Here is a 50,818-nt window from a genome sequence, read left to right as displayed (position 1 = left end):
CCTGCAACGCGGGCGCGGCTTTTGGGAGCCCTGACGGACTCCAGCGCAGCCTGTCGCCAGCGGCTACAGAGCATGCAGGGTCAAGTCTTGTCCAGAATTCACACAAAAAAAAGCCCACCGCCAGGGGTGGGCTTCTTGTGTCTGGTGTCACTCAGCGAGCGACAGCAGCAGGCACGGCTCAGGCAGTGAAGGTTTTGCCTTCGAACTGCTCGGCAACGAACTTCCAGTTGACCAGGTTCCAGAACGCCTCGACATACTTAGGACGCACGTTGCGGTAGTCGATGTAGTAGGCGTGTTCCCAGACGTCGCAGGTCAGCAGCGGGGTGTCGCCGTTGGTCAGCGGGTTGCCGGCGCCGATGGTGCTGGCCAGGGCCAGGGAACCGTCAGCTTTCTTGACCAGCCAGCCCCAGCCGGAACCGAAGGTGCCGACGGAAGTCTTGGTGAACTCTTCCTTGAACTTGTCGAACGAACCGAACGCAGCGTTGATGGCTTCAGCCAGGGCGCCGGTTGGTTGGCCGCCGGCGTTTGGCGCCAGGCAGTTCCAGTAGAAGGTGTGGTTCCAGACCTGAGCGGCGTTGTTGAAGATACCGCCCGAGGAAGTCTTGACGATCTCTTCCAGGGTTTTACCTTCGAACTCGGTGCCTGGCACCAGGTTGTTCAGGTTCACGACGTAGGTGTTGTGGTGCTTGTCGTGGTGAAATTCCAGGGTTTCCTTGGAAATGTGCGGCTGCAGGGCATCGTGGGCGTAAGGCAGCGGCGGCAATTCAAAAGCCATGGTGAATCTCCTAATCAGGTCTGTTGCGGTGAGCGCAAGGCCGATCACGGGCGGCCGGAAGAGCGTCGGCGAGTTTTTACTCTTTGCGACGCAAGGGCTCGATCATAGCACCGGGCCCCAGGGTTAACCACGCAACAAGTGTACGGGAAAGAGGTTCCAGAGCCTTTGCGTTGCGCTGACCAGCGGCGCTTCAGCTCACGATCAACTGCACCGCCACCGCGAACATCATCACCGCCACCATCAGGTCGAGCATCCGCCAGGTGCCCGGGCGAGCAAGCCATGGCGCCAACCATGCGGCGCCCAGCGCCAGGGTCGAGAACCAGATCAGCGAGGCGCTGGCCGCCCCGGCCACATAGGCGCCGGGCACCGTCTGTTGCGCGCCGAGCGAGCCGATCAGCAGCACCGTGTCGAGGTAGACATGCGGGTTGAGCAGGGTCACGGCGAGTGCACTGAGCAGCACCGCGCGCCGCGAACGCAGGCCCTGGCCTTCGCCCTGTTGCAGGCTCTGCTTGGAGCAGGCGCGGATCAGCGCCTTGCTGCCGTACCAGATCAGGAACAGCGCGCCGCCCCAGCGCGCGACGGCCAGCAGCGTCGGGTTTTGCGCGAGCACGGTGGCCAGGCCGAAGACCCCGGCCGCAACCAGGATCGCATCGCAGAACACGCAGAGCATGGCCACCGGCAGATGGTGCTCACGGCGCAAGCTTTGCGCGAGCACGAAGGCGTTTTGCGTGCCGATGGCCATGATCAGGCCGAACGCGACCAGCAGGCCGTTGAGGTAGCTTTGCCACATGAGGGTAACTCCAGGAATTCAGCCCCGGCGGGCTGCGGGAAACAGCGTGAGGATGCTGGCTATTCTGGGGACAACGGATGTATAAGAAAAACAAATAAAGCTGATCAGGCATTAGGAAAAATAATGTTCGATTACAAACTGCTGTCAGCCCTTGCTGCGGTCATCGAGCAGGCCGGGTTTGAGCGTGCCGCGCAGTTGCTGGGGCTGTCGCAATCGGCGATTTCCCAACGCATCAAATTGCTCGAAGCACGGGTTGGCCAGCCGGTCCTGGTGCGCGCCAACCCGCCGACCCCGACCGAGATCGGCAAGCGCCTGCTCAACCATGTGCAGCAGGTGCGCCTGCTTGAGCGCGACCTGCAAAGCCAGGTGCCGGCGCTGGACGAAGAGGGGTTGCCGGAGCGCCTGCGGGTCGCGCTGAATGCCGACAGCCTGGCGACCTGGTGGGGCGCGGCCGTGGGTGACTTCTGCGCCCAGCAGCAGGTGCTGCTGGACCTGGTGGTCGAAGACCAGGAAGTCGGCCTCAAACGCATGCGTGCAGGGGAAGTGGCTGCCTGCGTGTGTGCCAGCGAACGGCCGGTGGCGGGCGCGCGCAGCGAGTTGCTGGGCGCCATGCGCTATCGTGCATTGGCCAGCCCGGCGTTCATGGCCAGGCATTTTCCGGACGGGTTCGACGCTGAGCGCCTGGCCCGGACCCCGGCGCTGGTGTTCGGACCGGACGATTTCCTTCAGCACCGCTACCTGGCTTCATTGGGCATTACTGGTGGATTCCTGCATCATCTGTGCCCGTCTTCGGAAGGCTTCATGCGCCTGACCGAGGCCAGCATTGGCTGGGGGCTGGTGCCTGAACTGCAGGTACGTGAACAGCTGGCCAGTGGTCGGCTGGTGGAAATCCTGGCCGATAAACCCATCGACGTGCCGTTGTACTGGCATCATTGGCGCAATGGCGGGCAACTGCTCGTGCACCTCACTGACCATTTGCGCCAACACGCCGGCAATTGGCTGGTGCCGTGGACGGGGATGGCGGCGTCAGCAGCATCTGGAAAAAATCTGTAGGCGGAGTGTTTCATGCGAATTCTGGTCACCGGCGCAAGCGGCTTCATTGGCGGGCGCTTTGCGCGCTTTGCCCTGGAGCAGGGCCTGGACGTTCGGGTCAATGGCCGGCGTGCCGAAGGGGTTGAACACCTGGTGCGCCGTGGTGCGCAGTTCATCCCTGGCGACCTGGGCGACCCGGAGCTGGCCCGGCGTTTGTGCCAGGGCGTCGATACCGTGGTGCACTGTGCTGGCGCGGTGGGGAACTGGGGGCGTTACCAGGACTTCCATCACGGCAATGTGGTGGTGACCGAGAATGTCGTCGAGGCCTGTCTCAAGGAACACGTGCGCCGCCTGGTGCACTTGTCGTCTCCGTCGATCTACTTCAATGGTCGCTCGCAAACGGGGATCCGCGAAGAGCAGGTGCCCAAGCGCTTCCATGATCATTATGCGAGCACCAAGTTTCTCGCCGAGCAGAAGGTCTTTGGCGCCCAGGAGTTTGGTCTGGAAGTGTTGGCCCTGCGTCCGCGCTTCGTCACCGGGGCGGGGGATGTGAGCATCTTCCCGCGCTTGTTGCAGATGCAGCGCAAACGCCGCTTGGCGATTGTCGGCAACGGCCTGAACAAGGTCGATTTCACCAGCGTGCAGAACCTCAATGAAGCCTTGCTCAGTGCCTTGCATGTGGGTAACGAGGCATTGGGGCAGGCCTACAACATCAGCAACGGCCAGCCGCTTCCGCTGTGGGATGTGGTCAATTACGTGATGCGCCAGATGCAACTGCCGCAGGTGACCCGCTATCGCTCCTACGGCCTGGCGTACAGCGCCGCTGCGCTGAACGAGGGTTGCTGCATGCTCTGGCCGGGGCGTCCACAGCCGACCCTGTCGCGCCTGGGCATGCAGGTGATGAACAAGGACTTTTCCCTGGATATCAGCCGGGCCCGGCATTTGCTCGGTTATCAGCCGCAGGTCAGTGTGTGGGCTGCGCTGGATGAATTCTGCGGTTGGTGGAAGGCCCAGCAGGGTGGTCACTGAACCAGTGCGCTTGGATGTGGTCGATCAGGGCGACCGGCAAGCGGTTTATACTAGTGCTCATTTGCTATCACGGCGGTTGAAAACCTTACATGCGTAACGATGCTCGCGATGACGATTTCGAAAATGTGCCGACGCTCAAGGCGGTGGTTCGAGATGACGATGAATTTGCTCCGGCCGACCATCCTCGGGTCGCGGCGCGTCGGGCCGTGCGCAAGCCGCTGACCGGGCCGTTGTGGGCGTTGGTGTGTGCGTCGTTCATTGCATTGGCGGGGTTGGGTTGGTGGAGTTTCCAGCAGATCAGCTTGATGGAGCAGCAACTGGTGGCGACCCAGGAAGCCTTTGCGCGCATCAGCGAAGAAGCGGCGGGGCGGTTGCAGGCCATCAGCGGCAAGGTCGATGCCAGTGAGAGCAACGTCAATACCGGCAGCGAGGCGCTGAAGTTGCAGGTCAAGCAGTTGCAGGCGGCGTTTGATGCGCAGGTCAATCAGCTGAATGCCAATGTGGCGGAGCAGAGCAAGCAGCGTGAAGGACAGGCGGGGGCCTTGGGCTCGCGGCTGGACCAGGCGTTGGCGCAGGTTACGGCGCAGCAGGCCGCCAATGCGCAATTGCAGGAACAACTGAAGGCGCTTGGGAGCGAGGTGGCGGCGCTGAAAGCGGCGCAGGCTGATACCAGCAAGGTCGACGGGCAGATCAAGGGCTTGAGTGCGGACATCGCCGCGCTGAAAAAACAGGGCAACCCGGCGGCGGCTGTCGAGCGGCTTGAGCAGGATCTGATTGTGCTCAAGAGTGAGGTGGAGAATCGTCCGGCTGCGGCGGCTGGCGGTGGTGGGGCTTCGACGGCGGAGTTTGATGCGTTTCGTGGGCAGATGTCGCGGACGATCAATACCCTGCAAAGTCAGGTGCAGAATCTGCAGCAGCAGATCAATGCTCGGCCTTGATGGGTCTACTCCGCAAAAGGGGGGTACACAATTTCTGTAGCCGCTGCCGTTAGGCTGCGCTGGAGCCCGTAAGGGCTCCCAAAGGCGGCGCCTGCGTTGCAGACGAGCGCAGCCTGACGGCAGCGGCTACGTTGTCAGTGATTGGCCGCAAAGCGGTCGCTGGTCATCCTCAAAAAAGCATCGCGGGACCAGCCCGCTCCCACAGACGCCCATCCATCACATCCGTGGATAATCGATATACCCCACCGGCCCCTTGCCATAGAACGTCTCGGGATGCGGCTCATTGAGTGGCGCATCAGCCGCCAAGCGCGCCGGCAGATCCGGGTTGGCGATAAACGGAATCCCGAAGGCAACGGCATCCGCCTTGCCACTGGCGAGCGAGGCATTGGCACTGGCCTTGCCGAAGCGCTCATTGACGATATACGGCCCACCGAAGGCTTCCTTGATCAGTGCCCCGATGCTGTCGTCACCTTCTTTCTCCCGCGAGCAGATAAACGCGATCCCGCGCTTGCCCAGCTCCCGTGCCACATAGGTAAACGTCTCGGCACGGTTGTCATCGCCCATGTCATGGCTGTCAGCCCGTGGCGCCAGGTGCACGCCAACCCGGTTGGCGCCCCACACCTCGATCACTGCATCGGTCACTTCCAGCAGCAACCGCGCACGGTTCTCCAGCGAGCCACCGTACAGGTCAGAGCGCTGGTTGGTGCTGCTTTGCAGGAACTGGTCGAGCAGGTAACCGTTCGCGGCGTGCACTTCCACGCCGTCAAAGCCTGCGGCCTTGGCGTTCTCGGCCCCGGTGCGATAGGCATCGACGATATCGGCGATCTCGGCGGTTTCCAGCGCACGGGGCGTCGGGAATTCGCTGATCGGCCGTACCAGGCTCACATGGCCCTTGGGCTGAATCGCGCTCGGCGCTACCGGGGTCTCGCCGTTCAGGTAGCTCGGGTGGGAAATCCGCCCGACGTGCCACAGTTGCAGGAAGATCCGCCCGCCGGCGCCATGAATGGCCTTGGTCACGTTGGTCCAGCCGCGCACCTGGTCGTTGGACCAGATACCCGGGGTGTCCGGGTAACCCACGCCCATCGGCGTCACCGAAGTGGCCTCGCTGAGAATCAGCCCGGCACTGGCCCGTTGCACGTAGTACTCGGCCATCAGCGCGTTGGGCACGCGACCTTCGTCGGCGCGGCAGCGGGTCAGCGGGGCCATGATGATGCGGTTCGGCAGTTGAAGATCGCCGAGGGTAATCGGGTCGAATAGAGTCGTCATGTGCATGAACCTCGTAGCAATCAATCAGTGAGTAGCAGGTGCCAGTTCGGCGTCAGGGCCTTTCTGGCGGAAAGTGATCAGGGTGACGATCAGCGCCAGCACGGCCAGGGCCGCTGCGGCGAGAGGTACTCGGGTCAGGCCCAGGCCTTGGGCGATCACGGTGCCGCCCACCCAGGCGCCCAGGGCATTGCCCAGGTTGAAGGCGCCAATGTTCAGGGTCGACACCAGGTTCGGCGCCGCCTTGCCGAAGGTCACCACGTTGACCTGCAATGCCGGGACCGCGGCAAAGGCGGCGGTGGCCCAGAGGAACAGGGTGATCTCGGCAGGAATCAGTGCGGTGCTGGTCCAGCTCAGGGCTGTCGAGACCACGGCCATGCTGACGAACACGCCGATCAGCGTGGCGCCCAGGCGCCGGTCAGCCAGCTTGCCGCCGACGATATTGCCCAGGGTCAGGCCCAGGCCGATCAGCAGCAGGGTCCAGGTCACGCCTTGAGGCGAAACCCCAGTGACATCGCCCAGCAGCGGCGCGACATAGGTGAACAGGGCAAACATCGAGGCCGAGAACAGCACGGTCATCGACAGCGACAGCCAGATACCGGCGCCTTTCAGTGCAGCCAACTCGGCACGCATGTCGAGTTTTTCCTCGTCATGGCGCAGTGGCAGGTAGCGGATCAGGCCGATCAGCGCGATCACGCCGATCACCGTCACCGCCCAGAACGTCGAGCGCCAGCCAGCCACCTGGCCCAGCGCGGTGCCCAGCGGCACGCCGAGCACGTTGGCCAGGGTCAGGCCAGTGAACATCAGGGCCACTGCCGATGCGCGGCGGTTGGCCGGCACCAGGCTGGCGGCGACTACCGAACCGATCCCGAAGAAGGCGCCATGGCACAACGCGGTGACCACCCGGGCAAACATCAGCAGGTTGTAGTCACTGGCGATGGCGCACAGCAGGTTGCCGACGATAAACACCCCCATCAGGGCGACCAACGCGGCCTTGCGCGGCAAACGCGCGGTGGCCAGGGCCATGAACGGTGCACCGATGGCCACGCCCAGGGCGTAACCGGTCACCAGCCAGCCGGCACCGGGGATCGATACGCCAAGGTCGCGGGCGACCTCTGGCAGCAAGCCCATGATGACGAACTCGGTGGTGCCGATGGCAAAGGCGCTGAGCGCCAGGATCAGGAGGGGAAGGGGCATTGCAAGGTCCTTGTCAGAGCTCTTGGCTCATCTGCTGGAGGAAGGCCTGGATGGTTTCCTCGTTGCGCTTGAAAAAATGCCACTGGCCAACCTTCTGGCTGCTGATCAGGCCCGCACGCTGCAATGTGGCCAAATGGGCCGAGACCGTGGACTGCGACAGGCCGCAGCGTTGGTCGATCTGCCCGGCACATACCCCGTGTTCGGAGGTGTGCTGCTGGTCAGGGAATTGCACGTCGGGGTCTTTCAGCCAGTTGAGGATTTCTCGCCGTACTGGGTGGGCCAGGGCTTTTATTATTTCGTCGAGATCGAGAGGCATAGTGGTTGGGCTCTTTTGGTTGTAACGGTATATCGCGATGGAGCGAAATATAAATCGGTATTTCGCGATATACAAATATGAAGATGTTCTTAGCTCAGCGTAAATCGCTATATCGGGTTATAACGATATGAAGGGGGCAAGTGCTAGACTGCGCCCATGAACTACCTCGCGCACCTTCACCTGGGCGGGCAACTGCCGGAGCAATTGCTCGGCAGCCTCTACGGTGATTTCGTCAAAGGGCCGCTGCACGGCCGCTTTCCGCTGACCCTCGAAGCGGCGATTCGCCTGCACCGGCAAATCGACGTGTTCACCGATGCCCATCCGCTGGTGCTCAATGCGCTGGTGCGCTTCCCCAGGGAGCGGCGGCGCTATGCGGGGATCATCCTCGACGTGTTTTTCGACCATTGCCTGGCACTGCACTGGCAGGATTATGCCGAGCAGCCGCTGGCGCAATTTACTGGGCGGGTATACCAGGTGCTGGCCGCACAACCAGACCTGCCGGGGCGGCTGGCACAGATTGCGCCGTACATGGCGGCGGATGACTGGCTGGGTTCGTACCGCGAGTTTGCCGTGCTGGAGCAGGTGTTTCGCGGGATCTCCCGACGCTTGTCGCGCCCCGAAGGCATGGCCGGGGCGATGGAGGAGGTGGACGCCCTGTACGCGCCGTTGCTCGACGACTTCCGGGCCTTCTACCCCGAGCTGCAAGCCTTCGCGCTGAAGGCCTTGCAACCCGCTTAGGCGGCTTTCGCCCGGCGCTGTGGCTGGGCCACCGGCTCGGCGCCGAACAGCGCGACCTGCACGGCAAGTTGTGCCTTGAACGCCAGGGCCGCGCGTTCCTCGCCGTGGCTGGCAATCGGTTCCAGTAGCTGGATTTCCACCTCGCCGCAGTCCTGGCTGAACAGACGCATCAGGTGCGAGAGCAGGTCGTCATCGCCGATGAAGGGTGCTATCGGGTCCGGCTTGCCATCACGCAGGTAACGCAGTGCCACCGGTTGCAACGGCGTGCCGGTGTCGATGGCACTGGCCAGCAGGCGACCATGGAAGGTGCGCAGGCTACGGCCATCGGTGGTGGTGCCTTCCGGGAAGATCAGCAGCGGGCAGGCCTGATCCAGGTGCTGGTTGATCTGCTTGCGCAGCAGCTGGCTGTCACCACCGCCACGGCGGATGAACAGCGTGCCGGCCTTCAGCGCCAGCCAGCCCGCCACCGGCCAGCTACGCACCTCGGCCTTGGACAGGAACGACAGCGGCGCGAGCATGCCCAGCAGCGGGATATCGGTCCAGGACACATGGTTGCTGACCCACAGCATCGGCTGTTGCGGCAGTTGCCCGACCACCCGCACCTTGAACGGCAGGGCGCCGCTCAAACGGCGCATGAACCGCTGCGACCAGCGCTGGCGGCGTTGCGCCGAGGTGGCGACGCCCAGGCGTTCATACAGGCTGAACAGCGTTGCCATGCCCAGGCCGAACAGCACCACCAGCATGACCCGCACGATCCGCGCGATGACGCGCAGGCGTTGCATCAGACTGCCGCCTTGAAGTGACGGGCATAGCGCGGGCAGAGTTCGTCGCGCTTGAGCAGGATGAACACGTCGGCGACCTGGAAGTCCTCGTCCCAGCACGGCTCGCCGCAGATCTTCGCGCCCAGGCGCATGTAGGCCTTGAGCAGCGGCGGCATCTCGGCGATGACATTGCCCGGCAGGTCCAGGCTCGGCAGCGGGTTCTTCGGCTCGGCGCGCAGGTGCTCGGTGCACAGGTAGCGTTCGCGCAGGCGCTGCATGATCGCGTGGGCCTGGACGCCGCCGTCCTGCATGGGGATGCTTGCACAGCCCATCAGGTAGCTGTAGCGGCCTTCGTTGAGCACTTCGGCCAGTTCACCCCAGAGCACGGCGATGGTGCCGCCGTTGCGGTAGGCCGGGTCGACGCAGGTACGCCCCAGTTCGAGGATCGGCCCTTGCAGGTGGCCGAGGCCGTGCAGGCTGAATTCCTCTTCGCTGTAGAAACGCCCCAGGCTGTTGGCAGCCTGGTGGTCAAGCAGGCGGGTGGTGGCCACCAGGCGCCCGGTGTTCAGATCGCGCACGCCGATATGCCGGCAATGAATGTCGTAGTCGTCCATGTCCAGGCCCAGCTCGGCGCCTTTGAGTTTGGCCTTGAACTCAGCGCTGAAAACGCTGAAGCGAAGGGCTTGTGCTTCCTGCAGGGCTGCCGGCCCGACCAGGCGTTCGGCTTGCAGACGGCGGTCAGTGCTGTTGTCGCCAGAGCGAGCGATCTGAGTCATTGCGAGTCTCCATAAGCCAGCCATGGGGTTGCGGCCGGTCGACTTTGTTGTGCAAGCTCAGCCTAGGTAACCGCGGTGTCACCTCCGTGAACCTTTGGTGATGCTTGGATGACAGCCCCAAGGAGTGTGTGCATGACCTGGTTGGAACGACTCAATCACCCGCAGCCGCAGGCGCTGCTGGGCAGCCTGACCGATACCTACGCCAGTTTGCTCGGGCAGTTGGGCCCGGTCAGCCCGTTCGAATTGGCGGTGCTTGGCGGGCAGGCCATGCCGACGCCGGGGCTGGCTTTTCTGGTGGGGTATCAGGCGGCCTTGCGGGTTTTATGGCCAAGTGCGCCGCATACGCTGGGGGCGTTGTGTGCGACCGAACAGCGCAGTGTGCGGCCAGCCGACATGCACATGCGCCTGGACCAGGAAGCGCTGCGCCTGACCGGGCGCAAGGATTTCGTCACGGCGGGCCTGGAGGCCGACTGGTTGCTGGTGGCCGCGCGCAGCGAGGCGCCGGGCGAGTCACCGCAGTTGAGCCTGACCGTGGTCTACCCGGGCGAGCCGGGGGTGCGCATCGAACCCTTGCCGACCCTGCCGCTGATTCCCGAAGTCAGCCACGCCAAGCTGTACCTGGAGCAGGTGCTGTGCGAGCGCCTGGCCGGGGATGGCTGGGATGCCTACGTCAAACCGTTCCGCTCGCTCGAAGACCTGTATGTGCTCAGCGCGCTGGCGGCCTGGTTGTACGGCGTCGGGCGTGGCAACCAATGGCCTCAGGGGCTGCAACTGCGCCTGATCAGCCTGCTCGGTGGCTGCGCCGAAGCCAGCCGGCAGTGTGCCGATTCGACAGCCTGTCATCTGCTGCTCGGTGGCCTGTTCGCCCAGTTCGGCGCCATGCGTGCCGAACTTGACCAGGCACTGAGCAGCGCAACGGGGCCATGGGCCGAGTTGTGGCAGCGTGATCGCGGCATCCTTGAACTGGCCAGCGCCGCCCGGGCCAAGCGCCTGGCCAAGGCCTGGGCCGCTGCGGGATTGTCATGAAAGCCTGCTAGCCTTGCCCGACCACAGCCACGAGGGCGGGTCATGGGTAGAAGGCTGTTGTCGTGGATGATCGTCGCGCTGTGCTGGGGCACCCAGGCCAGCGCTGAAACCTGGCCGGTGCCGGATTGGCAGTCAGCACCGCCACCTACCAGCGCTGCGGTGCAGTCGCTGCAGGCGTACGCCTTCGCGCTGCGCGACCAGCCCTCGCGGGCGGGGGTGCGCAGCGATGCCCTGCTGGTCATCCGCGACGGGCGGATTGTCTATGAACACTACGCCGCGCCCACCACGGCCACTACCGCGCACCTGACCTGGTCGATCAGCAAAAGCGTGCTGGCGACCCTGCTGGGCATCGCCCAGGGGCAAGGGCGCTTTACCCTCGATGACCCGGTTGCGCGCTTCTACGCGCCGATGCAAACGCACCCCGAGGTGCGCATCAAGGACCTGCTGCACTGGGCCAGCGGCCTGGACTGGCAGGAGGACTACGAATACGCCCCGCTGAAATCCTCGGTTGTGGCCATGCTCTACACCCGTGACCGGGTCGACATGGCGGCCTATACCGCCAGCCACGCCGCCGTGGCAGCACCGGGCGAGCGCTTCCTCTATTCCAGTGGTGACAGCACCGTGCTGGCCGCCGCTCTGCGCGGCATGGTTGGCAGCCAGCACTATGACGACTGGCCGTGGCAGGCACTGTTCGACCCGCTGGGCATTCGCACCGCGACCTGGGAGCGTGACCCCAGTGGCACCTTCGTGGGCTCTTCCTACCTCTACATGAGCGCCCGTGACCTGGCGCGCATCGGCCTGCTGATGCAGCGAGACGGGCAGTGGCAGGGCCGCCAGTTGCTGCCTGCAAGCTGGGTCAAATTCAACCGAGCACCCTTCGAGCACGCCACGGCGACACCCGGTGAGGCGGTGGCGGGCGGGCAGTGGTGGCTCAACGTGCCGCTGGCCGGTGGGCCCAGGCCCTGGCCGGATGCCCCGGCCGACACCTTCGCCGCACTGGGGCACTGGGGGCAGGCGTTGTATGTGTTGCCCAAAGAGAAATTGGTGATCGTGCGCTATGGCGATGACCGCGATGGCACCTACGCGCACAACGAACTGCTCAAGCGCGTGCTGGCAGCCTTTGCCGGAGAATCGCCATGAAGCGGATTGTGCTGCTCGTGCTGCTCGTGCTCGGTGCCTGGGCCTGGTACGAGCGCCAGGCCCTGGAGGACTTTCCGGATATCCTCAGCGCCTACTCGGCCAAGGAGTACTGCTCCTGCCGATATGTCATGGGCTTCGATGCGGCCTACTGCCAGGGGTATGTGCAGCAATACCTGCCCTTGAGCCGGCTGGAGGATGAACCGCCGGCGCAGCGAGTGATTGCCGAAGGTCTCGGGCGGCGCAACACGGCCGTGTGGCTGGGCCCGCGCGAGGGCTGTCGCTTGCTGCCGTGAGGCCTGCGCGGTTAAGGTTGGCGATCACTTTGTTTCAGGATTTCTCATGTTCAACCGCTTGCGACTGCTACTTGCCCTGCTGGCCCTGTTCTCCCTGCCGGCCCACGCCAACTGGCACCTGGACGGCGAGTCTTCGCGATTGTCCTTCATCACCAGCAAGAACGGCGATATCTCCGAAGTGCACCGCTTCCTGGTAATGCACGGCACAGTGGATCGCAAGGGCGCGGCGCAGTTGCAGATCGAGATGGACTCGGTCAACAGCGGTATCCCGTTGCGTGACGAGCGCATGCGCAATGAGCTGTTCGATGTTGCAACCTTCCCGGAAGCCAGCATCGAGGCGCAGATCGACCCGCGCCCGATCAATGACCTGGCCAACGGTGCCCAGGTCGAGCTGCGCCTGCCCTTGACGGTGACCCTGCACGGCAAGTCGCACAGCTACAACGCCCAGCTGTTGGCGACGCGTCTGGATGAGCGGCGCTTTCAGGTGGTCACCCTGGAACCGCTGATCCTGCGGGCCGAACACTTCGACCTGCTGCCGGGGCTGGCCACGCTGCGCAAACTGGCTGGGCTCAAGTCGATCAATACCTCGGTGCCGGTGGGTGCGGTGCTGATCTTCACGGCGCGCTGACATGGCCGGGCCGGTGTTCCCCTGGCGTGCCGGCAACCAATTCGAGCTGCTGATCGACGGCCCGAGCTTCTTTCCACGCATGCTCAGCGCGATTGGGTGTGCCCAATTGCAGATCGACCTGGAGCTCTACCTGGTCGAAGCCGGTGCTTGCGCCGAAGCGCTGGTCCAGGCCCTGAGCGAGGCGGCCGAGCGGGGCGTGCAGGTGCGCTGCCTGTTCGATGACTACGGTTCGCTGGCCTTCACCCTGAGCCTGCGCCAACGCCTGCAAACGGCGGGCGTGGAGCTGCGCTGGTACAACCGGCTGCGCTGGCGACGCGGCTTGCGCAACCTCTATCGTGACCACCGCAAACTGCTGCTGGTCGACCAGAACTGGTCGATGGTCGGCGGCACCGGGGTCACCGACCAATTTTGGCGACCGGGCGAAGACGCCAGTGAATGGCACGAGGTCATGGTGCAGATGCAGGGCACGCTGGTCGCCGACTGGCAAATGCTGTTCGACCGCCAGTGGCGGGCCAACTTGCGCCGCACCGCCTGGCGCCCGCCGACGCACTTTGGCTTGTCGCACCTGCCCCGCGTACCCAGCGGGGGGGAAGGGCTGGGCCGGGTCGCGTATGCCGATGCCCGCCAGCACCGTGACATCCTGCAATCGCTGGTGCGGGCATTGAACAGTGGCAGCCGGCGTATCTGGCTGGCGACGCCGTATTTTCTACCGACCTGGAAGGTCCGCCGCTCGCTGCGAAGGGCTGCCGCGCAAGGCATCGACGTGCGCTTGCTGCTCACCGGGCCGCGCACCGACCATCCCTCCGTGCGCTATGCCGGCCATCGCTATTACCCACGGCTGTTGCGTGCCGGGGTGAAGATATTCGAGTACCAGCCGTGTTTCCTGCACCTGAAGATGGTGTTGATCGATGACTGGGTGACGATCGGCTCGTGCAACTTCGACCACTGGAACCTGCGCTTCAACCTTGAAGCCAACCTGGAGGCGATCGACCCCGGGCTGACCGAGGCGGTGGCGGCGAGTTTCACCCGGGACTTTGCCCAGAGCCTGCAGATCGATCTCGACCATTGGCATGCGCGGCCGCTGTGGCGGCGGGTGCAGCAGCGGCTGTGGGGCTGGCTCGACCGGGTGGTGGTCAACCTGCTGGATCGGCGTAGCTGAGCGGACTACTGTAGTGCGGGTGGGTTTCCCTCGAACGACATGGAGCACAGGCAATGGCTGCGAAGAAAATTCTCATGCTGGTGGGTGATTACGTCGAAGACTACGAAGTGATGGTGCCGTTCCAGGCCTTGCAGATGGTCGGGCATACGGTGCATGCGGTGTGCCCGGGCAAGGGCGCGGGGCAGTCGGTGCGTACGGCGATCCATGATTTCGAGGGCGACCAGACCTACAGCGAGAAGCCTGGGCACAACTTCGCCTTGAACTTCGATTTTGCCAAGGTACGGGCTGAGGATTACGACGCGCTGGTGATCCCGGGCGGGCGGGCGCCGGAGTACCTGCGATTGAATGAAGAGGTGCTGGCGCTGGTCAAGGCCATCGACCAGGCGGGCAAGCCGATCGCCGCCGTGTGCCATGGGGCGCAACTGCTGGCGGCGGCGGGGGTGCTCGAGGGGCGCGAATGCAGCGCCTACCCGGCCTGTGCTCCGGAGGTGCGGTTGGCGGGTGGCACGTACGTGGAAATCGAGGTGACCCAGGCCCATGTGCAGGGCAACCTGGCGACGGCTCCGGCATGGCCGGCGCATCCGGCGTGGTTGGCGGCGTTCTTGGGGTTGTTGGGGACCAGCATTACCTTGTGATTCTCAGCAAGGAATCGCGGGACGAGCCCGTTCCCACAGGTGCCTGGGTGATGCTTAACCGGTGGGGGCGGGCTCGTCCCGCGATGGGGCCCGCAAACCTTGCAGCATCAGCTCCAACGCCGCCAACGCCTGCACCAGCCGGGCATCGCCGTCGTCCCCTTCGGCTATCCAGAACGATGCCTCCGTCAGGCTGCCATGAATCAACCGCGCCACCGCCTGCGCATCCAGCGGCGCCACAACCCCGGCGACGATCAACTGATCGACAATCGCCCGCAATGACGCGACACATTGCAACTGGGCACCCGGCATTGCACCCCCGAGCACCGCGCGTGCATCCTGCAACACGACCCGTTGATACTCCGCCTCACGTGCCATCGCCAGGTAGCCACGGCAGCGATCCCGAAAACCTTGCCACGGCTCCTGGGCATCTGCAGAAATCGCTTGCAGCCGGGCATCCATCTCGGCGTCAATCTGCTCCACCACTGCCGCCAGCAAACCTTGCTTGTCACCGAAGTGATGGTAGAGCGCACCACGGGTCAAACCGGCCTCGGCGGTGAACTCATCCATCGAGGTGCGGGCATACCCGCGCGTACCAAACGCCAGGCGAGCCACCGCGATCAAGCGGGCGCGGGTGTCTTCGGTCATGTCGGCACGGGTGCGGCGGGGCATGGTTTTCTCCAGTCATCGTTGCACGGATGCTATTTGACATACGTGGCGTATGTCCATAGGCTTTTAAGCATACGCACCGTATGTATTTATCACCAGTGAGTGCCAAGATGGCCAACCCGTACCGTGAACTGTTTACTGCCACCGGCAGCCGGGGCTTTGTCCTGGCTGGGCTGGTGGCCCGCATGCCGATTGCCATGACCGGCATCGGCATCATCACCATGCTCGCCCTGTTGCGCGGCAACTATGGCTTGGCGGGCGCCGTGGCTGCGACCTTCGCCCTCACCAGTGCCCTGATGGCGCCACAGATCGCGCGCCGGGTCGATCGCCTGGGGCAAAGCCGGGTGCTGCCCTTGGCTGCGAGCATCAGCGTGTTCGGCATTCTCGCGTTGCTCGCCTGTACCCATTGGCAGGCACCGGACTGGACACTGTTCGTCTGCGCCGTCCTGGCAGGCTTCATGCCCAGCGTGTCGGCCATGGTGCGGGCCCGCTGGACCCATATCTATCGGGGCACACCACGCTTGCAAACGGCCTATGCACTGGAGTCCGTGCTGGATGAGGCGGTATTTATTGCTGGGCCGCCGGTGGCGGTCGGGTTAAGCGTGGCGCTGTTCCCCGAGGCGGGCCCTCTGGCTGCCGCATTGTTCCTGGCCGTTGGTGTATTTGCCTTCGTGATACAGCGCGGCACCGAGCCCCCGGTCCAGGTGCAGACCGACACCTGTGGCGGCTCGATCCTCAGGCTTGGCGGCATGCGCGTCCTGCTGTTGTTGCTGGTGGCCATGGGCACCATCGTCGGCACCGTGGACGTGGTCAGCGTGGCGTTCGCTCAACATCAAGGCCAGCCGGCAGCGGCGAGCATCGTGTTGTCGGTGTATGCCTTCGGCTCTTGCCTGGCGGGGTTGGTGTTTGGCGCCTTGAAGCTGGAAACACCGTTGCCGCGCCTGTTCCTCTGGTGCGGGGTAGCGACGGCGGTGAGCACGCTGCCGTTGCTGCTGGCGAGCAACATCCTCGGCTTGTCCGTGGCGATCCTGCTGTCGGGCCTGTTCTTTGCGCCCACGCTGATCGTGGCAATGACACTGGTCGAGCAGATGGTCCCCGGTACGCGCCTGACCGAAGCGCTGACCTGGCTGATTTCCGGGCTGGGTATTGGCGTTGCGTTGGGCGCGGCGGTGTCCGGGCAGGTAGTGGATGCCCTCGGCGCACGTGCAGGGTTCGTGGTGGCCCTGGCGGCGGGGGTGGTCGTGCTGGCGGCGGCAGTGTACGGTCATCGGCATCTGCAGCCGTCTGACCTGGCGCAGTCGCCCGCCGCCTGAAACAAAAAAGCGGCAGGGGGTTTGCACCCGCTGCCGCTTTTTCAGTGCGTCAAACCCTGAGGTTTACTTCACTTCTACCGCCAGGCTCTCGGCGATCTTGCTTTGCCAGATCGCAGGGCCGGTGATGTGTACCGACTCACCGTTGCTGTCTACCGCGACGGTGACCGGCATGTCCTTGACGTCGAACTCGTAGATCGCTTCCATGCCCAGTTCGGCAAAGGCCAGCACCTTGGACTTCTTGATCGCCTGGGCAACCAGATAGGCAGCGCCACCGACGGCCATCAGGTAGACGGCCTTGTTGTCCTTGATCGCTTCGATCGCGGTCGGGCCACGCTCGGACTTGCCGATCATGCCCAGCAGACCGGTCTGCTCGAGGATCTGGCGAGTGAACTTGTCCATCCGCGTAGCGGTGGTCGGGCCGGCAGGGCCAACCACTTCTTCGCGCACCGGATCAACCGGGCCGACGTAGTAGATGAAGCGACCCTTGAGGTCGACCGGCAGCTCTTCGCCCTTGTTCAGCATCTCGACCATGCGCTTGTGCGCAGCGTCGCGGCCGGTGAGCATCTTGCCGTTGAGCAGGATGGTCTCGCCCGGCTTCCAGCTCTGCACGTCTTCCGGGGTCAGGGTGTCGAGGTTGACGCGACGGGCCGATGGGCCGGCTTCCCAGACGATTTCCGGGTAGGCGTCCAACGACGGCGCTTCCAGGTCGGCAGGGCCGGAACCGTCGAGCACGAAGTGCGCGTGACGGGTGGCGGCGCAGTTCGGGATCATGCACACCGGCAGCGAAGCGGCGTGGGTCGGGTAGTCCATGATCTTCACGTCGAGCACGGTGGTCAGGCCGCCCAGGCCCTGGGCACCGATGCCCAGCTGGTTGACCTTGTCGAACAGCTCCAGGCGGATCTCTTCGATGCGGTTCTGCGGGCCACGGGCCTTGAGCTCGTGGATGTCGATGGATTCCATCAACACTTCCTTGGCCATGACCGCAGCTTTCTCGGCGGTGCCGCCGATGCCGATGCCGAGCATGCCCGGTGGGCACCAGCCAGCGCCCATGGTCGGAACGGTCTTCAGAACCCAGTCGACGATCGAGTCGGACGGGTTGAGCATGGCCATTTTCGACTTGTTCTCGGAGCCGCCGCCTTTGGCCGCCACGTCCACTTCCACGGTGTTGCCCGGGACGATGGAGTAGTGGATGACCGCAGGGGTGTTGTCCTTGGTGTTTTTGCGAGCACCGGCCGGGTCGGCCAGGATCGAGGCACGCAGGACGTTCTCCGGCAGGTTGTAGGCGCGGCGCACGCCTTCGTTGATCATGTCGTCAACGCTCAGGGTGGCGCCATCCCAGCGCACATCCATACCGACGCGCACGAACACGGTAACGATACCGGTGTCCTGGCAGATCGGCCGGTGGCCGGTGGCGCACATGCGCGAGTTGATCAGGATCTGGGCGATGGAGTCGCGCGCAGCGGGCGACTCTTCACGCAGATAGGCCTCATGCATGGCCTGGATGAAGTCAACGGGGTGGTAGTACGAAATGAACTGCAGGGCGTCGGCAACGCTCTGAATCAGGTCGTCTTGCTTGATCACGGTCATGCAGCGCGCTCCTCTTAAAGACGGGAACATTCATTAAGGTATTCCGACGCGGACAGGCCGGGCAGTCGAAACGACCTTTCAAGGCGCGCCGACAGGCTAGGGCCGACGCAAAAAAGGCGCGGCAGTATAGCGCGCCTGCGACGGCGGCACACGCACCAGTGGTCCCAACCAAGGTCGGCTGCCGGGCGGCACTGTTTTTGCGTAGTCGAGGGGGCAAACATGGCAATAATCCTGAACTCACCCTAAAGTGGCAGCTGGCCATTAATTATCATTCGCCGCCACCAAGGGCCGGTATTTCACCTGTGACCGAATCCGCGCTGCAGAAACTCCTCCTCAAACGATTCCTCCTGGCCGCCTGCACCTATGGATTGGTGTTGCTGTTGGTGTGGACGGCGATCATGGGTGGGCATGTGCTGGCGCCGGTGGGCGACATGGCGACGGGCACCGGCATGCTGGTGTTCAGCCAACTGGTGATGGGCTGGGTGTTTCTCACCGGGCGCAACCTGCGCTGCCGCGACCCCAGCCTTACCGAATGCCAGGTGTTGCTGGCGCTGACCTGGCAGACCTGGCTGCTGGCCAACCTCAACCAGGCCCGCGGGACTTTCCTGGTCATCTATCCGCTGATCCTCATGTTCGGCTTGTTCCATCTCAGCGGCCGCGCGTTCGTGCGCTGCGCGTTGCTGGTGTTCTTCAGCTTCACCACGCTCAACCTGCTCGAGGCGCATGGCGGCAAGCTCTACGACCCACCGCTGGCGGTGTTGCAGGTGTGCACGCTGTTCGTGGTGCTGGCATGGCTGTGCCTGTATGCGCGCTATGTGCAGGCGTCGCGCCTGCGCATGCGCCAGCGTCGCTTTGCCTTGCAGGCGCACCAGGACACCTTGCGCGGCATGATGGGCCAGCTTGAAGAACTGGTGGCCACCGACGAACTGACCGGCCTGTTCAACCGCCGGCATTTCCTGCGCCTTGCCGGGCGAGAACTGGAAACCATGCACATGGGCGTGCGCCACGGCCTGGCGCTGATCGACCTCGATCATTTCAAGCGGATCAACGATGTCTATGGGCATGCTGCGGGTGATCAGGTGTTGCAGGCGTTCGCCCAGGTGGCGCAAGGTTGCCTGGACGAGAACGCAGTGCTCGCGCGCTACGGTGGTGAAGAGTTCGTACTGCTGATGCCTGATTGCAGTGCCGACGCGTTGGTGGAGTGTTGCGAGCGAATCCGCCTGGCCTTTGCCGGTACCCAGCCAAGTGCGGTGGGGCTACGGGTCTCGGCCCTCAGCCTGTCGGCGGGGATGACCCTGCTGACCGAGGGTGACGACCTGGACGCCGCGCTGCACCGCGCCGATGAGGCGCTGTATCGTGCCAAGCGCAGTGGCCGTGATCGCTGTGTGGCGGCGTGGGAGGTGGTCGATGCCTGAGCTTCAGGTGGCGGAGCGACGCTGGTCGGTGACGGCGGGCAGCAACCTGCTCGATGCCTTGAATGCTGAAGGTTTTGCCGTGCCGTACAGCTGTCGGGCGGGCAGTTGTCATGCCTGCCTGGTGCGTTGCCTGCAAGGGCAGCCGGGGGATGCCAAGCCTGAGGCGTTGAGCGCCGACAAGCGCGCAGAGGGCTGGCGCCTGGCGTGCCAGTGCCGGGTCGAGGAAGACCTGCGCGTTGCGGTGTTCGACCCGGTGCAGGATGGCACGCCGGCTGAGGTTGTCGCGTTGGACTGGCTCGGCGGCGAGGTGCTGCGTTTGCGCCTGCAGCCGCAGCGCGCCTTGCGTTACCAGGCCGGTCAGCACCTGGTGCTGTGGAGTGCCGAGGGCGTGGCTCGGCCTTATTCGCTGGCGAGTGTGCCGCAGGAAGAGCGCTTTCTTGAGTTCCACCTCGACTGCCGTCATTCAGGCGCCTTTTGCGATGCCGCCCGGCGCTTGAAGCTGGGAGATACGCTGCGCCTGGGCGAGCTGCGGGGTGGGGCGCTGCATTACGACCCCGACTGGCAGGAACGGCCACTGTGGCTGCTGGCCGCCGGCACCGGGTTGGCGCCATTGTGGGGGATTCTGCGTGAGGCGTTGCGTCAGGAGCATCATGGCGGGATCCGCCTGCTGCACGTTTCGCGGGAGCATTACCTGGCTGACGAGTTGCGGGTGCTGGCGTCTAAGCATCCGACCTTGCAGGTCGAGTGGGTGACCCCGCTTGAGCTGGCGCCGGCATTGGCGGCGTTGCGCTTGCAATCGCGGCAGACGGTAGCGCTGGCGTGTGGTGCGCCCGCCAGTGTCGAGCAATTTGCGCGACGCCTGTTTCTGGCCGGGTTGCCACGCAATCAGCTGTATGCCGACGTATTTGTCGGGCACGCATAGCCGCATCGCGGGACGAGCCCGCTCCCACAAAGGCGAGCCGCAACTGGGCCCTTGTGGGAGCGGGCTCGTCCCGCGATGCTTTGTAGCGATGTGTGCTCAACCCTATGGGGCAGTCAGGCAGCGCAGCAGGAAGCCTGTTCTCGGGCCGTCGATGTCCATCCCATGCACCAGGGTGTTGCCGTCTGCGTCGCTATAGCTTGCCAGTGGCTGGGTCATATTTTCGTTCCCCAGGCTGATCACCCCCAACCCCTGACCATCAGCGAAGTTCTCATCCAGCGTACCGTCCGATTTGAAGCGGCCGACGGCTATCCCTTGAATGAATGTATCCACGTAGTAGTAGCTTCCGACGACGACCCGTTCTCCCGTTGCAAGTCGATTGATGCTCGACCAGTCGCTGTTGATGTCGTCGCCAAAGCGCACGTATTCGGTAACGTCCTGGTCAACTCCCTTGGTGTTGAACACGGCTGTCAGGGTGTTGAATTCTTCCCAGTCGCCATCGTTGCCCACACAGAAAATACGGTCGTTGGCGATATCGACGTCGAGCGCTCTGAAATTGCCCTGACAGCTTTCCAGGAAGGCATAGCCCTGTTTGCCGAAGCCGTGATCTTCATTGCCGGTTTGTCTGTCCAGGCGAATCAGGCACGGGGTCCAGATGTACTCGTCATCGGTAATGCTGAATACAAACCCGCAGAGGTAAAGGTGCTCACCCTGGACTGACAGGCCGCTGAGGGACGTTGTAGTGTCCTTGGCATGCGACAGGACTTTGTAGCCATTTTTACCGAAACGCTCATCAGGCATACCGTCAACATTGAGCTTGATCACGGCTTGCAGGCTTTGGTCGAAGCTGAACAGCAGATAGATCGTACTGTCTGACGACACGGCCACCACGGTGGCTGCGGCTGCTCGATCCGAAAACGCTTGCGGGAGGGCTTCTTCAAACGCCTCTACATGGAGGTCGCCTGCTTTTTCCGGCAGATGCAGCAGTACCACATGCCCCGCTGTTCCAAATGACGTATCCAGGAGCCCATTGTGGTCAAAGCGGGCCAGTGCCGGGTATTGCTTGGATTTTTCATGATGGATGCCTGTGACCAGGATTTTCCCATCACTCAGCACCCGCACGCTCCGACCATTGGCGGTCGAGCCTGCCTTGAATTGCCCTTTTGTCAGGCCAGCGGCCATACCAAAGGTCGTATCCACAATACCGTTGTCGTCGATGCGAAACAGGGCATAGCTGTTGCCCGCATCCCCCACACAAATTCGTTGTGCACCGACAGCGACTGAAGCCGCTACCGTCGTAAGGCCTTGTGGGCGGACGATGCCGTTATCATCTTCGGGACCATATTCTTCGTCGAGCAGTTCGTTGGACATGTGAGCCACCGTGGTCAGCAAAAGTGTCGAAATGCACTCAACCATTGCATGGGCGGCACAGGCGGAGCTACTGGTAGAAATGTAAGGTGCGCGGGGCACGGGCCTGTGTTAACGGGCACAAAAAAGCCCCGCGACTTGCGTCGCGGGGCTTGGGTCTTCAGCCTCAGACCAGAGGGTCACCGACGTGCAGGATCTTCATGCCGTTGGTGCCACCAATGGTGTGGTAGCTGTCGCCCTTGGTCAGGATGACCCAGTCGCCTTGCTCGACCACGCCGCGCTTGAGCAGCTCGTCGACTGCCGCCTGGCTGACCTTCTCCGGTGGCAGCGCCGCCGGGTCGAACGGTACGGTGTACACGCCGCGGAACATCGCCACCCGCGCCTGGGTCTCGCGGTGCGGCGAGAAGGCGAAGATCGGGATCGACGAACGGATCCGCGACATGATCAGCGGGGTGTAGCCACTTTCGGTCAAGGCAATGATCGCCTTCACGCCCGGGAAGTGGTTGGCGGTGTACATGGCGGCCAGCGCGATGCTTTCGTCGCAACGGCTGAACTGGGTGCCCATACGGTGGCTGGAGGTCTTGCTGGTCGGGTGCTTTTCCGCGCCCAGGCAGATCCGCGCCATGGCCTGCACCGCTTCGAGCGGGTAGGCACCGGCAGCACTTTCCGCCGAGAGCATGACCGCGTCGGTGTAGTCGAGCACAGCGTTGGCCACGTCGGACACTTCAGCGCGGGTCGGCATCGGGTTCTGGATCATCGACTCCATCATTTGGGTCGCAGTGATCACCGCCTTGTTGTGGCGACGGGCGTGCAGGATGATCTTCTTCTGAATGCCGACCAGCTCGGCGTCGCCGATTTCCACACCCAGGTCGCCACGGGCAACCATGACTGCGTCGGAGGCACGGATCAGGCCGTCGAGGGTCTCGTCGTCGGCAACTGCTTCAGCGCGCTCGATCTTGGCCACCAGCCAGGCGGTACCGCCGGCTTCGTCGCGCAGGCGACGGGCGTATTCCATGTCGGCGGCATCGCGCGGGAAGGAAACGGCCAGGTAGTCCAGCTCCATTTCGGCAGCCAGCTTGATGTCGGCCTTGTCTTTTTCGGTCAGGGCCGGGGCGGTCAGGCCACCGCCGCGACGGTTGATGCCTTTGTGATCGGACAGCGGGCCACCGATCAGTACTTCGCAGTGCAGCGAGTCAGCGGTCGCAGTGTCGACGCGCATGACCACGCGGCCGTCGTCGAGCAGCAGTTCGTCACCAACACCGCAGTCCTTGACCAGGTCCGGGTAGTCGATGCCGACAATGGTCTGGTTGCCATCGGTCAGCGGGTGGGCGGTGGAGAAGGTGAAGCGGTCGCCGACCTTGAGCTCGATGCGCTTGTTGGTGAACTTGGCGATGCGGATCTTCGGACCTTGCAGGTCGCCGAGCAGGGCGACGTGGCGGCCGTGCTTGGCGGCGGTTTCACGGATCAGGCGGGCACGAGCCTTGTGCTCGTCCGGGGTGCCGTGGGAGAAGTTCAGGCGGGCGACATCCAGGCCGGCGAGGATCAGTTGCTCGAGTACTTCCGGCGAGTTGCTGGCGGGGCCAAGGGTGGCGACGATTTTGGTACGGCGGATGGTCATGCACAGACTCCTGTAGTGAAACGCAGCGAAAGGCTACTCTGGAAATTCGCTGTAGTCATTGTTCCTTTGCACTACCTTGGTTGCAGGCAGGAGGGCGTTTGAACGGCTGATGTGGGAGCCGGCGTTGCCGGCGATGTAAGGCGCAGCCTTACCTTTGGCACTGCGTCGCCCCTATCGCCGGCAACGCCGGCTCCCACAGGATTCACGCTTCAGCTTTTGCGCGCAAAGCCGATACACTCCTCATTAAAGGAGATCCCCCATGCGAGCCTTGATCGTTATCGCACTGGCGACCAGTGTCGTCGGTTGCACCCGCTGGTCCATGGACCACCACCTGAACAACGCCTACCGCGCCTACGACCGCGGCGACTGCGAACGCGTCACCCTGGAGCTGTCGCAAGTCGATCGCACCAGCCGCGCGCGGCCGTTCATCTGGCCGGAAACCGCGCTGCTGCGCGGCCAGTGTCTGGAGCGCCAGAAGCTCTTCGTCGATGCCGCGCAGACCTACCAGTACATCATCGCCCAGTACCCGCAGAACGAATACGCCTACCGCGCCCGCGCGCGTCTGCAAACCCTGGAAAAACTCGGCCACCTGCGTGAAGGCGAGCCGGCGGTCACCCGTCCGGTTTCATCTACCGCCTGGCGTTAATACTAAAGTGTCGGGTCATGTTTATGACGCCAGGGTCAGCGTGCGCTAATCTGTAAGATGTATCGCATCACGATTACCAGCAGCACTAGCGCGACCCTGCTCAAGGGTCTCCTACAGTGACCCAGACCATGTTTACCGAACGCCGTATAGAGCGTCATCTGCTCCCTTACTTCCTCAAGGTCTTCAACCGTTTCACTGATCAGCCAATCGGCTACCTGGGTAACGTGTCTGAAGACGGCCTGATGTTGATCAGCGATTTGCCGCTGCTGGTTGGCCCGGATTTCGAGTTGCAACTCAAGGTGCCTGGCCGTGCGGGTGCAGTGCATCTGCTCAACCTGACGGCCAGTTGCCTGTGGTGCCACGAAGATGAAAACCCCGGCCATTACGACTCCGGTTTCATGCTCCTGCAAGCCCCCCGTGAGTACGAGCAACTGGTCCATGCCCTGCGCAACTATTTCAGCTTCAGGCCTTTGAGCGCATCGGCATAAGGTAGACTCGTGGCGACTTTCTGTTCAGGACGCCGCCGTGAGCTCCATTTTCTGGCACGACTACGAAACCACCGGGATCAACCCGCGCAGCGACCGGCCACTGCAAGTGGCCGGCATTCGCACCGACCTTGAACTCAACGAGATCGAGGCCCCGGTCAACCTTTACTGCCAGCCCAGCGACGATATCCTGCCGCACCCGGCTGCCTGCCTGATTACCGGCATCAGCCCCGCGCAGTTGGCCGAGCGAGGCCTGGGCGAAGCCGAGTTCATGACCCGGGTACACGCCGAGCTGGCCCGCCCGGGCACCTGTGGCGCGGGCTACAACTCCCTGCGCTTCGATGATGAAGTGACCCGCTACAGCCTCTATCGCAACTTCTTCGACCCCTATGCGCGTGAATGGCAGGGCGGCAACAGCCGTTGGGACCTGATCGACACGGTACGCACCGCTTATGCGTTGCGCCCCGAAGGCATCGAGTGGCCGCAGCGTGACGGCAAGGTCAGCCTGAAGCTCGAACTGCTGACGGCGGCCAACGGCATCGACCACGGCCAGGCGCACGAGGCGCTGTCTGATGTGCGCGCGACTATTGCCCTGGCGCGGCTGATTCGCGACCGGCAACCACGGCTGTACGCCTGGTTGTTCCAATTGCGCAGCAAGCAGAAAGTACTCGATCAAGTTCGACTGCTACAGCCACTGGTACATATTTCCGGGCGGTTTTCCGCGGCACGTAATTACCTGGGGGTGGTGCTGCCATTGGCCTGGCACCCGCGTAATCGCAATGCGTTGATAGTCTGTGATCTGCACCTTGATGCCACGCCGTTACTGACAGAAGACGCAGAAGTTCTACGTCAGCGGTTGTACACCCGGCGCGAGGAAATGGCCGAGGGGCAATTGCCGGTGCCATTAAAATTAATTCACATCAATCGCTGCCCGGTGCTGGCGCCATTGAACGTATTGCGGGCTGAAGACCGTGAACGATTGGCAGTGGATATGTCGGCGTTGCAGGCGCGTGCCGATCTATTGGTGAGTGAGCAAGCAGGCTGGCAGGACAAACTGGCGAGCATTTACAGCGCTGATGAATTTGCCCCAAGTGAAGATCCTGAACAACAGCTGTATGACGGCTTTATCGGTGACCGCGACCGTCGTTTGTGCGAGCAAGTGCGCACGGTCGACCCGCAGCAACTGGCCAGTGGGCAGTGGATGTTCGACGATGCCCGGTTACCGGAATTATTGTTCCGCTACCGCGCGCGTAACTTTGCTGACACCTTGAATGGTGAAGAGACGCAGCGCTGGAAACAATTCTGTCAGCAACGCCTGACCGAGGAGGCGATGGGTGCGCCGAATACCCTGGCGGCGTTCGAGCAAGCCCTGGAGAGCGCCTGGGCGCAGGCTGACAGCACGCAACAGGCGTTGCTCGGGCAGTGGCGGGCACATGCCCAGGGCTTGCGTCAGCGCCTGGGCTTGTAAATCGACAGGCCATAAAAAAACGCCAGCATGCTGGCGTTTTTTTATGGCTAGGTAACTAAGCCGCAACGGCACAATTACCTGACATGGCGATTAGCCGAGCAGGGTAGCCCAACCTTCAACCACGTCGCCGCCCCACTTGGCTTTCCACTCTTTCAGCGTCTTGTGGTTGCCACCTTTGGTTTCGATGACTTCACCGTTGTGTGGGTTTTTGTATTGCTTAACCTTACGTGCACGCTTGGTGCCGGTGGTTTTAACAGCGCCGCGTGGCGATTTGCTCGACTTGGATTCTGGATCCAGCAGGGCAATGATGTCGCGCAGCGATTTGGAGTATTCGCCCATCAGGGTGCGCAGTTTGCCTTCGAACTCCAGCTCTTTCTTCAGCTTGTCGTCGTTCGACAGGTTGGCCAGGCGAGCTTGCAGTTCTTTGATGGCTTCTTCGGTAGCGCGGTATTCGTTGATCAGGGACATTTGCGATTCCTAGGGAAAGGGAAGTCAGGGCACAGTGCTGCAATAATAGTCAGGCAGTTGGGTCTAGTAAACATTAAAGACTGTATTTGTATCAATGCTTTTTAATAGCCAGGTGTTTAGAAACGTAAGAAAATTACACACTACTGACCTTTGGTAACAATTAACTTCGTTGCGCTACTGCTTTTTTACCCCGCTGCAGGCCTTGTCGCACCCTGGGTGAAGGTGGATGCACGGCATGCAATCATTACTGCAGTTTTGCCGGGCAATCGTTAGAATGTGCGCCTTTGCGAAGTTCTGGAGTCCCTTTCATGCGCACCTACCGCCTGGTGATTGCTTGCCCCGACCGTGTCGGCATCGTCGCCAAAGTCAGTAATTTCCTGGCGTCCCATAACGGCTGGATCAACGAAGCAAGCCACCATTCCGATGACCTGAGTGGCTGGTTCTTCATGCGTCACGAGATCCGCGCCGATACCCTGCCATTCGGTATCGAGGCGTTTCGCGAGGCGTTTGCGCCGATCGCCGAAGAGTTTTCCATGGTCTGGCGGATCACCGATACCGACCAGAAGAAACGCGTAGTGCTGATGGCCAGTCGCGAGTCGCACTGCCTGGCCGACCTGCTGCACCGCTGGCACAGCGATGAGCTGGACTGCGATATCCCGTGCGTGATCTCCAACCACAACGACCTGCGCAGCATGGTCGAGTGGCACGGCATTCCGTTCTTCCATGTACCGGTCGACCCGAAAGACAAGCAACCGGCCTTCGCCGAAGTTTCGCGCCTGGTCAAGGAGCATGCGGCTGACGTCGTGGTACTGGCGCGCTACATGCAGATCCTGCCGCCAGACCTGTGCCAGGCATACGCCCAGCAAGTCATCAACATCCACCACAGCTTCCTGCCGTCGTTCGTCGGGGCCAAGCCGTATCACCAGGCATCGCTGCGGGGCGTGAAGCTGATTGGCGCGACCTGTCACTACGTGACGGAAGAGCTGGATGCCGGCCCGATCATTGAGCAGGACGTGGTACGTGTCAGCCACAGCGACAGCATCGAAGACATGGTGCGTTTCGGCCGTGACGTCGAGAAGATGGTGTTGGCCCGTGGCCTGCGCTACCACCTCGAAGACCGCGTGCTGGTGCACGGCAACAAGACTGTAGTGTTCAACTGATACGCCCGCCCGGGCAGGGGAGGTAACGCCATGGCAGACCCACTCGACAAGGCTACCGCTAGCGCACCGCCGACGTTGGGTGAGGGTTGCCTGAGCCGTTACGACCCCGAAGCGTTGAACAGCGAAGACGGCACCGAGTTCCCCGGTGCCGCCGCGCTTTGGCAGGACCTGCTGGCGACAGCAGCGGGAGAGACCCCGGCTAACACATCGCCGTCGACGCAGGTTGAGCAGGACGTTGAGACACCCGCGCCAGCGAGCCGCCAGCGAAGCTGAGTGAGCCTCGCTGGTGGCCCGCTGCGGGTCAGATGCGGAAGCTGCCGACCAGGTGTTTCAGGCGGCTGGCCTGTTGTTCCAGGTCGGCGCAGGCGCGCAGGGTGGACTGCAGGTTTTCTACCCCTTCCTGGTTGAGCATGTTGATCTCGTTGATGTCCATGTTGATCGAGTCGACCACGGCGGTCTGTTCCTCGGTGGCGGTCGCCACCGACTGGTTCATGCCATCGATCTCGCCGATACGCTCGGTCACGCTGCCCAGGCGCTCACCGGCCTGGTTGGCGATCGATACGCTGTCCTGGCTGTGGCGCTGGCTCTCGCTCATGGTATCGACTGACTCACGAGCGCCTACCTGCAGCTCCTCGATCATCTTCTGAACTTGCTGCGCCGATTCCTGGGTGCGGTGGGCCAGGTTGCGCACCTCATCGGCCACCACCGCGAAGCCACGCCCGGCCTCACCGGCACGCGCGGCCTCGATGGCAGCGTTGAGCGCCAGCAGGTTGGTTTGCTGGGAGATGCTGGTGATCACTTCAAGAATCTGACCGATGTTCACGGTCTTGCTGTTGAGCGTCTCGATGTGCGCGCTGGAGGTGCAGATCAGGTCGGACAGGCGGTTCATCGCCTGGATGCTGCGGTCCACCACCTGCTGGCCATCTTCGGCCAGGTGCTTGGCCGAGCTGGCCTGTTGCGATGCCTGCGCGGCGTTGTGGGCGATTTCCTGGGCGGCGGCGCCGAGCTGGTTGATCGCGGCGGCCACGCTGTTGGTGCGGTTGGACTGCTCGTCGGAGTTGACCATCGAGGAGTTCGAGGCGCTGACCACGCGCAAGGCCACTTCGTTGACCTGCTCGGTGGCTGAGGACACTTCACGGATCGAGGTGTGGATACGCTCGACGAAGCTGTTGAAGGCTTTGCCCAGGGTGCCGAATTCGTCGTGGTTGTGGATGGTCAGGCGCTTGGTCAGGTCACCTTCACCCTGGGCGATGTCCTGCATGGCCCGGGTCATGGTGTGCAGCGGTTGCAGGAGCATGCTGATCAGCAGGCCGAGCAGGGCAATGATGATCACCACGGCGACCAGGGTCGCGACCACCGCCGAGGCGCGGAAGGTGCTGAGCATCGAGTAGGCCTTGTCTTTGTCTACTGACAGGCCGATGTACCAGTTGGCCGAAGGCAGGCCCTTGACCGGGGTGAAGGTGAGGATGCGGGTCTGGCCGTTGATCTCGACCTCGGTCATGTCCTGGGTCAGGCGCGGGGTGTTCTGCGGGAACACGTCCGCCAGGGTCTTCATCACCAGGTTTTTATCTGGATGCACGAGGATCTTGCCTTGGTCGTTGACCAGGAAGGCATAGCCCATGCCGCCGATGCTCAGCGAGTTGACGATGTCGCTCAGGCCGTCCAGGGCCAGGTCGCCACCGACTACACCGATATTGCGCGCAGCCGTAGCCACCACCGAGATCACCATCTTGCCGGTGCTGGCATCAATATAGGGTTCGGTGAGGATCGGCCCGTTGGCGGCCAAGCCGTCCTTGTACCAAGGCCGGACACGCGGGTCATAGCCGTCAGGCATCTTGGTTTGCGGGCGAATGGTGAAGCCGCCATTGACGTCACCCAGGTAGACCGTCAGGAAACTCGATACCAATGCCTGTTGGCCGAGCAGGGTACCGGCGCTATCCGGCAGGCTGGCGATGTTCTGGGCAACGTTGTTGACCAGTAGGATGCGCCCATCAAACAGGTTCTTGATGTTGGTCGAAGTGCTTTCACCCATTTCCGCGAGATAACTTTCCAGATCTTCGCGAATCGCATTACGCTGCAAGTAATCGTTGTAAAAGGTGAACAAGCTGAAAGCGACCATCACGATCAGTGAGGCGGCCAGCAGAATCTTGTGGCTGAAACGGAGGCTTTTGTTCATGGCGTGTGAGGTCCGCTAAGGTTTTGTTGTCCGGGTCGTTCGCACAAAGAGCAGCTTGAAAGCAGTGCATTTCCCATGTCCTTATCGGGCTTTTCCTGTCTTTCTGGTGATCTATCACTAATCGCTATCGGCCGTTTCGAGCCAAAGCTTAAACATAGGGTGACAAAACATGTCTGATTCATCGCAATTCGTGCTTGGCGCAGACCTCACCGGACAGCCGGTCGCGCAGGCCATGCGCCTGGCCAATCGGCATGGGTTGGTGGCCGGTGCGACCGGTACCGGCAAGACGGTCACCCTGCAACATCTGGCCGAGGTATTCAGTGATGCCGGCGTGGCGGTGTTCGCCGCCGACGTCAAGGGTGACCTCTGCGGGCTGGGCGCAGTGGGCAACCTGCAGGGCAAGGTGGCTGAACGGATTGCCGGGATGCCCTGGCTGGGCTATCGCGCGCAGGCCTACCCGGTGACCTTGTGGGATATCCATGGTCAGTCGGGTCATCCACTGCGTACCACCTTGAGTGAAATGGGGCCATTGCTGCTGGGCAACCTGCTCGAATTGAACGACAGCCAGCAGGCCGCGCTGTATGCCGCTTTCAAGGTAGCGGACCGCGAAGGCTTGTTGTTGCTGGACATCAAGGACCTCAAGGCGCTGCTCGGCCACCTCAAGGACAACCCCGAGGTGCTCGGCGAAGACAGCGCGTTGATGACCAGCGGTTCCAGCCAGGCCTTGTTGCGACGCCTGGCCACGCTGGAGCAGCAAGGCGCCGAAGCCCTGTTTGGCGAGCCGGCCCTGCAACTGCAAGACATCCTGCAACCGGCAGCGGACGGGCGCGGGCGCATCCACCTGCTCGACGCCAGCCGCCTGGTGCATGAGGCGCCGAAGGTCTATGCGACCTTCCTGCTGTGGCTGTTGGCCGAATTGTTCGAGCAGTTGCCGGAGCGCGGGGATGCGGACAAACCGGTGTTGGCGTTGTTCTTCGACGAAGCGCACCTGTTGTTCAATGGCACGCCCAAGGCCTTGCAGGACCGCCTGGAACAGGTGGTGCGGCTGATCCGCTCGAAAGGGGTGGGGGTGTATTTCGTCACGCAATCGCCGAGCGACCTGCCGGATGACGTCCTGGCCCAGTTGGGGCTGCGCATCCAGCATGGGTTGCGGGCGTTTACCGCCAAGGAGCAGAAGTCGCTGCGGGCGGTGGCTGACGGGTTCCGTTCGAACCCGGCGTTTGACACCTTGAGCGTCCTGACGGACCTGGGAATTGGTGAGGCGCTGGTCGGCACCTTGCAGGATAAAGGCACCCCGGCGATGGTCCAGCGCGTGCTGATCGCCCCGCCACAGTCGCGCATCGGGCCGCTGAGCGAGGCCGAGCGGGCGGCGTTGATTGCCGCATCGCCGCTGGTCGGGCGTTATGACAAGCCGATTGATCGGGAGTCGGCGTACGAGATCCTGATGGCCCGCAAGGGCGGGGCGCCGGTGACGCCGCAGGCGCAGGCGCCAGCAGAGGAGAGCCTGGCCGACAAGGCCGGGGAGTTCCTGCAAAGCGCGGCAGGGCAGGCGATCAAGTCGGCGGTGCGGCAGGCGGCCAACCAGTTCGGGCGGCAGTTGGTACGTGGGTTGATGGGCTCGTTGCTGGGTAGCAAGCGCAAGTAGGGTTGGCCTCATCGCCGGCAAGGCCGGCTCCCACAGTGATTGCAGTGATTGCAGTGATTGCAGTGTCACTGATCCTTGTGGGAGCCGGCCTTGCCGGCGATAGGGTCAACTCAATCCCCAAATGAAAAAGGCGCCCGAAGGCGCCTTTTTCAATCAGCTCAACTTCAGCCGATCGCTTTCGAAGCCAACCAGAACAAGCCGGCAGCCAGGCCCATCGAGGCCGGCAGGGTCAGTGCCCAGGCCAGCAGGATGGTCTTGACGGTGCCGCCTTGCAGGCCGCTCTTGTTCGCCACCATGGTGCCGGCAACGCCGGACGACAGCACATGAGTGGTCGAAACCGGCAGGCTGAAGACGTTCGCCAGGCCGATGGCACACGCCGCAGTGATCTGCGCCGACATGCCCTGGGCATAGGTCATGCCCTGCTTGCCGATCTTCTCGCCAATGGTCAGTACCACACGCTTCCAACCCACCATGGTGCCCAGGCCCAGGGCCAGTGCTACGGCCAGGATCACCCAGAACGGTGCGTATTCGGTGGTCGCGGTCAGGTCTTTGCGCAGTTTTTCCAGGTCAGCCTTTTCACGTGCTTGCAGGCCTGGCAGCTTGCCAACCTTCTTCGCCGTGTCGTCCAGGCAGAGCAGGTAGCGACGGACTTCAACGCGGGTCTCAGGCGACAGCGCGCGATAGTCGGTCACGCCCTTGAGCGAGTGCAGCAAGGCGGTGATGGTCGGCTCGGTCTGCTGCGGGTTGCAGCGGAACTGCTCCGGCAGGTCGCCTTCCTTCGCCTTGCCCAGGGCCAGGAAATCACCCAGGGTGGCTTCGTTGCGCTGGTAGAACTGGCTCAGGTGCAGGGTCGCGTCACGGGTACGCTCGATCTGGTACGTGGTGCTGTTCAGGTCCAGTACGAACTGTGCCGGGACGATACCGATCAGTACCAGCATGATCAGGCCGATACCTTTCTGACCGTCGTTGGAGCCGTGCACGAAGCTCACGCCCATCGCCGACATGATCAGCACCAGACGGTTCCAGAACGGCGGGTGCTTCTTGTCGTCGAGCTTGCGACGCTGTTCCGGCGTCTTGTGCATCTTCGACAGCGGGCGCCACCATTTCAGGCCCAGCAACACCAGCGCGGCCACGGCGAAGCCGGCCAGGGGCGAGGCCACCAGCGACATGCCGATGTCCATTGCCTTGCCCCAGTTCACGCCATCTCCCAGAGGGATGTCGTTGAGCAGGGCATTGGCCAGGCCGACACCGAGGATCGAACCGATCAGGGTGTGCGAGCTGGAGGCCGGAATACCGAAGTACCAGGTGCCCAGGTTCCAGGTAATGGCCGCAGCCAATAACGAGAAGACCATGGCCAGGCCGTGCCCGGTGTTCACATTGATCAGCATTTCTACCGGCAACAGGTGAACGATGGCATAGGCCACGCCGACACCGCCGAGCAGCACGCCGAGGAAGTTGAACACACCCGAGAAGAACACAGCGAGGTGCGGTGGCATGGCTTTGGTATAGATGACAGTCGCTACTGCGTTAGCAGTGTCATGAAAGCCATTGATGAACTCGAAGGCGAGTACGAAGGTCAACGCGAGCAGCAGGCTCACGAGTACCCAAGCATCAAGTCCGCTGAATAAATCGATCATGAAGGTTTTCTGACCCGGTCATAAGGGGGCGCGATTATGCCAGAAATCCCCGGTAATCGATGCACCAGGTGGCGATTGGCTGAGATTGCCCGACGGCCGTGAGGTCTGGCAAAGCGCTGCCAACCTGCTGGGAAAATTCCGTGAAAACTCGCTAAATCTTGGATTTAGATAGGAAATTTCCCTTTTTGAGCTTGAAGTGGAGCGCTCAAGCGACTGTATGAAATTTGTGAGAATCCATTACAGTTTGATGACTTCAGGGCCAATCGCGAGCGTGGGGCCTCGTTTCAAGGGCCCCTCTTGCCTGGCAGAACGCTCGACGTGGCGCAGTTCAGGGCTCGTCGGCCTTGAGTTCCTTTTCGATCTTCTGCAGTTCCTGAGCGAAAGCCTGATCAAGGATGCTGGCGCGTTTGCGCCAAGGCTTGCGCTCTGGATCTGGCTGGGCGGCGTAAGTGGTGACTTCACCGCCGTAAACGTCCTTGTAACGTTGTTCCTGGCGCTCGAGTTCCGCGCGCAGTTCATCTTTCGTCACAGTGTTACCTGATGGTTGTAGTTGTCACACTGGCAATGACGTGTGCACAGCGGGTGCAAGTTGCAACTTGCGCACACGGCTACGTTGCCAGGTATTAACGGCTGTCGCAGCAACAGTCATGGTTGTTCATGCGCTCATGCCGCGTGCGCCTTGCGCAAGGCGGGCAGAGGAGGGCATGGGTGGAACGGGGTTCCGCCAACAGCTTATTAATGCGGTTGCCAAGTGCTGAGTATAGCAAGCACTTCAGCTGACGGAATCCTGTGTGTTCACTGTAATACCGACAATAACAACAAGGTCTTTGTTTCATTTAAATGAAACGACGCGAAGCGTTTGTTTGCCGGGAAAATAAAAAACGGCCTCGCTGGGTGGCGAGGCCGTGCCTGGGACTTCTACGGTGGGTACCTGACCAGTCTCTCCAAGAAGCCACATGGTGGCAGTGGAAAGGTATAAGCAAATGAGTGTGTCGGTCAATTGCGATTATCGGTCGTTGGTTCGATAATCGCCCCTAGCGTGTGTTGCCGAGGTGAGTCATGAGTGAAGAAACAACCCCAAAGGGCGCAGGATTGAACGACAACGTACGCAGTTCGTTTGCGTCGCTGGCCCCCCCTATCGTGGCCTCGCCGGCCAAGCGCATCCAGGCCTTTACCGGCGATCCGGATTTCATGACGTCGCTGGCCAGGGGCCTTGCCGTGGTGCAGGCGTTCCAGGAGCGCAAGCGGCACCTGACCATTGCGCAAATCAGTCACCGCACGGAAATCCCCCGTGCTGCGGTGCGCCGTTGCCTGCACACCCTGATCAAGCTGGGTTACGCCACCACCGATGGGCGCACCTATTCGCTGCTGCCCAAGGTGCTGACCCTGGGCCATGCCTATTTGTCCTCGACGCCGCTGGCGGTGTCGGCCCAGCCCTATCTGGACCGTATGAGCGACCAGTTGCACGAGGCCTGCAACATGGCCACGCTGGAGGGCGACGACATTCTCTATATCGCCCGTTCCGCCACGGTGCAGCGGCTGATCTCGGTCGACCTGTCGGTCGGTGGGCGCTTGCCGGCCTATTGCACCTCGATGGGCCGCATCCTGCTGGCGGCGTTGGATGACGCCACATTGCACGAGTACCTTGAGCACGCCGACCTGCAAGCCAAGACCAGCCGTACCGTGCACGACCCGAAGGCCTTGCTGGAAATCCTCCAGCAAGTGCGCGAACAGGGCTGGTGCGTGGTCGACCAGGAACTGGAGCAGGGCCTGCGTTCGATTGCCGTGCCGGTCTACGATGCTTCCGGCCAGGTACTCGCCGCGCTGAACGTCAGCACCCACGCTGGGCGGGTCGGTCGCAGCGAGCTGGAACAGAAGTTCCTGCCGATCATGCTGGCCGCCAGCCGTGACCTGAGCACCCAGCTATTCGCTTGAGTGCTTTACAAGTTCCCGTTCGATAAACGCACAGAGTTGCGTTTATCGAATTGCGCCGTACCCGCCAGCTTATTAATGTCCTTCGCACCGGTCGGCTTGCTTTGACCGCCAATAATAATGAGCGAGAGGCACAGCCCCATGACCCGCACCCCGTCCTTGTACCGCCTGCAACTATTCGCCTGTCGACAGCGCGGCCACTGATCCGTCCCTGAATAAACTCCCTGACTGTCTGTGCCGTACATGCGCGCACCCGCACACTCGCGCGCTTCTTCTGGATAAAAATAATGAATAGTCCTCAAGCTGCTGTCGGAAACTGCCTGGATGTGCAGTCCTTCATTAATACCCAGCCGTTGTCGCGCTACCAATGGCGCGTGGTGATCCTGTGTTTCCTGATCGTCTTCCTCGATGGCCTGGACACGGCCGCCATGGGCTTTATCGCCCCGGCGTTGTCCCAGGACTGGGGGATTGACCGCGCCAGCCTCGGCCCGGTGATGAGCGCCGCGTTGATCGGCATGGTGTTTGGTGCGCTGGGCTCTGGCCCGCTGGCTGACCGCTTCGGTCGCAAGCTGGTGTTGGTGGGGGCGGTGGTGCTGTTTGGTGCCTTCAGCCTGGCTTCGGCCTACGCCACCAATGTCGAGGAGTTGCTGGTGTTGCGCTTCCTGACCGGGCTGGGCCTGGGCGCGGGGATGCCCAATGCGACCACGCTGCTGTCGGAGTACACCCCGGAGCGGCACAAGTCGTTGCTGGTAACCAGCATGTTCTGCGGCTTCAACCTGGGCATGGCCGGTGGCGGTTTCATTTCCGCCAAGCTGATTCCGGCATTTGGCTGGCACAGCCTGCTGTTGATCGGCGGCGTCTTGCCGCTGCTGTTGGCGGTGGTATTGGTGGTTTGGCTGCCGGAGTCGGCGCGCTACCTGGTGGTGCGCAATCGCGGTACGGAAAAGGTCCGTCGAACCCTGGCACCGATTGACCCGGCCACGGTGGCCCAGGCGTCGAGCTTCAGCGTTCCGGAACAGAACACGGTCAAGGCGCGCAACGTGTTTGCGGTGATCTTCTCCGGCACCTACAGCGTGGGCACCCTGTTGCTCTGGCTGACTTATTTCATGGGCCTGGTGATTGTCTACCTGCTGACCAGCTGGCTGCCGACGCTGATGCGCGACAGCGGCGCGAGCATGGAGCAGGCGGCGTTCATTGGCGCCTTGTTCCAGTTTGGCGGGGTGCTTAGCGCGGTAGGTGTCGGTTGGGCGATGGACCGTTTCAACCCGCACAAGGTCATCGGCATCTTCTATCTATTGGCCGGCGTGTTTGCCTACGCGGTAGGGCAGAGCCTGGGCAACATCACGGTACTGGCGACGCTGGTACTGATTGCCGGGATGTGCGTGAACGGTGCGCAGTCGGCCATGCCCTCGCTGGCGGCACGCTTCTATCCTACCCAGGGCCGCGCGACCGGTGTGTCGTGGATGCTCGGCATTGGCCGCTTCGGCGCGATCCTCGGTGCCTGGATGGGCGCGACCCTGCTGGGCTTGGGCTGGAACTTCGAACAGGTGCTGACCGCGCTGGTGATCCCGGCGGGCTTGGCGACGGTGGCGGTGGTGATCAAGGGGATGGTGAGCCACGCTGACGCAACCTGAGTGATGTTGCATGGGGCTGCCATGCAGCCCTTCGCCGGCAAGGCCGGCTCCCACAATGAAGATCGGCATTTGTGGGAGCCGGCTTTGCCGGCGAATGCAAGGCGCAGCCTTGCTGAGATGCAGTACACAATCCGTTCGATGATCGAACACATAGTCGATTATCGGATTGAACCACCCCAGCCCCCGCCGTACTCTGAATCCATACCCACCGACCCCGACTCAGCATATCCAGGAGTCTGCAATGGCTGAAATCCTCTCGCTCCACGACGCCGTGAAGCAGTTCGTCAACGATGGCGACAGCATCGCCCTCGAAGGCTTCACGCACTTGATCCCGACCGCTGCCGGTCATGAAATCATTCGTCAGGGCAAACAGGATCTGACCCTGGTACGCATGACCCCAGACCTGATCTACGATCAACTGATCGGCGCCGGCTGCGCCCGCAAGCTGATCTTCTCCTGGGGCGGCAACCCGGGTGTTGGCTCCCTTCACCGCCTGCGCGACGCTGTTGAAAAACAATGGCCGCACGCAATGGAAATCGAAGAACACAGCCACGCCGACCTGGCCAACGCCTACGTTGCCGGTGCTTCCGGCCTGCCGTTCGCGGTACTGCGCGCTTACGCCGGTTCCGACCTGCCAAAGGTCAACCCGCTGATCAAGAGCGTCACCTGCCCGTTCACCGGGGAAGTGCTCGCCGCCGTGCCTTCGGTACGTCCGGACGTCACCATCATTCACGCGCAGAAAGCCGACCGTAAAGGCAACGTGCTGCTCTGGGGCATCCTCGGCGTGCAAAAGGAAGCGGCCCTGGCCGCCAAGCGCTGCATCGTCACCGTCGAAGAGATCGTCGACGACCTCAACGCGCCGATGAACGCCTGCGTGCTGCCGACCTGGGCACTCACGGCAGTCTGCCTGGTGCCAGGTGGCGCGCACCCGTCCTACGCGCATGGCTACTACGAGCGCGACAACCGCTTCTACCAGGCCTGGGACCCGATTGCCCGCAACCGCGAAACCTTCACGGCGTGGATCGACGAATACATTCGCGGCACCACCGACTTCACCGCGTTCAAGGCAAAACTGGCCAGCGCTTCGGAGGCTGCACAATGAGCTACTCCACCAATGAAATGATGACCGTCGCCGCTGCCCGTCGCCTACGCAATGGCGCCGTGTGCTTCGTCGGTATCGGCCTGCCGTCCAAGGCCGCCAACCTCGCGCGCCTGACCTCGTCGCCCGACGTGGTGCTGATCTACGAATCCGGCCCGATTGGCGCCAAGCCAAGCGTGCTGCCGCTGTCCATCGGTGACGGCGAACTGGCGGAAACGGCAGACACCGTGGTGCCGACCGGGGAGATCTTCCGCTACTGGCTGCAAGGCGGGCGTATTGATGTCGGCTTCCTCGGCGCGGCCCAGGTCGACCGTTTCGGCAATATCAACACCACCGTGGTTGGCGACTACAACAACCCGAAAGTGCGCCTGCCCGGTGCGGGCGGTGCGCCGGAAATCGCCGGTTCCGCGAAGACCGTGCTGATCATCCTCAAGCAGTCGGCGCGGGCCTTTGTCGACAAGCTGGATTTCATCACCTCGGTCGGCCACGGCGAAGGCGGCGACTCGCGCAAACGCCTCGGCCTGCCAGGCGCAGGGCCGGTGGGCATCATCACTGACCTGTGCATCATGGAGCCGGAAGCCGGCAGCCACGAATTCGTGGTCACCTCGATTCACCCAGGCGTGACCCGTGAACAGATCGTGGCCGCCACCGGCTGGGCGATCCGCTTTGCCGACGATGTTGCCACCACTGTCGAGCCCAGCGAAGTCGAACTGCTTGCCCTGCGTGACCTTGAAGCGCGCACCGCCGCTGCCCACGGCCAGGCGCCAGGAGAAGCGTGATGCGTGAGGTATTTATCTGCGACGCCATTCGTACCCCCATTGGCCGCTTCGGCGGTGCCCTGGCCGGCGTGCGTGCCGACGACCTGGCGGCGGTGCCGCTCAAGGCGCTGATCGAGCGCAACCCGACGGTGCAGTGGGAGCAACTCGACGAAGTGTTCTTCGGCTGCGCCAACCAGGCCGGTGAAGACAACCGCAACGTCGCGCGCATGGCCCTGCTGTTGGCCGGTTTGCCGGACAGCGTGCCGGGGGTCACCCTCAATCGCCTGTGCGCCTCGGGCATGGATGCCATCGGCACGGCCTTCCGCGCCATCGCCAGCGGCGAGATGGAGCTGGCGATTGCCGGTGGCGTCGAGTCGATGTCGCGCGCGCCGTTTGTCATGGGCAAGGCCGACAACGCCTATTCGCGCAACATGAAGCTGGAAGACACCACCATCGGCTGGCGTTTCATCAACCCGTTGATGAAAGCCCAGTACGGCGTCGATGCGATGCCGCAGACTGCCGACAACGTGGCGGACGACTATCAGGTATCCCGTGCCGACCAGGACGCGTTTGCCCTGCGCAGCCAGCAACGCACCGCCGCAGCGCAAGCGGCCGGGTATTTCGCCGAAGAAATCGTGCCGGTGCGCATCGCCCACAAGAAAGGCGAGACCGTGGTCGAGCAGGATGAACACCCGCGCGCCGACACCACCTTGGAAGCCCTGGCCAAACTGAAGCCGGTCAACGGCCCGGACAAGACCGTCACCGCCGGCAACGCCTCAGGCGTCAACGACGGCGCCGCCGCGCTGATTCTGGCGTCGGCCGAAGCCGTGCAAAAACACGGCCTGACCCCGCGCGCCCGCGTGCTCGGTATGGCCAGCGCCGGCGTGGCCCCGCGAGTCATGGGCATTGGCCCGGTGCCGGCGGTGCGCAAGCTGATCGAGCGCCTGGGCGTGGCGGTCAGCGATTTCGATGTCATCGAGCTCAACGAAGCCTTCGCCAGCCAGGGCCTGGCGGTGCTGCGCGAACTGGGCCTGGCCGACGATGCCCCGCAGGTCAACCCGAACGGCGGTGCCATCGCCCTGGGGCACCCGCTGGGCATGAGTGGCGCACGCCTGGTACTGACTGCGCTGCACCAGCTGGAAAAATCCGGCGGGCGCAAAGGCCTGGCGACCATGTGTGTCGGCGTGGGGCAGGGCCTGGCCCTGGCCATCGAGCGCGTGTAAACCAATGACCCCGCGCCGTCGGCCTCCACGCAAGGTCGATGGCACGGGGTGATTGTTCTGTGGAACATGAGTGTTACTGAGTGTGTCTAGACTTCAGTTACCCTCCAAGAGTACCCCGCCATGACTTCAACCTATTACACCGGTGAAGAACGCAGCAAGCGCATCTTCGCCATTGTCGGTGCCTCCTCCGGCAACCTGGTCGAATGGTTCGACTTCTATGTCTATGCCTTCTGCGCGATCTACTTCGCTCCGGCCTTCTTCCCCTCTGACGACCCGACGGTGCAATTGCTGAACACTGCTGGGGTGTTCGCGGCGGGCTTCCTGATGCGTCCGATCGGTGGCTGGCTGTTCGGCCGGGTGGCCGACCGCCATGGTCGCAAGAACTCGATGATGATCTCGGTACTGATGATGTGCGCCGGCTCCCTGGTTATCGCCTGCCTGCCCACCTATGCCTCGATTGGCGCCTGGGCGCCGGCGCTATTGCTGGCTGCGCGGCTGTTCCAGGGGCTGTCGGTGGGCGGCGAATACGGCACCACGGCCACCTACATGAGCGAAGTGGCCCTGCGCGGCCAGCGCGGCTTTTTTGCCTCGTTCCAGTACGTGACGTTGATTGGCGGGCAACTGCTGGCGGTGTTGGTGGTGGTGATCCTGCAACAGTTGCTGACTGAAGACGAACTGCGTGCCTGGGGCTGGCGGATTCCGTTCGTGGTCGGGGCCGTTGCCGCAGTGATCTCGCTGTTTCTGCGTCGCTCGCTGGAAGAAACCAGCAGTGCCGAAACCCGTCAGGACAAGGACGCCGGCTCCATCAGCGGGTTGTTCCGCAACCACACCGCCGCATTCATCACCGTGCTTGGCTATACCGCTGGTGGCTCGCTGATCTTCTACACCTTCACCACCTATATGCAGAAGTACCTGGTGAACACGGCGGGCATGAGTGCGAAGACGGCCAGCTTCATCATGACCGGCGCGCTGTTCCTTTATATGTGCATGCAGCCGCTGTTCGGCATGCTCTCTGACCGCATCGGCCGGCGCAATTCGATGTTGCTGTTCGGTGCCCTCGGGACGATTTTCACCGTGCCGATCCTGCTGACGCTGAAGACCGTTACCAACCCGTTCCTGGCCTTTGTGTTGATCAGCCTGGCGCTGTGCATCGTCAGCTTCTACACCTCGATCAGCGGCCTGGTGAAAGCCGAGATGTTCCCGCCACAGGTGCGTGCGCTGGGTGTCGGCCTGGCCTATGCAGTGGCCAACGCGCTGTTTGGCGGTTCGGCCGAGTACGTGGCGCTGGGGCTGAAGTCCATGGGCATGGAAAACACCTTTTACTGGTACGTTACCGGGATGATGGCGATTGCCTTCCTCTTCAGCCTGCGCTTGCCGAAGCAGGCCGCCTACCTGCACCACGATCATTGACCTGGCTGCGCGCCCCCGGTGGGCGCGCCCTGTAGAAGGACCTGTGATGACTCAACGACCGGGCAACCAATTGTTCGATGCCTACTTTACGGCGCCGGCCATGCGCGAGATTTTCTCCGACCGTGGCCGGGTCCAGGGCATGCTCGATTTCGAAGCGGCACTGGCCCGGGCCGAGGCCAGTGTCGGGCTGATCCCCCAGGTGGCTGTGGCGCCCATCGAAGCCTCCTGCAAGGCCGAACGCTATGACTTTGGCGCCTTGGCCGAGGCCATTGCGGTGGCCGGCAACTCGGCGATACCGCTGGTCAAGGCGCTGGGGCGGGTGATCGCCAGCGGCGTGCCGGAAGCCGAGCGTTTTGTACACCTGGGCGCCACCAGCCAGGACGCCATGGACACCGGCCTGGTGCTGCAACTGCGCGATGCGCTGGTGCTGATCGAGGCCGACCTGAGCAAACTCACCCAGTTGCTGGCGCACCGGGCCCAGGCCTATGCGGATGTGCCGTTGGCCGGGCGCACCTGGCTGCAACACGCGACGCCAGTGACCCTGGGCATGAAGATCGCCGGCTGGCTGGGCGCCCTGGACCGGCATCGCGTGCGTCTGCGTGAACTCAAGCCGCGCCTGCTCAGCCTGCAATTTGGCGGTGCTTCCGGCACCTTGGCCGCGCTGGGCGACAAGGCCTTGCCGGTGGCCGAAGCGCTGGCTGCGCAGTTGCACCTGAACCTGCCCGAGCAGCCCTGGCATACCCAGCGCGATCGCCTGGTCGAATTTGCCTCGGTGCTTGGCCTGATCGCCGGCAGCCTGGGCAAGCTGGGGCGCGACATGAGCCTGTTGATGCAGACCGAGGCCGGCGAAGTGTTCGAGCCGTCGGCGCCGGGCAAGGGCGGCTCATCGACCATGCCACACAAGCGCAACCCGGTGGGTGCGGCGGTGCTGATCGGCGCGGCTACCCGCGTGCCCGGCCTGCTCGCCACGCTGTTTGCGGCGATGCCGCAAGAGCACGAGCGCAGCCTGGGCCTGTGGCATGCCGAATGGGAAACCTTGCCGGAAATCTGCTGCCTGGTGTCGGGTGCTTTGCGCCAGGCGCTGATCATTGCCGAAGGGCTGGAGGTGGATGTCGAACGCATGCGCGGCAACCTCGACCTGACCCAGGGGCTGGTGCTGGCCGAGGCAGTCAGCACGGTGCTGGCGCAACGGCTGGGCCGCGACACCGCCCACCATTTGCTGGAAAGCTGCTGCAAGCGTGCAGTGGCTGAACGCCGTCATCTGCGCGCCGTGCTGGGCGATGAACCACAGGTGACTGACGAACTCTCGGCAGACGAACTTGACCGTCTGCTCGACCCGGCCCATTACCTTGGCCAGGCACGTGTCTGGGTGGCCCGGGCCGTGACCGAACATCAACGCTTGAATGCCTGAAGGAGGCTGCCGTGGGAAGCGTACAACTCGCCGATGGCGTAGTGAATTATCAGCTTGAAGGGCCGCAAGGCGCGCCGGTACTGGTGTTGTCCAATTCGCTGGGCACCAACCTGCACATGTGGGACACCCAGGTGCCGGCGTTTGCCGCGCACTTTCAGGTGCTGCGCTATGACACCCGTGGCCATGGCGGCTCGCTGGTCACGCCGGGGCCTTACAGCATCGAGCAGTTGGGCGGCGATGTGCTGGCCTTGCTCGATGCCTTGAAGATCGAGCGCGCGCATTTTTGCGGGCTGTCGATGGGTGGGCTGATTGGCCAGTGGCTGGGGATCAATGCCGGCGAGCGCCTGGAGCGGCTGATCGTCTGCAACACAGCGGCGAAGATTGGCAGCCCGGAAATCTGGAACCCGCGTATCGAGATGGTCTTGCGTGACGGCCAGGCGGCAATGGTCGGTTTGCGTGATGCATCGATCGAGCGCTGGTTCACCAAGGCGTATGCAGCGGCCAGCCCGCAGCAGGCCCAACGCATTACCGAGATGCTCGCAGCGACTTCTCCTGAAGGCTACGCGGCCAATTGCGCGGCGGTGCGGGATGCCGATTTCCGTGACCGGTTGGGTGAGATCCGCGTACCGCTGCTGGCCATTGCCGGGAGCGAAGACGCGGTAACGCCGCCTGCGGGCAGCCGGTTTATCCAGGAGCAGGTGGCGGGGGCCGAGTATGCCGAGTTCAAGGCGGCGCATTTGTCCAACGTTGAAGTCGGTGAGCCGTTCAGCCGCCGTGTGATCGATTTTCTGCTGGCCCGCTGAGGAGCGTTTCGTGGACGAGAAAGAACGTTATGACGCGGGCATGCAGGTGCGTCGCGCGGTATTGGGTGATGCTCATGTTGATCGCAGCTTGAGCAACCTGACTGAGTTCAACGGCGAGTTTCAGGAGATGATCACCCGGCATGCCTGGGGTGATATCTGGACGCGGCCGGGGTTGCCGCGCCACACCCGCAGCCTGATCACCATTGCCATGCTGATCGGGATGAACCGCAATGAAGAACTGAAGCTGCATTTGCGGGCGGCGGCGAACAATGGCGTGACCCGCGAAGAGATCAAGGAAGTGCTGATGCAGAGCGCGATCTACTGCGGGATCCCGGCGGCCAATGCGACGTTCCACCTGGCCGAGTCGGTGTGGGATGAGCTGGGGGTTGAGTCGCGTGATTGACTGGCCCCATCGCCGGCAAGGCCGGCTCCCACAAGGCCCGGTAGTGCTGCAAATAAAGTGATAAGCAGTGCTGCCGCCTCTGTGGGAGCCGGCCTTGCCGGCGATGGCGCCCGCTAGACCGCCGCCTTCTTCTGCCGAAGCGCAACCGGCCCGGCGTTCGCCTCGATGGCCGCCTTCAACTCTGGCCGCAACCCAAGCAAGAACGCCATCTCCGCCACCACGAACAATGGCCCGACGATCAACCCGCTCAGGTCATCGACAAACGCCGGCTTGCGTCCTTCGTAATAGTGGCCGACAAACTGGATCACCCAGCCGAGTACAAACAGGCCCAAGCCGCCACTCAGCCACACCAGGGTGCTCTGCACCGCCAGCGCTTGCCCGGCCCACAGGCATAGGCCAAGCAAGGCGCTCATCAGCAAGCCGAAACGCTGGTCCAGGCGCAGGTAGAACCACGCCGACCACGCCGCCAGCAGCAACGCCGGCGACAACCACAACCCCGCCAACGACAGCCCCGGGCGCGACAGCAACACGGTCACCGCCAATACGATCATCGGGATGCCCACGAAATGCGTGGCGATATTGCGCGGATCACGGTGGTAATTCGCATATTGACTGAGGTGTTCCACGAGGTTTTTCATTATTGTTCCTCCAGTAGGGTAGGCCGAGCATGCCTTGCCTGAAGTCCATCGTCTGTCGCCTAGCCGACAGAGTCAGCATCGAGGCCCCGGATGAACGCGATACACGCCTGGCGCGGGCAACTGCTCCAAGGACACTGGTTCAAGCACTTGCCCCCTACCTTGCAGGATAGCCTGCTGCAAGCGGCCCGGCTGCGCAGCCTCGGCGCTGGCGAAAGGCTGTTCCAGCGCGGTGATGCGCCGTGCGGGTTATACGCGGTAGTGGAGGGGGCGATGCGCGTCGGCGCCGTCAGTGCCGAAGGCAAGGAGGCATTGCTGGCGCTGGTGGAAGCACCGCAATGGTTCGGCGAAATCAGCCTGTTCGACGGCCAGCCCCGCACCCACGACGCCCTGGCCGAAGGGACGGTGACCTTGCTCTGGGTGCCGCAGGCGGCATTGCTCGCGCTGCTGGAAAAGCAGCCGCAACACTGGCGCGATTTTGCCTTGCTGATGAGCCAGAAACTGCGCTGGGTGTTTGTCGCCCTGGAGCAGCAGAGCCTGCTGGCCGCAGCACCCCGGGTCGCCTACCGCTTGCTGCAGATTGCCGCCGGTTATGGCGAGGTGGACGGCCCACGACGGGTGCTGCAACTGTCCCAGGAGCAGTTGGCGCTGATGCTGTCGCTCTCCCGCCAGACCACCAACCAGATCCTCAAGTCGCTGCAACAGGAAGGGGCACTGCGCCTGGGCTATGGCGAGATCGAGATTCTCGACCCCGCCCACCTGGCACGCCTGGCTAGTCCGGCTGGAACGGCGACTGAGTAAGGATCACCCCGGTCTCCTCGACGTATTTCTGCCACTCGCCGAGCAGCGTCTGCAGCTTGGCCGGGTGCGACTCGGCCAGGTCGTGCACCTCGCCCGGGTCGCTGCCCAGGTCGTACAACTGCCAGGTGGCTGGCCCCACCGGGCCTGGAATGTAGACGGCCTTCCAGTGCCCCTGGCGAATCGCCCGGCGGCCGAACAGCTCCCAACCAGTGACGGTGTGTTCGTCATGCACGAACTCGGTCTCGCCCGACAGATAGCCCAGCCATGACTTGCCACGTACCGGCGCGACTTCGCGGCCTTGCCAGTGCTTGCCGGGGTGACGCACGCCGGCCAGGTCCAGCAGGGTCGGGGTGATGTCCATCACCGTGCTGAATTCATGGCTGATCTGCCCCTGGCGAGCCAGCGCCGGGTAGCGGACCAGTGCCGGCACGCGGATGCCGCCTTCGGTGGTGAAGGCCTTGTACAGCCGCGATGGTGCGGTCGCCGCCTGTGCCCAGTGCGGGCCGTACCAGACATAGGAGTTGGCGCGGCCGATGTTTTCCAGGCTGTTGTCGTAGTGCTGGTCGAGGTAGCTGGCCAGGTGCGGGCCGAACTTGGGGAAGGCTTCCAGCAGCGCGCCTTCAGCGCCGTTGTCGGACATGAACAGCACCAGGGTGTTGTCCAATTGGCCCTGGTTGCGCAGGTAGTCGAGAACCCGGCCGATGTTCCAGTCCATGCGCTCGACCATCGCGGCATACACTTCCATCGAGCGGGCCGAGCGCTGGCGCTGTTCTTCACTGAGGTTCTGCCATTGCTCGTCCACCGGGTGCGCTTGGGTGTCGGCGGCGATCAGGCCGAGAGCCTTGAGCTTGTCCAGGCGTTCCTGGCGCAGCACTTCGGGGCCTGCGTCATAGCGGCCCTTGTAGCGCGCGACCACCTCGGCCGGCGCCTGCAACGGCCAGTGCGGCGCGGAGAAGGGCAGGTAGGCGAAGAAGGGGCGGCTCTGGTCGCGTTCTTTCAGGTACTGCAGCAGCTTGTCGCCGAAGGCATCGGAGGAATAGAAGCCCTCGGGCAGTTGCTCGACGAAGGTGTCGTCCTCGATGTACAGCGCCGGGGTGGACTTGAGCAGGCGCGGGGTGTCGGCGTCGTAGGTCGGCTCGAAACCGTAGTGGTTGGCCGCCCCCGGCAGCAAGGCGAACGAGCGTTCGAAACCACGGGCATGCGGCGCCAGTTCGGCCTTCAGGCCCAGGTGCCACTTGCCGCTCATCAAGGTCTGGTAGCCCGCTTCGCGTAGCAGCTCCGGCAGCGCGACGACGCGGTCGTTGAGGTAGCCCTCGTAGCCCGGCTTGCCGATCAGTTCCGGGGTCAGCGCCTCGGCCATGGTGCCGATGCCGGCGATATGGTGGTCGGTGCCGGTGAGCAGCATCGAGCGGGTCGGTGAGCAGGTCGGCGCGGTGTGGAAGTCGGTCAGGCGCAGGCCGGCGGTGGCCAGGGCATCCAGGTTGGGTGTGGTGATCTCACCGCCAAAGGCGCCGATATCGGAAAAACCCAGGTCATCGGCAACGATAACCAGGAAGTTGGGGCGTTGGCTCATGGTCGCTCCTTAGCAGGCCAGGTAGGTAAACGGCAGGTCGCGGATCTGCGCCACGGCGGGCGGCAGGTAGCGGTCGTCGTGGGTCAGTTCGTGCAGCAGGGTTTCGCGCAGGCGATGGAATTCCAGGCTGGCGCGTTGGCGCGGGTGCGGCAGGTCGATCTCGACCACCCGCTTGATCCGCCCGGGCCGGGGCTCCAGCACCACCACGCGGTCGGCCAGGAAGATCGCTTCCTCGACATCGTGGGTGACCAGCAGCGTGGTGATGTGTGCTCGTTCGCGAATGGCCAGCAGTTCGTCCTGCATCTGCTGGCGGGTCAGCGCATCGAGGGCGCCGAAAGGCTCGTCGAGCAGCAGGATGCGCGGGCTGGCGACCAGCCCGCGGGCAATCGCCACGCGCTGGGCCATGCCCCCCGAGAGCTGGTGCGGGTAGGCCTGGCTGAAATCCTCCAGCCCCACCAGGGCGATGAATGCCTGCACGCGACGGGCTCGTTCGGCACGCTCAAGTGGCTCGTTGACCAGGCCCAAAGCAATGTTCTCGGCCACCGTCAGCCAGGGGAACAGGCGGTGCTCCTGGAACACGATGCCGCGTTCGCTGCCGATGCCGCTGACCGGCTTGCCGTCAATCAGGATCTGCCCCTGGAACTCATCATCCAGGCCGATCAGCAGGCGCAGCAGGGTGGATTTGCCGCAACCGCTGGCGCCGACGATGGCGACGAATTCGCCTTCGCCGATCTGCAGGTTGAAGTCACGGATCGCTTCCAGCTCACCATCGACCACGGCGAAACGCTTGCCGACGTGCTCGAAGCTGACCAGGGGGGAAAGGGCTGTCGTCATGCTCGTCTCCAGCGCGTGGCGCGCAGTTCGATGTGTTGTCCTAGGGCGCCAAGCAGGGCACCGGTCAGGCCGACCAGGAGCATCCCGGCCATGATCAGGTCCATGCGCAGCAGCTGTTGCGCGCCGATCATCAGGCTGCCGATGCCGCCACCGGACGGCATGAAGTATTCGGCGCCGATGGTGCCCAGCCAGGCGTAGATCAGGCCCACGCGCAACCCGGCAAAAATCCCCGGGGCCGCGCCCGGCAGCACCACCCGGCGCAGGCGCTGGAGTGGGCTCAGGCGTAATACCCGCGCCACTTCATCGAGCTGCGGGGCCAGGTTGGCGACTGCTCGTTGGGTGCCGATGAACAGCGGGAAGAATGCCGCCAGGGCGACGAACACCCACTTGGCCAGTTCACCCAGGCCAAACCAGGCGGTCAGCAGCGGTACCCAGGCGAAGATTGCAATCTGCCGCAGGCCAGCGAGGCTCGGGCCGAGCAGGCGTTCGGCCGGTCGCGACAGCCCCAGCAGCAACCCCAGGCCAAAGCCGAGCAGGCCGCCCAGCAGCAAGCCACCGAGTGCGCGGCCAACGCTGACGGCCAGGGCTGCGCTGAGCGAGCCGTCGAGCACGCCTTCGAGGGTCGTGTGCAGGACTTGTGAGGGGGCCACGAGAATGTTCGGGTCGACCCAGCCGGCCAGGGTTGCCAGTTGCCAGACCAGCAGCAGGGCCAGCGGCAGGTACAGCGCCTGCAAGCGTTGCCAGCCGTGCAGACGCTGGGCGCTCAACTGCGCCGTGGCGGGGTGCGGCCAGTGCAGCAGGCGTTGGTCGAGCCAGCCAAGCCCACGGTCCATCAAAAGGCCCAGCACGCCGATCACCGCGATGCAGACAAAGACGATATCCAGCATGAACAGCTGTCGGGCCCAGACCATCAGGTAGCCAATGCCTTCACTCGAGGCCAGCAACTCCACCGCCAGCAACGAGGTCCAGCCGGTGGCCAGGGCCAGGCGCACGCCGGCCAGAAATGCCGGCAGCGCGGCCGGCACGATCAAGCGGCTGATCAGCAGGTGCGTTGGCAGGCGCAGCACCGCTGCCGCTTCACGCAGGCGTGGCTGGGCATCGCGCACACCGACCAGGGTATGCAGGGTGACCGGGACGATCACCGCCTTGATCAGCACCACCAGCTTGAGCAGCTCGCCAATGCCAAACAGCGCCATGAACAACGGCACCCAGGCCAAGGTTGGAATCTGCGCCAGGGCATTGAAGGTGGGCAGCACCAGGCGTTCGGCGCGGCGGCTGGCGCCTAGCCAGGCACCGAGCACAGCCCCCGCGGCAACGCCCAGCAGCAGGCCGACCAGCAAACGTTGCAGGCTGATCGCCAGGTGGCTCCACAGCTCGCCTTGGGCCAGCTCCAGTGCGCTGTGCCACACCAGCGCAGGGGCGGGCAGGATCTGCTCGCTCATCCATTGATTGCGGCTGGCCAGCCACCACAGCGCTGCCAGCAGCAACGGCAGGTACCAGGCTTGCAGGCGTTGCCAGGGCAGGGCGCGCAGCCAGGGGCGACGACCCGGCGCAGTGGCCAGGGGCAGGCTGGAAAGTGAAAGGCGGGCCATGCAAACCTCCGATGTCAGCGGTGCGGCGAATCGCTATTTGATTATTTCTTTTAGGTATAACTAGATAGATATAAATTCGATTAAGCGATAAGAGCTGCATTTAAATCCGCTGGAGGTCTGCGCAGCCAATGCATTCGAAGCATACTTTTCTTGCGTCTTATGCATGCAGCGCCAGGAGGCTTGTGCGCAGGCTTTTATATTCAATAGTTATTAAATTGTAATTTAATATTATTTAATGTTTAGTGGCGACTCTGGGTAGCGTGGCGCATCACTACCGAGGAGTCGCCTGCCATGAACCTGTCGCTCAACCGTGTTTTCAGCTTGTTCGCTGCACCCACCCTGGCCGCCGTGGTGGGCTGGTTGCCAGCGTTTGCCGTGGCCGCCGAGCTCAAGGAAATCCGCATTGCCGTGCCTGACCTCAGTGCCGGTACGCAGCATTCCGGAGGCGGCATCACCGATGTTCTGCGTGACCAACAACTGCTGGAAAAAGCCTTCGCGGCCGACGGCATCAGCATCCAGTGGAACTACTTCAAGGGCGCTGGCCCGGTGATCAACGAAGCCTTCGCCAACGGCCAGGTGGACATCGCCTACCTGGGCGATCTGGCGGCGATCATCGGCAAGGCCAATGGCGTCGACACCCGACTGCTGGCCGCCACCGGGCGCAACATCAAGCACTACCTGGGGGTGGTGCCCGGCAGCGGCATCAAGACCCTGCAAGACCTCAAGGGCAAGCGCGTGGCGGTGTTCCGCGGCACCGCGACCCAGCTCTCGTTCGATGCCGCGCTGGCCAGCCAGGGCCTGAGCGAGAAGGACCTGAAAGTCATCAACCTGGACTTCAATGCGGCCATAGCCGCGCTGGCGGCGAAGCAGATCGACGCCACCTGGGGCTCGATCGGCATCAGTGCGCTGAAGGAGCGTGGCCTGGCCGAGCTGCCGCTGAGCACCCGTGACCTTGGCGGTGCGGGCAATGTGCAGGCGGTGGTGGTGGCCTCTGGTGCTTTCGTCGATGCGCATCCAGAGGTAGTGGCGAAGCTGCTCAAGGTCCAGCAGCAGGGCGTGCAGTGGTTGACCACCGACAGCAACAAGGACGCCTATATCCAGCTGGTCTCCGGGTTGGCCAGCTACCCGCCGGCGATTCTGCAGCGCGACTTGCAGGGTGAGCAACTGAGCCAGCTGTTCCCCTCGACCCTGGATGCGGACTTCCTCGCCAAGTTGCAACAATCGGTGGACCTGGCCGCCGCGCAGCGCTTGATCCGCAAACCGTTCAAGGTGGACCAGTGGCTGGCGCCGCAGGCTATCCGACCAGCGCCTGTGGCCCAGCTTGGCGGTCAAGGCTGATCAGGGTTTCTATCATTGCCCGCGCGGCGGGCGACAAGCGATACCCGCTGCGGCTGACGATGCCGCAGCGGGCATTCAGGCTTTCCAGGTTGGCCGGCAGGTTGCGCCAGTGCAGGCGCACCAACTCACCCTGCGCGATGGCCTCGGCGAACGCTTCCTGCGGGCCGATGCCAATGGCATCGGTGGCCTGCACGATCTTCAGCAGCGTCGGCAGATGCTCGGTTTCGATGCTCGGCGAAAAGTCGGTCTTGCCACTGAGGTTGGCCAGCAGCTTGCGCACACCCGGCGGGATCAGGGTGGTGGCC

General features: G+C 63.2%; 50 protein-coding genes and 1 pseudogene (1 of these 51 cut by a window edge). 30 read left to right on the top strand and 21 right to left on the bottom strand.

Going from position 1 to position 50,818, the window contains the following annotated elements; all coding sequences use genetic code 11:
* Positions 1–178: 178 nt before the first annotated feature.
* Positions 179–775, bottom strand: a complete 597-nt coding sequence (locus M5G11_RS05720) for a superoxide dismutase (protein WP_095154728.1) — start codon at positions 773–775, stop codon at positions 179–181.
* A 190-nt stretch (positions 776–965) separates the two neighbouring features.
* Entirely contained in the window at positions 966–1,565 is a 600-nt protein-coding gene (locus tag M5G11_RS05715) for a LysE/ArgO family amino acid transporter (RefSeq protein ID WP_273910961.1), read from the bottom strand.
* Positions 1,566–1,688: 123 nt separating this feature from the next.
* Here M5G11_RS05715 and M5G11_RS05710 point away from each other — a divergent pair, with 123 nt between their 5' ends.
* The 3 genes from M5G11_RS05710 (at position 1,689) to M5G11_RS05700 (ending at position 4,564) form a co-directional block, all read left to right on the top strand.
* Entirely contained in the window at positions 1,689–2,618 is a 930-nt protein-coding gene (locus M5G11_RS05710) for a LysR family transcriptional regulator ArgP (RefSeq protein ID WP_273910960.1), read from the top strand.
* Between the two features lie 12 nt (positions 2,619–2,630).
* On the top strand, positions 2,631–3,626 hold the full coding sequence (locus tag M5G11_RS05705; protein WP_273910959.1) for an NAD-dependent epimerase/dehydratase family protein: 996 nt from the start codon (positions 2,631–2,633) through the stop codon (positions 3,624–3,626).
* A gap of 89 nt (positions 3,627–3,715) precedes the next feature.
* On the top strand, positions 3,716–4,564 hold the full coding sequence (locus M5G11_RS05700; protein ID WP_273910958.1) for an ATPase: 849 nt from the start codon (positions 3,716–3,718) through the stop codon (positions 4,562–4,564).
* Positions 4,565–4,780: 216 nt separating this feature from the next.
* On the opposite strand, the gene M5G11_RS05695 is transcribed toward M5G11_RS05700, so the two are convergent.
* Genes M5G11_RS05695 through M5G11_RS05685 form a run of 3 tightly spaced genes read right to left on the bottom strand, consistent with a single transcriptional unit; the run spans position 4,781 to position 7,340 of the window.
* Positions 4,781–5,830 carry an alkene reductase gene (locus M5G11_RS05695; protein ID WP_273910957.1) on the bottom strand — a complete coding sequence of 350 codons (1,050 nt, stop codon included), beginning with the start codon at positions 5,828–5,830 and terminating at the stop codon, positions 4,781–4,783.
* Between the two features lie 24 nt (positions 5,831–5,854).
* Positions 5,855–7,024 (bottom strand): MFS transporter, encoded by a 1,170-nt coding sequence (locus M5G11_RS05690; protein WP_273910956.1) that lies wholly within the window; start codon positions 7,022–7,024, stop codon positions 5,855–5,857.
* Between the two features lie 13 nt (positions 7,025–7,037).
* A complete protein-coding gene (locus tag M5G11_RS05685; protein WP_273910955.1) occupies positions 7,038–7,340 on the bottom strand; it encodes an ArsR/SmtB family transcription factor in 303 nt (100 codons plus the stop codon).
* Positions 7,341–7,496: 156 nt separating this feature from the next.
* Between M5G11_RS05685 and M5G11_RS05680 the strand changes: the two genes are divergently transcribed.
* Complete coding sequence (locus tag M5G11_RS05680) at positions 7,497–8,078, top strand: acyl carrier protein phosphodiesterase (RefSeq protein ID WP_273910954.1); 582 nt, start codon at positions 7,497–7,499, stop codon at positions 8,076–8,078.
* Here the strand turns inward: M5G11_RS05680 and M5G11_RS05675 are convergent.
* Complete coding sequence (locus M5G11_RS05675) at positions 8,075–8,860, bottom strand: lysophospholipid acyltransferase family protein (RefSeq protein ID WP_273910953.1); 786 nt, start codon at positions 8,858–8,860, stop codon at positions 8,075–8,077. The genes M5G11_RS05680 and M5G11_RS05675 overlap by 4 nt on opposite strands.
* Positions 8,860–9,615: an L-ornithine N(alpha)-acyltransferase gene (olsB, locus tag M5G11_RS05670; protein ID WP_273910952.1), complete on the bottom strand. Its 756-nt coding sequence runs from the start codon at positions 9,613–9,615 to the stop codon at positions 8,860–8,862. The genes M5G11_RS05675 and olsB overlap by 1 nt, the downstream gene beginning before the upstream one ends.
* Before the next feature lie 132 nt (positions 9,616–9,747).
* On the opposite strand from olsB, the gene M5G11_RS05665 reads away from it, so the two are divergent.
* The 6 genes from M5G11_RS05665 to M5G11_RS05640 are packed head-to-tail and all read left to right on the top strand — an operon-like array spanning position 9,748 to position 14,496.
* Positions 9,748–10,641 (top strand): acyl-CoA dehydrogenase middle domain-containing protein, encoded by an 894-nt coding sequence (locus M5G11_RS05665; RefSeq protein ID WP_273910951.1) that lies wholly within the window; start codon positions 9,748–9,750, stop codon positions 10,639–10,641.
* 42 nt (positions 10,642–10,683) lie between these two features.
* Positions 10,684–11,781: a serine hydrolase domain-containing protein gene (locus M5G11_RS05660; protein WP_273910950.1), complete on the top strand. Its 1,098-nt coding sequence runs from the start codon at positions 10,684–10,686 to the stop codon at positions 11,779–11,781.
* Positions 11,778–12,074, top strand: a complete 297-nt coding sequence (locus M5G11_RS05655) for an amidase (protein ID WP_273910949.1) — start codon at positions 11,778–11,780, stop codon at positions 12,072–12,074. The genes M5G11_RS05660 and M5G11_RS05655 overlap by 4 nt, the downstream gene beginning before the upstream one ends.
* 46 nt (positions 12,075–12,120) lie before the next feature.
* The gene (locus M5G11_RS05650) at positions 12,121–12,702 is read left to right on the top strand and encodes a YceI family protein (protein WP_273910948.1); all 582 of its coding nucleotides are present in this window, start codon (positions 12,121–12,123) and stop codon (positions 12,700–12,702) included.
* A 1-nt stretch (position 12,703) separates the two neighbouring features.
* Positions 12,704–13,861, top strand: coding sequence for a phospholipase D-like domain-containing protein (locus M5G11_RS05645; RefSeq protein ID WP_273910947.1), 1,158 nt, complete (start codon positions 12,704–12,706; stop codon positions 13,859–13,861).
* Positions 13,862–13,914: 53 nt separating this feature from the next.
* The gene (locus M5G11_RS05640) at positions 13,915–14,496 is read left to right on the top strand and encodes a DJ-1/PfpI family protein (RefSeq protein ID WP_273910946.1); all 582 of its coding nucleotides are present in this window, start codon (positions 13,915–13,917) and stop codon (positions 14,494–14,496) included.
* A gap of 54 nt (positions 14,497–14,550) precedes the next feature.
* Here M5G11_RS05640 and M5G11_RS05635 read toward each other — a convergent pair whose 3' ends face one another.
* A complete protein-coding gene (locus M5G11_RS05635) occupies positions 14,551–15,165 on the bottom strand; it encodes a TetR/AcrR family transcriptional regulator (RefSeq protein WP_273910945.1) in 615 nt (204 codons plus the stop codon).
* Between the two features lie 107 nt (positions 15,166–15,272).
* Between M5G11_RS05635 and M5G11_RS05630 the strand changes: the two genes are divergently transcribed.
* On the top strand, positions 15,273–16,475 hold the full coding sequence (locus M5G11_RS05630; RefSeq protein WP_273910944.1) for an MFS transporter: 1,203 nt from the start codon (positions 15,273–15,275) through the stop codon (positions 16,473–16,475).
* Positions 16,476–16,538: 63 nt separating this feature from the next.
* Here M5G11_RS05630 and M5G11_RS05625 read toward each other — a convergent pair whose 3' ends face one another.
* Positions 16,539–18,062 (bottom strand): fumarate hydratase, encoded by a 1,524-nt coding sequence (locus tag M5G11_RS05625; protein ID WP_273910943.1) that lies wholly within the window; start codon positions 18,060–18,062, stop codon positions 16,539–16,541.
* Positions 18,063–18,364: 302 nt separating this feature from the next.
* Between M5G11_RS05625 and M5G11_RS05620 the strand changes: the two genes are divergently transcribed.
* Positions 18,365–19,477 carry a GGDEF domain-containing protein gene (locus tag M5G11_RS05620; RefSeq protein WP_273910942.1) on the top strand — a complete coding sequence of 371 codons (1,113 nt, stop codon included), beginning with the start codon at positions 18,365–18,367 and terminating at the stop codon, positions 19,475–19,477.
* The gene (locus tag M5G11_RS05615) at positions 19,470–20,399 is read left to right on the top strand and encodes an iron-sulfur-binding ferredoxin reductase (RefSeq protein WP_273910941.1); all 930 of its coding nucleotides are present in this window, start codon (positions 19,470–19,472) and stop codon (positions 20,397–20,399) included. Before M5G11_RS05620 ends, M5G11_RS05615 begins: the two co-directional genes overlap by 8 nt.
* 102 nt (positions 20,400–20,501) lie before the next feature.
* Here M5G11_RS05615 and M5G11_RS05610 read toward each other — a convergent pair whose 3' ends face one another.
* Together M5G11_RS05610 and pyk are read right to left on the bottom strand one after the other, a co-directional pair.
* Positions 20,502–21,767 (bottom strand): delta-60 repeat domain-containing protein, encoded by a 1,266-nt coding sequence (locus M5G11_RS05610; RefSeq protein WP_273910940.1) that lies wholly within the window; start codon positions 21,765–21,767, stop codon positions 20,502–20,504.
* 163 nt (positions 21,768–21,930) lie between these two features.
* Positions 21,931–23,382: a pyruvate kinase gene (pyk, locus tag M5G11_RS05605; RefSeq protein WP_273910938.1), complete on the bottom strand. Its 1,452-nt coding sequence runs from the start codon at positions 23,380–23,382 to the stop codon at positions 21,931–21,933.
* 259 nt (positions 23,383–23,641) lie between these two features.
* Between pyk and M5G11_RS05600 the strand changes: the two genes are divergently transcribed.
* From M5G11_RS05600 to sbcB, 3 genes are all read left to right on the top strand, one after another.
* Positions 23,642–24,028 (top strand): tol-pal system YbgF family protein, encoded by a 387-nt coding sequence (locus M5G11_RS05600; protein ID WP_273910936.1) that lies wholly within the window; start codon positions 23,642–23,644, stop codon positions 24,026–24,028.
* A 128-nt stretch (positions 24,029–24,156) separates the two neighbouring features.
* Positions 24,157–24,516, top strand: coding sequence for a PilZ domain-containing protein (locus M5G11_RS05595; RefSeq protein WP_273910934.1), 360 nt, complete (start codon positions 24,157–24,159; stop codon positions 24,514–24,516).
* Between the two features lie 37 nt (positions 24,517–24,553).
* Complete coding sequence (sbcB, locus tag M5G11_RS05590; protein ID WP_273910933.1) at positions 24,554–25,981, top strand: exodeoxyribonuclease I; 1,428 nt, start codon at positions 24,554–24,556, stop codon at positions 25,979–25,981.
* Between the two features lie 90 nt (positions 25,982–26,071).
* Here the strand turns inward: sbcB and mvaT are convergent, their stop codons facing one another.
* On the bottom strand, positions 26,072–26,449 hold the full coding sequence (gene mvaT, locus M5G11_RS05585; protein ID WP_273910932.1) for a histone-like nucleoid-structuring protein MvaT: 378 nt from the start codon (positions 26,447–26,449) through the stop codon (positions 26,072–26,074).
* Positions 26,450–26,757: 308 nt separating this feature from the next.
* Here mvaT and purU point away from each other — a divergent pair, with 308 nt between their 5' ends.
* The gene (purU, locus tag M5G11_RS05580) at positions 26,758–27,609 is read left to right on the top strand and encodes a formyltetrahydrofolate deformylase (RefSeq protein ID WP_273910931.1); all 852 of its coding nucleotides are present in this window, start codon (positions 26,758–26,760) and stop codon (positions 27,607–27,609) included.
* A 30-nt stretch (positions 27,610–27,639) separates the two neighbouring features.
* Positions 27,640–27,882: a hypothetical protein gene (locus M5G11_RS05575; protein WP_273910930.1), complete on the top strand. Its 243-nt coding sequence runs from the start codon at positions 27,640–27,642 to the stop codon at positions 27,880–27,882.
* A gap of 28 nt (positions 27,883–27,910) precedes the next feature.
* Here M5G11_RS05575 and M5G11_RS27525 read toward each other — a convergent pair whose 3' ends face one another.
* Both M5G11_RS27525 and M5G11_RS27520 read right to left on the bottom strand, forming a co-directional pair.
* Complete coding sequence (locus M5G11_RS27525) at positions 27,911–28,675, bottom strand: methyl-accepting chemotaxis protein (protein WP_420793812.1); 765 nt, start codon at positions 28,673–28,675, stop codon at positions 27,911–27,913.
* Positions 28,676–28,768: 93 nt separating this feature from the next.
* Positions 28,769–29,728: pseudogene (locus tag M5G11_RS27520) on the bottom strand (HAMP domain-containing protein); the annotation flags it as partial.
* 226 nt (positions 29,729–29,954) lie between these two features.
* Between M5G11_RS27520 and M5G11_RS05565 the strand changes: the two are divergent.
* On the top strand, positions 29,955–31,430 hold the full coding sequence (locus M5G11_RS05565) for a helicase HerA-like domain-containing protein (RefSeq protein WP_273910928.1): 1,476 nt from the start codon (positions 29,955–29,957) through the stop codon (positions 31,428–31,430).
* Positions 31,431–31,594: 164 nt separating this feature from the next.
* Here the strand turns inward: M5G11_RS05565 and M5G11_RS05560 are convergent, their stop codons facing one another.
* Complete coding sequence (locus M5G11_RS05560; protein WP_273910927.1) at positions 31,595–33,067, bottom strand: inorganic phosphate transporter; 1,473 nt, start codon at positions 33,065–33,067, stop codon at positions 31,595–31,597.
* Between the two features lie 328 nt (positions 33,068–33,395).
* Positions 33,396–33,596, bottom strand: coding sequence for a hypothetical protein (locus M5G11_RS05555; protein ID WP_273910926.1), 201 nt, complete (start codon positions 33,594–33,596; stop codon positions 33,396–33,398).
* A 530-nt stretch (positions 33,597–34,126) separates the two neighbouring features.
* On the opposite strand from M5G11_RS05555, the gene pcaR reads away from it, so the two are divergent.
* From pcaR to pcaC, 9 genes are all read left to right on the top strand, one after another.
* Entirely contained in the window at positions 34,127–35,002 is an 876-nt protein-coding gene (gene pcaR / locus M5G11_RS05550; RefSeq protein WP_273910924.1) for a pca regulon transcriptional regulator PcaR, read from the top strand.
* Positions 35,003–35,286: 284 nt separating this feature from the next.
* A complete protein-coding gene (pcaK, locus tag M5G11_RS05545; protein ID WP_273910923.1) occupies positions 35,287–36,633 on the top strand; it encodes a 4-hydroxybenzoate transporter PcaK in 1,347 nt (448 codons plus the stop codon).
* A gap of 241 nt (positions 36,634–36,874) precedes the next feature.
* Entirely contained in the window at positions 36,875–37,735 is an 861-nt protein-coding gene (locus M5G11_RS05540) for a CoA transferase subunit A (RefSeq protein WP_273910922.1), read from the top strand.
* Positions 37,732–38,511, top strand: a complete 780-nt coding sequence (locus M5G11_RS05535) for a CoA-transferase subunit beta (protein WP_273910921.1) — start codon at positions 37,732–37,734, stop codon at positions 38,509–38,511. Before M5G11_RS05540 ends, M5G11_RS05535 begins: the two co-directional genes overlap by 4 nt.
* The gene (gene pcaF, locus M5G11_RS05530) at positions 38,508–39,713 is read left to right on the top strand and encodes a 3-oxoadipyl-CoA thiolase (protein ID WP_273910920.1); all 1,206 of its coding nucleotides are present in this window, start codon (positions 38,508–38,510) and stop codon (positions 39,711–39,713) included. The genes M5G11_RS05535 and pcaF overlap by 4 nt, the downstream gene beginning before the upstream one ends.
* A 120-nt stretch (positions 39,714–39,833) precedes the next feature.
* Positions 39,834–41,123, top strand: coding sequence for an MFS family transporter (locus M5G11_RS05525; protein ID WP_273910919.1), 1,290 nt, complete (start codon positions 39,834–39,836; stop codon positions 41,121–41,123).
* A 46-nt stretch (positions 41,124–41,169) separates the two neighbouring features.
* A complete protein-coding gene (locus M5G11_RS05520; protein ID WP_273910918.1) occupies positions 41,170–42,534 on the top strand; it encodes a 3-carboxy-cis,cis-muconate cycloisomerase in 1,365 nt (454 codons plus the stop codon).
* Between the two features lie 11 nt (positions 42,535–42,545).
* Positions 42,546–43,337, top strand: a complete 792-nt coding sequence (gene pcaD / locus M5G11_RS05515) for a 3-oxoadipate enol-lactonase (RefSeq protein ID WP_273910917.1) — start codon at positions 42,546–42,548, stop codon at positions 43,335–43,337.
* 10 nt (positions 43,338–43,347) lie between these two features.
* Positions 43,348–43,740, top strand: a complete 393-nt coding sequence (gene pcaC / locus M5G11_RS05510) for a 4-carboxymuconolactone decarboxylase (protein WP_273910916.1) — start codon at positions 43,348–43,350, stop codon at positions 43,738–43,740.
* 113 nt (positions 43,741–43,853) lie between these two features.
* On the opposite strand, the gene M5G11_RS05505 is transcribed toward pcaC, so the two are convergent.
* Positions 43,854–44,378, bottom strand: coding sequence for an Mpo1 family 2-hydroxy fatty acid dioxygenase (locus M5G11_RS05505; protein ID WP_273910915.1), 525 nt, complete (start codon positions 44,376–44,378; stop codon positions 43,854–43,856).
* A 90-nt stretch (positions 44,379–44,468) separates the two neighbouring features.
* On the opposite strand from M5G11_RS05505, the gene M5G11_RS05500 reads away from it, so the two are divergent.
* Positions 44,469–45,176 (top strand): Crp/Fnr family transcriptional regulator, encoded by a 708-nt coding sequence (locus M5G11_RS05500; RefSeq protein ID WP_273910914.1) that lies wholly within the window; start codon positions 44,469–44,471, stop codon positions 45,174–45,176.
* Here M5G11_RS05500 and M5G11_RS05495 read toward each other — a convergent pair.
* Genes M5G11_RS05495 through M5G11_RS05485 form a run of 3 tightly spaced genes read right to left on the bottom strand, consistent with a single transcriptional unit; the run spans position 45,148 to position 49,175 of the window.
* Entirely contained in the window at positions 45,148–46,749 is a 1,602-nt protein-coding gene (locus M5G11_RS05495) for an arylsulfatase (protein ID WP_273910913.1), read from the bottom strand. The genes M5G11_RS05500 and M5G11_RS05495 overlap by 29 nt on opposite strands.
* A 9-nt stretch (positions 46,750–46,758) precedes the next feature.
* Entirely contained in the window at positions 46,759–47,583 is an 825-nt protein-coding gene (locus M5G11_RS05490) for an ABC transporter ATP-binding protein (protein WP_273910912.1), read from the bottom strand.
* On the bottom strand, positions 47,580–49,175 hold the full coding sequence (locus M5G11_RS05485) for an ABC transporter permease (protein WP_273910911.1): 1,596 nt from the start codon (positions 49,173–49,175) through the stop codon (positions 47,580–47,582). The genes M5G11_RS05490 and M5G11_RS05485 overlap by 4 nt, the downstream gene beginning before the upstream one ends.
* 291 nt (positions 49,176–49,466) lie before the next feature.
* On the opposite strand from M5G11_RS05485, the gene M5G11_RS05480 reads away from it, so the two are divergent.
* Positions 49,467–50,513 carry an ABC transporter substrate-binding protein gene (locus M5G11_RS05480; protein WP_273910910.1) on the top strand — a complete coding sequence of 349 codons (1,047 nt, stop codon included), beginning with the start codon at positions 49,467–49,469 and terminating at the stop codon, positions 50,511–50,513.
* On the opposite strand, the gene M5G11_RS05475 is transcribed toward M5G11_RS05480, so the two are convergent.
* A protein-coding gene (locus M5G11_RS05475; protein ID WP_273910909.1) for a LysR family transcriptional regulator crosses the window boundary here: on the bottom strand, positions 50,470–50,818 show its end. 578 nt of this gene lie beyond the right edge of the window; the window shows 349 of its 927 coding nt (coding positions 579–927); its start codon lies off the right edge, out of view — the gene reads right to left on this strand; the stop codon is at positions 50,470–50,472. The genes M5G11_RS05480 and M5G11_RS05475 overlap by 44 nt on opposite strands.

The sequence above is a fragment of the Pseudomonas fontis genome, assembly GCF_028656955.1.
GTDB classification, from domain to species: Bacteria; Pseudomonadota; Gammaproteobacteria; order Pseudomonadales; family Pseudomonadaceae; genus Aquipseudomonas; species Aquipseudomonas fontis.
Note: the sequence above shows the minus strand (reverse complement) of the source record. Positions and strands in the feature narration are given on the sequence as shown.

Excerpts from the sequence above, each read along its gene's own strand:
- pcaK (WP_273910923.1), top strand. The coding sequence starts at position 35,287 with ATGAATAGTCCTCAAGCTGCTGTCGGAAACTGCCTGGATGTGCAGTCC.
- M5G11_RS05715 (WP_273910961.1), bottom strand. The coding sequence starts at position 1,565 with ATGTGGCAAAGCTACCTCAACGGCCTGCTGGTCGCGTTCGGCCTGATC.
- M5G11_RS05645 (WP_273910947.1), top strand. The coding sequence starts at position 12,704 with ATGGCCGGGCCGGTGTTCCCCTGGCGTGCCGGCAACCAATTCGAGCTG.
- M5G11_RS05535 (WP_273910921.1), top strand. The coding sequence starts at position 37,732 with ATGAGCTACTCCACCAATGAAATGATGACCGTCGCCGCTGCCCGTCGC.
- M5G11_RS05680 (WP_273910954.1), top strand. The coding sequence starts at position 7,497 with ATGAACTACCTCGCGCACCTTCACCTGGGCGGGCAACTGCCGGAGCAA.
- M5G11_RS05540 (WP_273910922.1), top strand. The coding sequence starts at position 36,875 with ATGGCTGAAATCCTCTCGCTCCACGACGCCGTGAAGCAGTTCGTCAAC.
- M5G11_RS05500 (WP_273910914.1), top strand. The coding sequence starts at position 44,469 with ATGAACGCGATACACGCCTGGCGCGGGCAACTGCTCCAAGGACACTGG.
- M5G11_RS05650 (WP_273910948.1), top strand. The coding sequence starts at position 12,121 with ATGTTCAACCGCTTGCGACTGCTACTTGCCCTGCTGGCCCTGTTCTCC.
- M5G11_RS05505 (WP_273910915.1), bottom strand. The coding sequence starts at position 44,378 with ATGAAAAACCTCGTGGAACACCTCAGTCAATATGCGAATTACCACCGT.
- M5G11_RS05660 (WP_273910950.1), top strand. The coding sequence starts at position 10,684 with ATGGGTAGAAGGCTGTTGTCGTGGATGATCGTCGCGCTGTGCTGGGGC.
- M5G11_RS05595 (WP_273910934.1), top strand. The coding sequence starts at position 24,157 with ATGTTTACCGAACGCCGTATAGAGCGTCATCTGCTCCCTTACTTCCTC.
- M5G11_RS05630 (WP_273910944.1), top strand. The coding sequence starts at position 15,273 with ATGGCCAACCCGTACCGTGAACTGTTTACTGCCACCGGCAGCCGGGGC.
- M5G11_RS27525 (WP_420793812.1), bottom strand. The coding sequence starts at position 28,675 with ATGGTCAACTCCGACGAGCAGTCCAACCGCACCAACAGCGTGGCCGCC.
- purU (WP_273910931.1), top strand. The coding sequence starts at position 26,758 with ATGCGCACCTACCGCCTGGTGATTGCTTGCCCCGACCGTGTCGGCATC.
- mvaT (WP_273910932.1), bottom strand. The coding sequence starts at position 26,449 with ATGTCCCTGATCAACGAATACCGCGCTACCGAAGAAGCCATCAAAGAA.
- M5G11_RS05610 (WP_273910940.1), bottom strand. The coding sequence starts at position 21,767 with ATGTCCAACGAACTGCTCGACGAAGAATATGGTCCCGAAGATGATAAC.
- M5G11_RS05720 (WP_095154728.1), bottom strand. The coding sequence starts at position 775 with ATGGCTTTTGAATTGCCGCCGCTGCCTTACGCCCACGATGCCCTGCAG.
- M5G11_RS05695 (WP_273910957.1), bottom strand. The coding sequence starts at position 5,830 with ATGACGACTCTATTCGACCCGATTACCCTCGGCGATCTTCAACTGCCG.
- M5G11_RS05710 (WP_273910960.1), top strand. The coding sequence starts at position 1,689 with ATGTTCGATTACAAACTGCTGTCAGCCCTTGCTGCGGTCATCGAGCAG.
- M5G11_RS05675 (WP_273910953.1), bottom strand. The coding sequence starts at position 8,860 with ATGCAACGCCTGCGCGTCATCGCGCGGATCGTGCGGGTCATGCTGGTG.
- pcaR (WP_273910924.1), top strand. The coding sequence starts at position 34,127 with ATGAGTGAAGAAACAACCCCAAAGGGCGCAGGATTGAACGACAACGTA.
- M5G11_RS05690 (WP_273910956.1), bottom strand. The coding sequence starts at position 7,024 with ATGCCCCTTCCCCTCCTGATCCTGGCGCTCAGCGCCTTTGCCATCGGC.
- pyk (WP_273910938.1), bottom strand. The coding sequence starts at position 23,382 with ATGACCATCCGCCGTACCAAAATCGTCGCCACCCTTGGCCCCGCCAGC.
- M5G11_RS05640 (WP_273910946.1), top strand. The coding sequence starts at position 13,915 with ATGGCTGCGAAGAAAATTCTCATGCTGGTGGGTGATTACGTCGAAGAC.
- M5G11_RS05520 (WP_273910918.1), top strand. The coding sequence starts at position 41,170 with ATGACTCAACGACCGGGCAACCAATTGTTCGATGCCTACTTTACGGCG.
- M5G11_RS05600 (WP_273910936.1), top strand. The coding sequence starts at position 23,642 with ATGCGAGCCTTGATCGTTATCGCACTGGCGACCAGTGTCGTCGGTTGC.
- M5G11_RS05495 (WP_273910913.1), bottom strand. The coding sequence starts at position 46,749 with ATGAGCCAACGCCCCAACTTCCTGGTTATCGTTGCCGATGACCTGGGT.
- M5G11_RS05525 (WP_273910919.1), top strand. The coding sequence starts at position 39,834 with ATGACTTCAACCTATTACACCGGTGAAGAACGCAGCAAGCGCATCTTC.
- M5G11_RS05705 (WP_273910959.1), top strand. The coding sequence starts at position 2,631 with ATGCGAATTCTGGTCACCGGCGCAAGCGGCTTCATTGGCGGGCGCTTT.
- M5G11_RS05560 (WP_273910927.1), bottom strand. The coding sequence starts at position 33,067 with ATGATCGATTTATTCAGCGGACTTGATGCTTGGGTACTCGTGAGCCTG.
- M5G11_RS05665 (WP_273910951.1), top strand. The coding sequence starts at position 9,748 with ATGACCTGGTTGGAACGACTCAATCACCCGCAGCCGCAGGCGCTGCTG.
- M5G11_RS05480 (WP_273910910.1), top strand. The coding sequence starts at position 49,467 with ATGAACCTGTCGCTCAACCGTGTTTTCAGCTTGTTCGCTGCACCCACC.
- M5G11_RS05490 (WP_273910912.1), bottom strand. The coding sequence starts at position 47,583 with ATGACGACAGCCCTTTCCCCCCTGGTCAGCTTCGAGCACGTCGGCAAG.
- M5G11_RS05685 (WP_273910955.1), bottom strand. The coding sequence starts at position 7,340 with ATGCCTCTCGATCTCGACGAAATAATAAAAGCCCTGGCCCACCCAGTA.
- M5G11_RS05615 (WP_273910941.1), top strand. The coding sequence starts at position 19,470 with ATGCCTGAGCTTCAGGTGGCGGAGCGACGCTGGTCGGTGACGGCGGGC.
- olsB (WP_273910952.1), bottom strand. The coding sequence starts at position 9,615 with ATGACTCAGATCGCTCGCTCTGGCGACAACAGCACTGACCGCCGTCTG.
- M5G11_RS05700 (WP_273910958.1), top strand. The coding sequence starts at position 3,716 with ATGCGTAACGATGCTCGCGATGACGATTTCGAAAATGTGCCGACGCTC.
- M5G11_RS05625 (WP_273910943.1), bottom strand. The coding sequence starts at position 18,062 with ATGACCGTGATCAAGCAAGACGACCTGATTCAGAGCGTTGCCGACGCC.
- M5G11_RS05655 (WP_273910949.1), top strand. The coding sequence starts at position 11,778 with ATGAAGCGGATTGTGCTGCTCGTGCTGCTCGTGCTCGGTGCCTGGGCC.
- M5G11_RS05565 (WP_273910928.1), top strand. The coding sequence starts at position 29,955 with ATGTCTGATTCATCGCAATTCGTGCTTGGCGCAGACCTCACCGGACAG.
- M5G11_RS05485 (WP_273910911.1), bottom strand. The coding sequence starts at position 49,175 with ATGGCCCGCCTTTCACTTTCCAGCCTGCCCCTGGCCACTGCGCCGGGT.
- M5G11_RS05575 (WP_273910930.1), top strand. The coding sequence starts at position 27,640 with ATGGCAGACCCACTCGACAAGGCTACCGCTAGCGCACCGCCGACGTTG.
- M5G11_RS05635 (WP_273910945.1), bottom strand. The coding sequence starts at position 15,165 with ATGCCCCGCCGCACCCGTGCCGACATGACCGAAGACACCCGCGCCCGC.